Source organism: Streptomyces sp. NPDC037288, from assembly GCF_055603265.1.
In genome coordinates this window covers 110,385-155,323 of record NZ_JBVJVY010000014.1, presented here as the reverse complement: position 1 = coordinate 155,323, position 44,939 = coordinate 110,385, and the positions used below count along the sequence as shown (strand labels likewise).

The window sequence follows — 44,939 nt, the reverse complement described above, 5'->3', positions numbered from 1 at the left end:
TTTTCCTGCTCGATGGAAACGGCGTACCAAACACGCCCACGACACCCACCGCCACCTCCGCCGACGGGGGGGGGGTTCGCCCCCCCCGTCCGCCCCGCCCAACCCCACCGCTACTCGTGCGTCGGACTCCCGTGCAGCCGGACCGTGCTGAGGATCTTCAGGACGGTCGCCCTGGCGACCTCGCCCTTCACACCCGTGGCCCCGAAGAAGTTGACCGACACATAGTCGCTGGCCGAGTTCTTGAAGCCGAAGGTGAGCGCCTGGCCGTCGGTCACGCACTTGCCCTTGCGCGGAGTGTGGTGCGACTGGGCCCACGCGTAGCTGCCCTCGATGCCCGAAGCGGTCTTGAAGGGGGTGGCCTTCTTGTCCCACGAGAGGCTCTTCTTGTCCGGCATGGTGTAGGCGCCGTAGACCCACCAGGCCGGCGTGTTGATCGCGATCTCGTCCGTGTTCTTCGCGCCGCTGGCGCCCTTGGCGCCCACGGCCGCGAGCTGGGTGTCCTCGGTGCGGCCGTCCTTGTCGTCGTCGGAGGTGCACCAGGTGGGCCGGTACTCGGCGAGGCCCGACATGGTGATGCCCGTGTTGGCCTCGCCCTTCGGGAAGTCGAAAACGATAGCGACGCCCGGTTTGTCGACCTGCCAGTCCGCGGGCACGTCGTAGGCGACGCCCCACTTGGAGTTCACCACGACCCTCCAGCCGGCGATGGTCGGCTTCTCGGTCCCGGTGCCGCGCGGGTCGTCGGTCGCGGACGAGGTGGCCGACGGCTGCCCGGCCGGCTTGCTCGTGTGCTGACCGCCCTTGCCACCGGCCTCGTCGCCCTTGCCGCCGTTCGAACCGAGGACCAGGTAGCCGGTCACACCGGCGGCGACCACGACCGCCGTGGCCGCGAGGATCGCGATCAGTTTCGTGCGGCCGCCGCCCTGCGGGGTCTGCGGGACGGGTGCGGTGGGCGGCTGCTGCTGCCCCCACTGCGGCTGCTGACCGTACGGCCCGGCCGGCGGGTACTGCTGGTACCCGGGCTGCTGGTACGGGTTCGGCTGCTGGTACCCCGGCTGCTGGTACGGGTTGTGCTGCGGATTGCCCTGCGGGTTCGGCGCGCCCCCTGGCGGCTGCTGATCTGGCCACATGGCCAGTAACCCTAGTGCGGCCCGGGACACGATTCGGTCACTGGCCCTCGCCAGGGTCGTAGCGAAGCCCTACTCGTGAGTAACATAACGGCATGAGCGCAGACCAGATGTCGATCGGCGAGATGCTCGCCGCCACCGTGCCCATGGCCCGGACCCTGAACCTGGAGTTCCTGGAGACCACTGCGGACAAGGCCGTCGTGTCCCTGCCGGACCAGGGTGCCTACCACAACCACGTGGGCGGCCCGCACGCCGGTGCGATGTTCACGCTCGGGGAGTCGGCCAGCGGGGCCATCGTGCTGGCCGCCTTCGGCGACCAGCTCTCCCGTGCGGTGCCGCTCGCCGTGCGTGCCGACATCGCCTACAAGAAGCTGGCGATGGGCGCCGTCACGGCGACCGCGACGCTGGGCCGCCCGGCCGCCGACGTCGTCGCGGAACTGGACGCGGGGCAGCGCCCCGAGTTCCCGGTGGCGATCGAGATCCGGCGCGCGGACGGCGCCGTCACGGGCGAGATGACCGTCCTGTGGACGCTGCGCCCCAACCAGCAGGTCTGACCCGGCACTTGACGAGGGGGCCCCGCACGCGGGGCCCCCTCGTCCTGTCGTCTCAGGCGGCCCGGCGGCCTCCCCGAGTGGCGCTCGCGCCGTCCTCCAGTCCCGCCGTGAACTCCTTGAGCCAGTTGATGAACGCGGGGCCGAGGTCCGGACGGGCGCAGGCCAGCCGGACCACCGTACGCAGATAGTCGGCCTTGTCGCCGGTGTCGTAGCGCGGACCGTCGAAGACGACCCCGTGCACGGTGCCGCCCGCCGCGAGGTCCTGCAGGGCGTCGGTCAGCTGGATCTCGCCGCCGCGGCCCGGCGGGGTGCGCTCCAGGACGTCGAACACGGCCGGGTCGAGGACATAGCGGCCGATGACCGCGTACCGGCTCGGCGCGGTCTGCGGGGCCGGCTTCTCCACCAGCCCGGTCACCCGTACGACGCCTTCCTCGGCGGCCGGCTCCACCGCCGCGCAGCCGTAGAGGTGGATCCGTTCCGGAGGGACCTCCATCAGCGCGACCACGCTGCCCGCGTACCGCTCGCGCACCTGAAGCATGCGGCTCAGCAGGGTCTCGCGCGGGTCGATCAGATCGTCGCCCAGGAGTACCGCGAAGGGCTGGCCGCCGACGTGGCGGCGGGCGCACAGCACCGCATGGCCGAGACCGAGCGGGTCGCCCTGGCGGATGTGGTGGATGTCCGCCAGCCGCGCCGGATCGCGTACCGCGTCCAGGCGCACGGTGTCGCCCTTGGCCGCCAGTGCCTGCTCCAGTTCGAAGGCGTGGTCGAAGTGGTCCTCGATGGCCCGCTTGTGGCGGCCCGTCACCATCAGGATGTCGTCCAGGCCGGCCGCGGCCGCCTCCTCGACGACGTACTGGATGGCCGGCTTGTCGACGACCGGCAGCATCTCCTTCGGTGTGGCTTTGGTCGCGGGCAGGAACCGGGTACCGAGCCCGGCGGCCGGGACGACCGCCTTGCGGACCGTACGGGCTGGGGTGGGGGGCGCTGGGGGGTGGGGGGCGATCATGTGGGCCATGCTGGCGGACGTGGATGAGAGCGGGCCCGGAGAAACATGGGAAGCGGCTGTGGAAGGGATACCGCCGGTAACTTTCGTGGATTTCAAGGACGTTGATGTCGAGTCAATCCAACTTCTTGTTTCCTGTGAGCCGCGTGTGCGAAGGTGAGCCTTCCCGCGGGAGGGCAAAGGCAGGCGTCGAGCGCCAAGGCCGGCCCTTTAGGTATGCACCAATTCGGCACTGCTTTCCGACAGGACGGCATTTCGTGCGCGGTCCTGCGGCTGGAAAGGACATGGTTCCGTGCAGTCCCCTCACCCCCCACGCCCGCCGTACCCGCCGCTGCCCGGTTCAGCCGGGGAGTCCGACCGCAATCTCGCCGCCCTGCTCGGCGGCCCGCACCCCGCCCGCCATCACGCCGTCGCCCTGCTGCTGGGCCGCCACTGGCGGGCCGCCCGCGACTACGCCGTCGTCTGTCTGACCTCCGCCTGTCCCACGGCCCACCTCGTGGCCACCGCCGCCTTCCACGAGGTCCTCGGCCGTATGGCGGGCGGGATGGTCGGCGGCGCCCTGCGCCCGCAACTGCTCGTCGCCGTCCGCGACATCGTCCGCGCGTGGGCGGACGACGACGCGGCCTGCGCGACTCTGCCGGAATTGTGCAAACCCGCCGGCGGACGGGGACTGCGCGCGACAAAGCCCGGAACGCCGGAAAGGCGGCAACTCGCCGAACGTGCATTCCAGGCCCTTCCCGGCGCCTCGCAATGCCTTCTGTGGCACACCGAGGTCGAAGCGGAACCGATAAACATACCCGCCGGTCTGCTGGGGATCGACCATGCCACCGCGACGACCGCCCTGGAGCAGGCCCGCGAGCAATTCCGCGCCGGTTGCGCCCGCGCCCACCGGGAACTCGCGCCCTCCCGGGAATGCCGCTTCTACAACCGGCTCCTCGACGTCCCGATGCGCCGTGGCGGCGCCCTGCTGCCGGATGTGCGACAGCATCTGACGGTCTGCGCGTACTGCCGGCACGCCGCCGAGACCTTCGGGCTGTTCGACGACAGCCCCGGGCTCCTGCTCGCCGAGACCGTCCTCGGCTGGGGGGCCCGCCGCTATCTCGACTCCCGCCCGGGGTACGGCGGCGCCGAGGAGGTGCCGCCCGCAGCGGCGCCCGCACCGGCGCCCGCACCGGCGCCCGGCCAGGGGGGAGCGGGGCCCGGCGGCAGGCACCGCACCGGCACCGGCGGACGCCACCGCACCGCCCTGGCCGTCGGCGTCGGGCTGGCCGCCCTCGCGCTGCTCGCCACCGTTCTCGCGGCCAGAAGCTGGTCCGACGACAACGGTGTCCCGGCGCCCGGTGCCACCTGGGGCGCCCCGGCCGGCCGGACCACCCGACCGGGCGGCACCGGTACCCGGTCCGGCACCTCCCCCTCGGCCGCCACGGTCGGGGAAGCCGGCGAGATCGCCCACGGCAGCCTGCGCGGCCTCGCCTCGGGCCGCTGCCTCGACGTGCGCGGGAACGCCGTGCGGGCGGGTGCGGGTGTCGCGCTCGCGCCGTGCTCGTCCGCCGCCTCGCAGCAGTGGTCGTACCACGACGACGGGTTGCTGCGCAGCGCCGCCGACCCGGCGCTGTGCCTGGCGGCCGACCCCGGGACGAGGAGCGTCGTGCTGGCCGGATGCGTCGTGCACGCCGGAGAGGTGGCGTACGACTTCACCGTGCGCGGCGAGATCCTGCTCCGCCGGCCCGAGGGCCTCGCGCTCGCTGCGGGCTCCGGCGGCACCTCCGCCCCGGTCGGGCTGGCCCCGCGCGACGGTTCGCCGGAACAGCGCTGGGTGGTGGAGCCGGGTGCGGGCGGGGTAGGGCGACCCGACGCGGCGCCGGGTGCGCCTGGCGGTCCGGACGGTATCGGTGCTCCGGACGGGGCCGGGGCGGACGGGGCCGGGGACCGGCAGCCGGGGCACGCGAAGGGGGAGGCCGGCGGGGCACCGCATGGCGACACCGCGCGGGGCGGGCCGAAGAGCGCCGGGCGAGGGCCCGCGCATCCGGGCGAGGGCCGGCCGGGGGAGTCGGGAGAGGCGAACGAGACCCGGATCGCCCAGGTCCGTGCGGACCACGGCCGGCGCCGGCACCGGGCGGTGACGCCCGGCGAGGCGCTACGCGCGGTCCACGAGGTCCTTCCGGCGAACGCGGTGCGCGAGGCCCTTCCGGCGCTGCCGGTGCACCACGTTCATCCGCGGGTGCGGGTGCGTGACGCGCTGCCGCAGATCGCCGACCCGGTCGCCGCCGTTCCGACGGCCGTGGGGGCCAGGCTCCGCTGACGCGTCGCGGGCCGACCCCCCGACGCCCGGCCGCGTTCGAGCCACGGCGCCGACGGCATGCGGATTTACAGACTTCCGGTGAATGTCCCGGCGCCGGGCGGACGGGTGAGTGCGAGGTCCGACAGGCGGACACTTTGCCGGAGTTATGGGGGTGTGGCGCGTGGTCCCGGGTGGCCCCGCGCCCGCACCCGTGAGGGGAATGACCGCGTTTTCCGGTTCTTGCGCGGAATTCGTCCCGCTGGCCGAATCGATGTCACCCCGCGTGAAAAGGGCGCGACGTTATTGACCCGTGAGTAGGCCGAGGCTAGGTTCCGGTGGCCTCGCACCAGAGCGTTCCGCCGCACACACCCCCCACCGTGCTGTCTCGCCGATCGTGCCGGAGCATCATGACCTCGCCTGTGCGCGCCCACGACCTCGTCCTGTGCCTCACTCCCTTCGGAGCCCCCGATGCCGGTCTCACCGCAGCCGCCTGCGCCGCCGGCGCGCTCGGCATCCTCGACCTGGGCACCGGTGACCGAAGATCCCGGGAGGAGCTGTCGCGGCTGAGACGAGCCGCTCCGGGACCCTTCGGGGTACGGGTGACCGGCCGCTGCGTCCTGACCCCGGCCGAGGCCGGCGACGGCCCCGACACCGTGGTCCTCACCCCGGACGCCGACTGGAACCCGGCCGAACTCGCCGCGTCCTGCAGGGTGTTGGCGGAGGTCACGGACATCGGCCAGGCGCGCGCCGCCGTACGCGCCGGTGCCCGGGGACTGATCGCCCGGGGCGGCGAGAGCGGTGGCCGGGTCGGCGAGCTGAGCACCTTCGTGCTGCTGCAACAGCTGCTGCGTGACGAGGAGTCGAGCGGCGTCCCGGTCTGGGCGTGCGGCGGCATCGGGCCGCGTGCGGCGGCCGCCGCCGTGGCCGGTGGTGCCGCCGGGGTCGTCCTCGACAGCCAGCTGGCCCTGCTCGCCGAATCGGCCCTCCCCGAGACGGTCCGCTCGGTGCTGCGCTCCCTGGACGGTTCGGAGACGGTGCTGCTGGGCGGCCACCGGGTCCTACGGCGCCGGGGACCGGACGCCCCGTGGCCGCCGGCCGACGACCCGGAGGCGGTCGCGTCCCTGCTGGACGCCGGCGAGCTGCGCGGCCGGCTGCTGCCCGTGGGCCAGGACGGCTTCCTCGCCGCCCGCTTCGCCGAACGGTACGGGGACGTACGGCGGACGGTGCGGGAGGTGTCGGCGGCGGTGCACGGCACGGCCGACGGCGATCCGGCTCTCGCTCTGCGTCCCGGGTCTGCCATGACCAGGGCGCTCGGCACCCGGCTCCCCGTCGCCCAGGGGCCGATGACCCGGGTCAGCGACCAGGCGGGTTTCGCCGCCGCCGTCGCCGGGGACGGGGCGCTGCCGTTCCTGGCGCTGGCCCTCGCCGACGGCGAGCGCACCCGGTCGATGCTCACCGAGGCCCGGGCCGTGCTGGACGGGCGGCCCTGGGGCGTGGGTGTGCTCGGCTTCGCGCCCGAGGACATCCGGAACGCCCAGCTCGACGCCGTACGGGAGCTGCGGCCCACGCACGCGGTCATCGCCGGCGGACGGCCCGCGCAGGCCGAGACGCTGGAGCGGGCCGGGATCCGCACCTTCCTGCACGTGCCCTCGCCGGGACTGCTGCGGCAGTTCCTGGACGCGGGCGTGCGCCGGTTCGTGTTCGAGGGGTCCGAGTGCGGTGGGCACGTCGGACCGCGGGCTTCCTTCCCCCTGTGGGAAGCCCAACTCGCCGTCCTGGAGGACTTCCTGGCGGGGGCCGACGAAGGCACCGCACAGCGGCTGGAGGTGTTCTTCGCCGGCGGTGTCCACGACGAGCGGTCGGCGGCGATGGTCGCGGCCCTCGCCGCGCCGCTCACCGCCAGGGGCGCCGCCGTCGGCCTGCTCATGGGCACCGCCTATCTGTTCACCGAGGAGGCCGTCGCGCACGGCGCCATCCGGCCCCTCTTCCAGCGGCAGGTCCTCGCCGCCACCACCACCGCACTGCTGGAGACCGCCCCCGGCCACGCCACCCGCTGCGTTCCGAGCCCTTTCACCGGCGACTACCGCGACCGGCAGGCCGCCTTACGGGCGCGGGGCCTGCCCGACCGCGAGATCTGGGAGAGCCTGGAACGGCTCAACGTGGGCCGGCTGCGCATCGCCAGCAAGGGCGTCGAGCACGGCACCGACGGCGCGCTGACGGCCGTCGGTGAGGAACGGCAGCTCGCGGACGGGATGTTCATGGCCGGCGAGGTCGTCGTCCTGCGCACAGCGACGACCACCCTGGCGGCCCTGCACCGCTCGGTGACCGACGGCGCCGCCGACTTCCTGACCCGTCGGGCCGCGCGCCCGGAGCCGCTCACCCCGGCCGAACCCGTGCCGCCCGCCCCGCTCGACATCGCGATCGTCGGGATGGCCTGCATGTTCCCCGAGGCCCCCGACCTCCCCTCCTTCTGGGCCAACATCGTCACCGGGCGCGACGCCGTCACCGAGGTCCCGCCCGAGCGCTGGGACCCGGCCGTCCACCACACCGCCGGCAGCACGGCGTCCAAGTGGGGTGGTTTCCTGCCCCGCATCCCCTTCGACCCGCTGCGCTACGGCATCCCGCCCACGTCCCTCGGCAGCATCGAACCCGTCCAGCTGCTGTCCCTGGAGGCCGCCCGCCGGGCACTGGAGGACGCCGGATACGGCGAACAGGGAAGGGAGTTCGACCGTTCGCGGACCTCCGTGGTCTTCGGCGCCGAGGCCGGCAGCGACCTGTCCAACGCCGTCACCCTGCGCGCCGTCCTCCCCTCCTACTACGGCAAGGTCCCCGACGGCATCGAGGAGCAACTGCCCCGCCTGACCGAGGACTCCTTCCCCGGCATGCTCGCCAACGTCATCTCCGGCCGGATCGCCAACCGGCTGGACCTGGGCGGCGCCAACTTCACCGTCGACGCCGCCTGCGCGTCCTCCCTCGCCGCCCTCGACGTGGCCTGCAAGGAACTCGTCGCCGGCACCAGCGACCTCGTGCTGTGCGGCGGCGCCGACCTGCACAACGGCATCAACGACTTCGTCCTGTTCTCCTCCGTCCACGCGCTCTCGCCGACGGGACGCTCCCGCGCCTTCGACGCCTCGGCCGACGGAATCGCCCTCGGTGAGGGCGTGGCCTGCGTGGTCCTCAAACGGCTCGCGGACGCCGAACGCGCCGGCGACCGGATCTACGGCGTCGTCAAGGGCCTCGGCTCCGCCAGCGACGGCCGCTCCCTCGGCCTGACCGCACCCCGCCCCGAGGGCCAGCGGGCGGCGCTGGAGCGGGCCTACCGCAACGCCGGTGTCTCGCCCGCCGACATCGGTCTGGTCGAGGCGCACGGCACCGGCACGGTCGTCGGCGACCGCACCGAACTCACCGTACTCACCGAGGTGTTCGCCGAGGCCGGGGCGGAGACCGGCAGCTGTGCGCTCGGCTCGGTGAAGTCGCAGATCGGCCACACCAAGTGCGCCGCCGGGCTCGCCGGTCTGATCAAGACCGCCCTCGCCCTCCACACCGGGATCACCCCGCCCACCCTGCACCTGGAGCGGCCCAACCCGGCCTGGAGGGAGGACGACAGCCCGTTCGCCTTCCACACCCGCGCCCGGCCCTGGACGGCACCGCCCGCCGAACGCCTCGCCGGGGTCAGCGCGTTCGGCTTCGGCGGCACCAACTTCCACGCGGTCCTCGCGGGCCACGCCGAGGCCGTACCGCTCCGGCGGTCCCTGGACGCCTGGCCGGCCGAGCTGTTCCTCTTCCGGGGCAGGGACGCGGCGGCGGCCCACCGCCACGCCGAGGACCTCCTGCGTGCCGCCGAAACCGCCGGCCGCCCCTGGCGCCTGCGCGACCTCGCCCTCGCCGCGGCCCGCCGCGCCGACACCTCCCACGAACCGGTACGAGCCGCCATCGTGTCCCACGACACCGAGGAACTGATCGGCCAACTGCGCCGACTCCTCACCGGCGACCGCGATCCGGCCGCCGGGATCCATGTCGCGGAACCGGAAGAGGCCGGTGTCGCGGGGCGGGTGGAGGGCGGTGCCGGGGGGCTGGGCGAGGGTGAGACTGCGGGGCCGACGAGTGGGGAGGCCGTGCGGCCGGCGGAGGGCGGGACCGCCGAGCCGGTGAGTGGCGCGGTTGCGGGCCTGGGGGAGGGTGAGGTTGCCGGGCCGGCGGTGGGTGGGGTTGCGGGGCCGGAGCGTGGTCGGGTCGCGTGCCGGGTGGAAGGTGAGGCCGCGGGGCTGGCGGAGGATGAGCTTGCGGGGCTGGCGGAGGATGAGCTTGCGGGCCTGGTGAGCGGCGGGGCTGCGGGCCTGGTGAGCGGTGAGGCTGCGGGCCTGGTGAGCGGTGAGATCGCGGGCCTGGGGGAGGGTGAGCTCGCCGGGCCGGCACGGGGCGGTCCGGCTGGGTCGGTGGTGGGTGAGGTCGCCGGGTCGGCGGTGGGCAGGGTTCCGGAGCCGGCGCGTGATGGGGTCGCGGGGTCGGCGCGTGGGAAAGTCGCCTTTCTCTTCCCCGGTCAGGGCAGCCAGCGCCCCGGCATGCTCGCCGACCTCCTCGTGCACCTCCCCGAGCTGAGGCACTACCTGGACCTAGGACGCGCGTACGCCGACACCGTCCACCCGCCCGCCGCCTTCGACGACACCGCCCGCGAGCGGCGCCGGTCCGCCCTCACCGACACCCGGGCCGCGCAGCCCGCCCTCGGCATCGCGGGCCTGGCCGCCCACGCCTTCCTCACCTCGGCCGGGATCCACCCCGACCAGGCCGCCGGGCACAGCTACGGCGAGCTGGTCGCCCTCACCGCGGCCGGTGCCCTCGACCCCGAGACCCTGCTGGAGCTGAGTGCCGAGCGGGCCGGCGCGATCCTGGCGGCGGCGGGCGACGACCCGGGCACCATGGCCGCCGTCGGCGGCTCCGCCGAGACCGTCGTACGCGCCCTGCACACGGCCGGAACACCCGGCTCGGTCGTCGTCGCCAACCTCAACGCACCCGACCAGACGGTGATCTCAGGCCCGGCGGCGGAGATCGAGACGGCCGTACGGGTGCTGCGGACTGCCGGGCTCGGGGCGCGGCGCATCCCGGTGGCCTGCGCCTTCCACAGCCCGCTCGTGGCCGCGGCGGGGGAACGGTTCGCCAAGGTGCTCGCGGACAAGACGGTACGGGCGCCCGAGTTCCCCGTCTGGGCCAACCGCACCGCCGCGCCCTACCCGCAGAGCCCCGCCGGGGTGCGCGCCGAACTCGCCGCCCAGATCGGCGCCCCCGTCGCTTTCGCCGCCCAGATCGAGGCGATGTACGAGGCCGGCGCGCGCGTCTTCGTCGAGGCGGGCCCCGGCACGGTCCTCACCCGGCTGGTCGGACGGATCCTCGGCGACCGCCCGCACCGCACGGTCGCCTGCGAACCGACCGCCGACAGCGGCCTGCGCGGCTGGCTCGACACCCTCGCCCGACTCGCCGTCGCCGGACAGCCGGTGCGCACCGCCTGGCTCCTGCGCGGCCGCGACGCCGTCGACGCGCTGCGTACCCCGGCGCCGCGGCGGCCGGACTGGACGGTCGACGGACACCTCGTCCGCACCGCCGACGGAGCACTCCTGCCCGGTGCCCTCGCACCGGCCCGACGAGTCGTGGAGACGACCGTGACCACCGACCAGCCGCACGGCGCCCCGGCCGACCGGGACGCGCTCATCTCCGAATTCCTGCGCACCAGCCGGGAGATGATCGCCGCCCAGCGCGACGTCCTGCTCACCTATTTCGGCGCCACGGCCGGCGCCACACCGGCGGCGCCCGTCGCACCCGTGGCGCCACCGCAGCCGACGGCACCCGAACGGTCAGTGGCGCAAGCGCAGTCGCTCGATCCGGGCGTCGCGGAGCCGGTGGACGCAGAGCCGGTGGAGGACGTGGAGCGGGTCGTCCTGGAGATCATCAGCGAACGCACCGGCTACCCCGTCGACATGATCGAGCCCGACCTCGACCTGGAGGCGGACCTCAGCATCGACTCCATCAAGCGGGCCGAGATCGCCGGCGAACTCGCCAGACGCCTGGGCATCGCCGGCGGTCCCGACGTCCTGGCCGACGCCGAACTGGAGGAGCTGGCCAAGGCACGTACGGCGGCGGCGGTGACGGGCTGGCTGACGGCGCGGGTCGGCGCGCACACCGGTGCCGGGAGCGGGCGGGACCGGAACGGGCAGGGCGAGACACCGCCGTACGTCGCCGACGGGAGCGGCGGAGCCGAGGGGCAGGTGGGGGGTTCGTCCGGGGGTGCTGGGAGCGGGCTGCCCGAGGGGCGGGCCGGAGCGTCTCCGGGCGGCGGGAGCGGACTGGCCGAGGAGCAGGGCGGGCGGTCGTACCCGGATGCCGGGACCAGGTCGTTCGAGGGGCAGGTCGGATCGTCGTACCCGGACGCCGGGAGCGGGCTGTCCGAGGGGCGGGCCGGGGGGTCGTCTTCGGGCCTCGGGAGCGGGTGGGCCGGGAAGCGGTCCGAGCCGTCGTCCAGCCCTGCCCCCGGTGTGGCGCCCCAGCGGTACGAGCTGCGCCCCGTGTCTCTTCCGGAGACCGACCCGGCCGCCGGCCCCGCTTCCTCCCTGACCGGCCGGCGTTTCGCCCTCCTGGGGGACGGCGAGGGCGCGGCGGCCGAGGCCGCGGAGCGACTCGTGGCGCACGGTGCCGACACCGTGGTCCTCGAGCGAGGTCACCTCCTCACCGCCGCGGACGGCCCGGTCGACGGCATCGTGTACCTCGGCGCGCTGCCCGGCCCGGACCTCCCGGTGCTGCCGGACGCCTTCCCGGTGCTCCAGGCGGCGCTCGGCTGCGGCCCACGCCGGCTGCTCGCCGTCCGGGCCGCCGACCGCACCGCGGCGCTGCGGTCGGCCGGCCTGGACGGGCTGTTCCGCAGCATCGCTCGCGAGTACCCGGACCTGCTCGCACGGGTCGTCGCCGTCGCGGACACCGCCCCGGCGGCCGTCGCCGACGCCGTGCTCGCCGAGCTGCGCGCACCCGAACCGGCCCCCGTCGTGCTGCGTACGGCGGCCGGGGCCCGGCAGGGGCTCGCGCTGCTGGCCGCCCCCCTGGGCAGGCTCGCCGCAACCGGCGCCGGACCCGCCGCGGACGGTGCCGCCGAAGCCGCCGCACTCGGCCTCGACCGGGACTCGGTCGTGCTGCTCGTCGGCGGTGCCCGGGGCATCACCGCGAGGTTCGCCGCCACGCTGGCCGGCGCCTGCCGGTGCCGTCTCGAGCTGCTGGGCCGTACGCCGGCGCCCTCCGGGGCCGAGGACCCGCGCACGGCCGCCGCACGCACCCCCGTCGAGCTGCGGGCCGCCCTCGCCGCCGAGCCCGGCGCGCCCGGGCCGGCCGGGATCAACCGGGCCGCCGAACTCATCCTCGCCCAGCGGGAGATCACCACCACCCTCCGGGAACTGAGCGCGCTCGGCAGCGAGGCCCGCTACCGGGCGGTGGACTTCCGGAACCGGGACGCCGTCCTGCAGGCGGTCAAGGAGACCCACGCCGAACACGGCCGGCTCGACGGAGTCGTCTTCGCCGCCGGGGTGATCGAGGACCGGCTGATCGCCGACAAGACCCCCGAGTCCTTCCAGCGGGTGTACGGCACGAAGACGGCCGGGGCCGCCGCGCTCTTCGCCGCCCTGGACGACCTGCCCGGCGCTCCGGCGTTCACCGTGCTGTTCGGCAGCGTCGCCGCCGTCCTCGGCAACCGCGGCCAAGCCGACTACGCCGCCGCCAACGACGCTCTGGAAGCGCTCGGCGCCGACCGGGCCGCCCGGACGGGCGCCCGCACGCTGACCGTCCACTGGGGACCCTGGGCGCCGTCCGCCACGCACGGCGGCATGGTCGGCGCGGAACTCGGCCGCGCGTACGCCCGGCAGGGCATCCAGCTGATCGACCCGGACGAGGGCACCGCGGCGCTGCTGCGGGAACTCGCCTGGGGTGAACCGTCGGCCCGTGCGGTCGTCTACACCGCGTCGGGCTGGTGAACATGACGGAACGCCGGATACCCGTCGCCGTCGCCGTCGTCGGGATGGCGGTGCTGCTGCCCGGCGCCCCCGGCCTCGACGCCTACTGGCGCAACCTGCGCGACGGCGTCGACGCGATCCGTGACGTCCCCGCGGACCGTTGGGACGCCGCCTCCTACCGGCCCGGCTCGGCCGCCGGGCCGGCCGTGCCCGGCCAGGTCTACTGCCGGCGCGGCGGCTTCGTGGACGGCCTGGCCGAGGTGGACGTCACCCGGTACGGCATCATGCCCGCCTCCGTGCCCGGCACCGAGCCCGACCAGCTGATCGCCCTCGACGTGGCCGCCGCCGCGCTCGCCGACGCGGGCGGCGAGGACCGGCTCCCGGCCCGGGACCGGATCGGTGTGGTCCTGGGCCGCGGCGGCTATCTCACCCCGGGCCTGGCCCGCCTCGACCAGCGCGTCCGCACCGCCGGACAACTGACGCGCACCCTGGGGGAGCTGTTACCGCACCTGTCGACCGTCCAACTCGACCGTATCCACGCCGCGTTCACCGAACGGCTCGGCCCCGACAGCCCCGAGTCCGCGATCGGCCTGGTCCCCAACCTCGCCGCCTCCCGCATCGCCAACCGGCTCGACCTGCGCGGCCCCGCCCACACCGTGGACGCGGCGTGCGCCTCCTCCCTGGTCGCCGTGGACCAGGCGGTCACCGAACTCACCACCGGCCGCTGCGACCTGATGCTGGCCGGGGGAGTGCACCACTGCCACGACATCACCCTCTGGAGCGTCTTCGCCCAGCTGCGCGCCCTGTCGCCGACCCAGCGCATCCGCCCCTTCCACCGCGACGCCGACGGCATCCTCATCGGCGAGGGCACGGGCGTCGTCGTACTGAAGCGGCTCGCGGACGCCGAACGCGACGGCGACCGCGTGTACGCGGTGATCCGCGGCACGGGCGTGGCCAGCGACGGCCGCACGGCGGGGCTCGTCGCACCCGACCCGGGCGGGCAGGCCAGAGCCGTGCGGCAGGCCTGGCGGGCCGCCGGACTCGACCCCGCCGCACCGGACTCCGTCGGCCTCCTGGAGGCACACGGCACCGCCACCCCCGCCGGGGACACGGCCGAACTCACCACGCTCGCCGAGGTGTTCGGTCCGGGGCCGGGGTACGGGGACGACGACGCCGCGCGCCCCGTCCTCGGCTCGGTGAAGTCGATGATCGGCCACACCATGCCGGCCGCCGGGGTCGCCGGCCTGGTCAAGGCCGCCCTCGCCCTCCACCACGGCACCCTCCTGCCCACCCTGCACTGCGACACCCCGCACCCCGCGCTCGCCGCCACCCGCTTCCGCACCCTGGACCGGGCCCGCCCCTGGGAGACCGGCCCGCGGCAACCCGTCCGCCGAGCCGCCGTGAACGCCTTCGGCTTCGGCGGGATCAACGCCCATGTGGTGCTGGAGGAGGCACCGGGAAACCGTTCGGTGCCCGGAAAGGTGTGGGGCGCGGTTGCCGCGGCGGAAAGGGCTGTGCCTGCCGGTTGGGGGGCGGCGGGGGCGGTGCCTGTCGGTTGGGTCGGGGAGAGCGCTGTGGGTTCGGGTTCGGGGGCGGCGGACGCTGCGGGTGCCGGTTCGGGATCGGCGGGGGCGGTGCCTGCGGGTGCTGGTTCGGAATCGGCGGGGGCGGTGCCTGCGGGTGCGGTTCCGGCGGAGGCCACGTGTGCTCGTCCGGGGCGTGGGGAGGCGGCGTCGCCCGGGCTGTGCTCCGTGTCCGCTCCCGCCCGCGTCACCGAGCCCGAGAGGATCCTGCTGCTCGCCGCCGGCAGTGTGACGGACCTCGCCGTCGCCCTCGGCGCCGACGACTCGGCCGTCCTCGGCGCCGGTCTCGACCCTGCCCGGCCGCACACCGGCGCCGGCCCGGCCCGGCTCGGGATCGTGGACCCGACCGCCAAGCGGCTCGCCCTGGCGCGCCGCGCGGTCGCCAAGGGCCGCGCCTGGCAGGGCCGTAGCGACGTGTGGTTCCGGCCGGGCCCGCTGCTCGGGCTGGCCGCCGGCCGGCTCGCGTTCGTCTTCCCCGGCCTGGAAGGCGACTTCACGCCCCGCACCGACGACATCGCCGCCCACTTCGGCCTCACCCCGCCGCCCGGCACGGACGTCCGGGTCGGCGACGTAGGACGGCACGGCTTCGGGGTCGTCGGCGTGGGGCGCCTGCTGGACCAGGCGCTGCGCCGCATGGGGGTCGTACCGGACGCGGTCGCCGGGCACAGCGTCGGCGAGTGGACGGCCATGGTGGCGGCCGGGCTGTACGCGCCGGAGCAAGTCGACGTGTTCATGGCCGAGTTCGACCCCGACGCGGTCACCGTCCCCGGCCTCGCCTTCGCCGCCCTCGGCACGTCAGCCGCACACGTCCGGGCCGCGCTCGCCGAGTCCTGGGCGGACTCCGGGATCGTGCTCTCCCACGACAACGCGCCCCGCCAGTCCATGGTCTGCGGACCCGGCACGGCGGTCGAGGAGTTCGTGCGGTCCCTGCGCGCCCAGGGGGTCATCTGCCAGGTGCTGCCCTTCCGCTCCGGCTTCCACACGCCGATGCTGGAGCCGTACCTCGCGCCCATCAAGGAGGCCGCCGACCGCTTCCGGCTGCACCCGCCGAGCGTTCCGGTGTGGTCCGGGACGACCGCGGCGCCCTTCCCGGACGCGGAGCCGGCGGTACGCGAGTTGTTCGTACGGCACCTGCTGGAACCCGTCCGCTTCCGCGAGCTGACCGAGGCCCTCTACGCCGCCGGCCACCGCGTCTTCGTCCAGACGGGCCCCGGCCGGCTTACCTCCCTCATCGGTGACACCCTCGGCGACCGCGACCATCTGACCGTCGCCGCCAACGTGCCCGAGCGTGGGGGCATGCCCCAACTCCGCCGTGTGGCGACGGCGTTGTGGGCGGCCGGAGCGCCGGTTCCGCCAGCGGTGCCACGCCGCACTGCGGGAGCGCCGGTGTCGGCGCACCCGGCGGGGACGTCCGTCTCGTCGGCGGTGCCACCCCGCGCCGCGGCGCCCGCCCCGGCCCCCCGGCGCCCGCCCGTCCGGCTCGATCTCGGCGCCGCCTTGGTCTCGCTGAAGGGTCCGGTACTCGACGCACTCCGCGCGGAACTGCGCGTGGCGTCCCTCACCGCCGACCCGGCATCTCCGGACCGCCCGAGACCGTCCGCACAGTTCCCACCCCCAGACCGCGCGGGACCAACCGCCGCGGGCCTCACGCCGCGAGGCCACCCGGAACCGTCCGGCACGCAGCTCCCGCCCCCGGACCGTCCGGCACCAGCCGTCGCACACCGCACGCCCCCCGCCCCTCCAGGACCGACCGGCACGCCCCTGAACCCTCCGGGCATACCCAGCCTCGGCGAACTCGACGGGCTCGCCGCGCGCTTCCCGGCCGCCGCCGAGCTGGCCGCTGTGCTGCGGGACACCGCGGACACGGCGGCGCAGCTGATCAGCGCGGACCGCCGCCGCGCCCCCAACGCCGCCCCCACCCTCGCCGGCCCGACCCGCGCCGCGCCAACCCTCACCGGGACCGCCGGCGCCGCGTCAACCCGTAACGCGACCACCGGTGCCGCACCCACCCCGTCCGAGCCCACCCCCACCGAGCCCCTCGCCGCACCCGCGCTCATGGCGCCCGCCCCGACCGCCACCACCGTCCATGTCTCCCCGCACACCATGCCCCACCTCCTGGACCACTGCTTCTTCCCGCAACGCCCCGGCTGGCCGGACATCGAGGACCGCTGGCCGGTGGTCCCCGCCACCACGATCGTCCGGCACATGATGGACGCCGCGGAGACGGCGGCCCCCGGTCTGCGGGCGGTCGCCGTGCACGAGGCCCGTTTCGACCGCTGGCTCACCGCCACACCCCCCGTCGACATACAGGTCACCGTCACTCCGGCCCCCAGTCACCCGGACGGCGTCAGCCTCCCCCCGGCCCCCAGCCACCCCCACCGCGTCACCGTGGCGTTCGGCCCCACCGCCCGTGCCGTCGTCGAACTCGCCCCCGACCACCCTGCACCACCTCGGCCCAGCTCCCTCCCGGACGCCCCGGAACGCCGCCCCCAGCACACCGCGGCCCAGGTCTACCGGGAGCGCTGGATGTTCCACGGCCCCGGATTCCAGGGACTGACCGACCTCACCGCGATCGGCGAGCGGCACATCCGTGGAGTGATCACCGCGCCCGCCGCCCCCGGCGCACTGCTCGACAACGTGGGGCAGCTCCTCGGCTACTGGATCATGGCGACCCGGACCGAGCGGACCGTCGTCTTCCCCGTGCGGATGCGGCACCTGCGGTTTTACGGACCGCACCCGGCGCCCGGGACCGAGGTCGGCTGCGTGCTGCGGATCACCTCCCTCACGGACACCGTCCTGGAGGCCGACGCGGAGCTGACCGTGGGCGGACGGGTGTGGGCCGTGATCGGCGGCTGGCACGACCGCCGCTTCGACAACGACCCGACCACCCGCCCCGTCGAACGCTTCCCCGACCGCCACACCCTGTCCGCGGCCATGCCCGGCGGCTGGGTCCTGGTACACGAACGCTGGCCGGACCTCGCCTCACGCGAGCTGATCATGCGCAACTCGCTCGGTGCCGCCGAGCGCACCGAGTACGCCGCCCGCCCGCCGCGCGGGCGTCGGCAGTGGCTGCTGGGCCGGATCGCCGTCAAGGACGCCGTACGGCAGTGGCTCTGGCAGCACGGCGAGGGACCCGTCTTCCCGGCGGAACTGCGGGTCCACAACGAAGAGTCGGGGCGCCCGTACGTCACCGGGGTGCACGGCCGCGCCCTGCCCCCGCTGGACGTGTCGCTCGCCCACCGCGGCGAGGCGGGCGTGGCGATCGTCCGCCCGCACACCCCGCGGCCGGGTCCCGGCATCGACGTCGAAGAGGTCACCGAACGCGATCCGGCGACCCTCGCCACCGCACTCGGCCCGGCCGAACTGCAGCTCCTGCACGACCGCTCGGAGGACGGCCCCGACCCGCGGGCCCTGTGGTTCACCCGGTTCTGGGCCGCCAAGGAGGCGGTCGCCAAGGCCGAGGGCGTCGGATTCGGCGGCCGGCCACGGGACTTCGCGGTGCTGGAGACCACCCCGGACGGCAGCCGGCTGCTGGTCTCCGGGCGCCTGGAACGCGTCTACACCGTGCACTGCGCGGCGCTGACCAATCCGCCCGCCCTGCCGGAACGCGGCCTGGACGACCGGGCCGGGAGCCGACGACGGACACCCCCACGAAGCAGCCGAGGAGCACCCCCGATGAACCCCACGCATCCGTTCCCGACGAACCCCGCGCATCCGGCGCCGGCGCAGTCCACCGTCGACGCCGTGCTCGCCGACGTCACCGGCATGCTCCGCACGGTGCTGGCGGAGTACGGCGACGACGACGTGGTGATCGGCCTGTCCACCACCTTCAACCGCGACCTGGAACTGGAGAGCATCGACCTCGTCACCCTGGCCGGCCTGCTGGAGGAGCGGTACGGGCAGCGGGTCAACCTCGCCGAGTTCCTGGCCGGCATGGAGTTCGACGAGATCATCGAGCTGACCGTCGGCCGGCTCGTGGAGTACGTGGTGTGGAGCCTGAAGACCACGCACCCGGAGACCACCCGCCCGAAGACCGCCCACCCGAAGACCACCCAGGCGGGCTGAGACATGGCGATGGTCGACGCCGACGGCATCCGGCTGCACGTCCAGCGCATGGCCCCGGCCGCCGACAGCACCCCGCACGGCACGGTCGTCCTGGTGCACGGCCTGCTCACCGACAGCCTGGCCAGCTACTACTTCACCGTCGCACCCGCCTTCGCCGCGGCCGGACTCGACGTCGTCATGTACGACCTGCGCGGGCACGGCCGCAGCGAGCGCCCGCCGCACGGCTACACCCTCGACCACAACATCGACGACCTGGAGGCGCTCCTCGACCGGCTGGCCGTCACCGGGCCCGTCCACCTCGTCGGCAACTCCTACGGCGGGACCATCGCCTTCGGCTTCGCCGCCCGGCACCCCGAGCGCGCGGCCAGCCTGACGCTGATCGAGTCCGAGCCCGCGACCGCCGCGTGGGCGGCGAAACTCGGCCGCATCCTCGACCGGGTCATGACCGAACTCGCGCACAACGAGCCCGACGCCGTCGCCTGGATCACCGCCCACCGGGGCCACAACACGGCCCGGCTGGCCAAGGGCGCGGCCCGGCTCGCCCGCGAGACCACCCTCGGCCGGGACATCCCCGCCAGCCGCGTGCTGACCGAGGACGCCGTCAGAGCCGTACGCTGCCCGGTCCTCGGCGTGTACGGCGGGGAGTCGGACCTCGCCGCCCTGGTGCCGCTGAAGCAGGCGCTGCTGACGGACTACCGGGCGGTCGTACTGCCCGGGCACGAGCACTCGGTGCTGGTCGAGGCGCCCGCGGCCGTCGGCGGACACATCCTGGAACTGATCCGCGCCGGGGCGGGTGTCCGATGAGTGCCTTCCTCTTCGTCGTGCCACCGCTGACCGGGCACGTCAACCCGGCCGTGGGCGTGGCCGCCCGGCTCGCCGGGCGCGGGCACCGGGTGGCCTGGGTGTGCCCCGACCCGGCGCTGGTGCGGCGGCTCGCGGGCCCGGACGCCGAGGTGTCCGGGTGCGCGGGCCCGGTGCCGGGCGCCGAGGGTGTCGTACGACCTGCGGACCTGCGGGGCGCGGAGGCGCTGAAGTTCCTGTGGGAGGGGTATCTGCTGCCGCTCGCCGACGCCATGGCGCCCGGTGTCCGTACGGCGGCCGAGGCGTTCCGGCCGGACGTGGTCGTGGCCGACCAACAGGCCTTCGCCGGTGCCCTGGTGGCCGAACGCCTGGGACTGCCGTGGGCCACCTCGGCCACCACCTCGGCCGAGTTCTCCGGCGCCTACGACGGCCTGCCGAAGGTCGCCGAGTGGCTGCGACACCGCCTCACCGAGCTGCGCGCCCGCATCGGCGACCCGTCCGGCACCGCCGATCCGCGGTCCTCGCCGCACCTCCTGCTGATCTTCAGCACACCCGAACTCATCGGTCCCCAGGCGCCGTTGGCGCCGCACATCCACTACGTCGGCCCCTCGCTCGCCGGCCGCCCGGCCGGCCCCGGCTTCCCCTGGGAACGGCTGGACCACGGCCGGTCGAAGGTCCTGGTGACCCTGGGCACGGCGAACGCCGACGCGGGCGACCGGTTCCTCGCCGAGTGCCTCACCGCCCTGCGGGAACGCGCCGACCGCGTACAGGCGGTGATCGCCGACCCGGGCGGCGCCCTCGCGGTGCCGCCCGACGACAAGGACGTCCTGGCACTGCCGTCCGTGCCCCAACTGCCCCTCCTGGAAAGGATGGACGCCGTCGTCTGCCACGCCGGGCACAACACCGTGTGCGAGGCCCTGTGGCACGGCGTCCCGCTCCTCGTCGCACCCATCCGCGACGACCAGCCCGTGGTGGCCGGACAGGTCGTGGACGCGGGCGCCGGCGTCCGCCTCCGCTTCGGCCGGGTCCGCGCGGACCGGCTGGGCGCCGCCCTCGACACCGTCCTCACCGACCCCGCCCACCGGGCCGCCGCCGCCCGGATCCGCACCGCGTTCCGCGCGGCGGGCGGCGCCCGGGCCGCGGCGGCCCACCTCGAACGACTCGCAGCGGAGGCCCGATGAGCGACCGCAACGACAGGCGTGCCCGCACGGCCCGCATCGCCGCCCTGCGCCCCGCCTACCAGCGGGACCTGGCCGCAGGAACCGACCGTTTCTTCGCACCCCGGCGCGCGACCTGCCCCTGGTGCGGCTCGGACCGGCTCGCCGCCCGCCTCCACACCACCGACCTGCTCCAGCACAAGCCCGGCCGCTTCACCCTCGACCACTGCGCCGACTGCGGCCACACCTTCCAGAACCCCCGACTGACCGAAGAAGGCCTGGAGTTCTACTACCGCGACTTCTACGACGGCCTCGGCGAACAGCGCATGAGCGGCACCTTCGGCGGCCGTACCGCCATGTACCGGGGCCGCGCCGAGGCGATGCTCCCGCACGACCCCGCCCCGAAGACATGGCTGGACGTCGGCACCGGACACGGCCACTTCTGCGCCACCGCCCGTACCGTCCTGCCCGACACCTCCTTCGACGGGCTCGACTTCACCGACGGCGTCGAACTCGCCGCCCGCGAAGGCCGCGTGGACCACGCCCACCACGGCGCCTTCCCCGCCCTCGCCCCCGAACTCGCCGCCCGCTACGACGTGGTGAGCATGTTCCACTACCTGGAGCACAGCACCGACCCGGACCGTGAACTCCGCGCCGCCCACGAGGCCGTACGCCCCGGCGGCCACCTGCTCATCGAGGTGCCGGACCCGCAGAGCCGTTACGCCCGGCTGCTCGGCCGCTGGTGGCTGCCCTGGCTGCAGCCGCAGCACCTGCACCTCATGCCCGTCGCTGGCCTCCGGCGGCGGCTGACCGAGCTGGGCTTCACGGTGGTCGCCGAACAGCACACCGAAGCGCACGACCCGGTCGACCTGCTCGCCGCCGTCTGGCTGGCCCTCGACCACACCGCTCCGCGCGAGGACGCCCCCTGGCTCCCCGAGCCGCCCGGCGCCCTGCGCCGGGCCGCGCGCACCACCCTCCTCCTCGCGGGGGTGCCCGCGCTCGTCACCGCGACCCTCCTCGACCGGTTCGCGCTACGGCCCCTCTCCCACCGCCTGGGCCTGTCCAACGCCTACCGCCTGGTGGCGCGCCGGGAGTGAGCGGAACTCACAGCACCCTCGCGCGGATGAGCGCGGACAGGGTCAGGCTGCCCGGCAGCAGCGGCACCCAGTCGGTCAGCACCCGATAGCCGATGACCGTCGCGGTGGCCGGCGCCGGTGCGGAGCCGAAGGTGACCAGCGTCCACACCAGCGCGGCGTCGACCGCGAGCCCGCCCGGTGCCGGAACCGCCCCGACGGCCGTGCCCGCCGCGAGGTAGGCGAGCACCACGTGCGCCCAGGGCAGCCCCAGTCCGAGCGCGGCACCGACACAGGCCAGGGTGGACCCCTGGACCAGCGGCATCGCGACCGCCCCGCCCCACAGCGCGACCACCCGGGACGGCCGGGTGTGCACCTCCCGGGCATCGGCGAGGGCGGAGCGCAGCAGCCCCGACACCGGCCGCCGGAGCGGCCGTACGACCGTCAGCAGCACCCCGGCCACCGCGACGACCCCGCCCGCGACGGCGGCGACCGGGACCAGCAGCCGCCCGTCCGGTACCAGCTCACCGAGGCGCCGCCAGGCCGGTGACGCCGCCAGGAACACCAGCAGCACCACCGTCTTCGCGCCGGACTTGGCCAGCGAGTACAGCCCGATCGACGCGGTGGCCCGGGCGGCCGGCACCCCGCGGCCCCGCAGGAAGCGCAGGGTGACGGCATGGGCGCCGAGCCCGCCCGGCAGCACGTGGTTGGCGGCACCGGCGGCGAACTGCGAAGCGAGCAGCAGACCCGGCGGCAGCCGGTCGGGCAGGGCACCCTGCCGCACACACGAGGCCGCCACGCAGTTCAGGCAGGTGAAACCGGCCCCGGCCAGCAGCCACCACGGGTCGGCCGCGAGGAGCCGCCGGACGCCCTCGTGCATCACCGGCCGGTTGGCGACGGCCCAGCCGGCGGCCAGCAGTACCGGAGCCAGGCACAGGACCAGCCGTATGTGCCGGCCCGCCAGGACGGAGGGGAGCCGGGCGGCGGGCTCCGGACCGGTGTCCGGCGGATCACCGGAGTCGGCGGACGCGGGCGCCGCCGTCCGGGAACCCGGCGGAGAGGCGAGCGAGGGGGACTCGGACACTGAGGGGGACTCGGACACTGAGGACACGGGGACGTCGTCCTTCCGCAGCGGGTCCCGCGGCGGGACCTGGGGGAGGCGGGCCGGGCGAGACAGCGGGGAGCCTTCCCCTCCCGTGTGACACCGGGATGTCCGAAAACCGAAGGAGTGAGGGCGGGACGGTGCCGCCGGGTAGTGCGCGCAAGCCGCCGTTCGCCGCCGACCAGGTAGCCTTCCCTTGGGGCGCGCTTTACATGCGGCGCCCCCGAAGCAAGGACGGCGACAGGGGAGGAACCGGCGGTGCACGTCCAGGAATGGCTCGACACGGTGCCCGCGGCCGCCGTCTACGCCGTGGTGGCCCTGGTGATCGGTCTGGAGAGCCTGGGCATCCCGCTGCCGGGCGAGATCGTGCTGGTCTCGGCGGCGCTCATGTCCTCACAGCACTCCGGCATCAATCCGGTCGTCCTCGGCGCCTGCGCGACCGCCGGCGCCGTGGTCGGCGACTCCATCGGCTACGCGATCGGCCGCAAGGGTGGCCGCCCGCTGCTCGCCTGGCTTGCCAAGAAGTTCCCGAGGCACTTCAGCGAGGGCCATGTGGCCACCGCCGAGCGGTCGTTCGAGAAGTGGGGCATGTGGGCCGTCTTCTTCGGCCGCTTCATCGCCCTGCTGCGTATCTTCGCGGGCCCGCTCGCGGGCGTCCTGCACATGCCGTACTGGAAGTTCCTGATCGCCAACGTCCTCGGCGGTGTCTGCTGGGCAGGCGGCACCACGGCCGTCATCTACTACGTGGGCATCGTCGCCGAGGACTGGCTGAAGAAGTTCTCGTACGTGGGGCTCGCAGCGGCGGTCCTGATCGGCCTGGCCTCCCTGCTCATCATCAAGCGCAAGGCGAAGAAGGCTCAGCCGGCGCAACGGGAGGCAGAGCCTGTGAGCGCCGGGGATTGAGGCGGCCCGCCGGACGGCCTAGCGATGGGCGTCCTTGTGGGCCTTCGCCAGCTCCGCGTACATCGTGCCGTTGAGGGTGACCCCCTGCCGCTCCTCCTCGCTCAACGCCCTCTTCACCTTCGCCGGCACGCCGGCCACCAGCGACCCCGCCGGCACCACCATCCCCTGCGGCACCAGAGCCTGAGCGGCCACCAGCGACCCCGCCCCGATCACGGCCCCGTTCAGCACGGTCGCCCCCATTCCGATCAGGCAGTCGTCCTCGACCGTCGCCCCGTGCACCACGGCGTTGTGCCCGACGGACACCCGCGCACCCACGCTCACGGGAAACCCGGGATCCGCGTGCAACGTGACGTTGTCCTGGACGTTCGCGTGCGCGCCCACGGTGATCTTCTCGACGTCCCCGCGCACCACCGCGCCGTACCAGACACTGGCCCCGGCGTGCAGCGTGACGTCGCCGATCACGGAGGCCGTAGGCGCCACGAACGCCTCCGGATCGATCTGCGGCTCCTTGCCCCCGATACCCACGATCAGCGCCTGCTGCGTCATCACCGTCTCCTCGTATCCGTAAGTACCCCGCACGGTACGACACGGTGTGGGGCAAAGATCACAGCAGCCCGCCCTCTCGCCGGAGACAACCGGTGAGTAACGTGACCCCGTGCCGAAGCGCAAGAACACGTTCTCATCCTGGCGACGCCGCGCGGCGCAACGCGTGGTCCACGCGGCCTGGGCCTGGGCGCAGCGCACGGGCTCCGTCACCGCCGACCACCCCGGCCGCCTGCACTTCGGCTCGATCGGCGAAGCCACCCGGCTCGCCTTCCCACTCGGCACCGTCTTCGGCGAACCCTGGATCCACCTCGGCTCCCACTGCATCATCGCCGAGCAGGTCACGCTGACCGCCGGCCTGATGCCCGACCTGGACCTCGGCCCGGATCCGATCCTGCGCATCGGCGACGGGGTGGTCCTCGGACGCGGCAGCCATGTCATCGCGGACACGACGGTCACCATCGGCAGCGACTGCTACTTCGGCCCGTACGTCTACGTCACCTCCACCAACCACTCCTACGACGACCCGCACCAGCCCATCGGCAGGCAGTGGCCGCGCATGGAGCCCGTGGAGATCGGCCCGGGCTGCTGGATCGGCACCGGCGCGGTGATCCTGCCGGGCGCGCGGATCGGCCGGAACGTGGTCGTCGCGGCCGGTGCCGTGGTCCGCGGCACGGTGCCCGATCACGCCGTGGTCGCCGGGGCTCCGGCCCGGGTCGTCCGGCGCTGGACACCCGAGCAGGGCTGGCAGCCGCCGCTCAGGACCCCGGCGCCGGTGCCGATCCCGGACGGGATGACACCGGAGCAGTTGCGCGCGCTGGCGGAACTGGACGAGGACGGGGTGGCCCGGCTCGCGGAACTGGAGACCGAGGGCTGACTCAGCCGGTGGCCAGCAGCAGCGTGCCGACCAGCGCCAGACCCGCGCCCGCCGCCTGGACGGCGCGCAGCCGCTCGCTGAGGAAGCCGCGCGCGGCCAGCGCGGTCACCACCGGATACAGCGAGGCGAGGACGGCCGCCACGGTGACCGGGCCGTGCTGGGCGGCGACGGCGTAGGTGCCGTTGGCGGCCACGTCGGCGAGCCCGACGAAGGCCAGCGCGGGCAGTGAGGCCCAGGGGAAGCCGTCCTCCGGCACCGCCCGGCCGCCGCGCCGGACGGAGACGGCGAGCGCGGCCCCGCCCACCGCGACGTTCGTCAGCCGCTGCGCGAACAGGGCGAGGAAGAGGCCGGTGACGTTCGTCGGGGCCTCCGTGATCAGGGCGAACACCGTGCCGAAGCCCAGTGCCGCGACCAGCGTGAGCAGGATCGTGCGCCGTTGTACGGCGGCGCCGCGCAGCTGCGGGCCGCCCGCGAGGACGACACCGGTGACGGCGACCGCGATGCCCGCGACCCGGAGCAGCCCGGGCCGCTCGCCGAGGACCAGCCCGACGCCCACCGGCACGGCCACGCTGAGCGTCGCGAGCGGCGAGACGACCCCCATGGGGCCGAGCGCGAGTGCCTGGTAGAAGGAGAGCAGGGCGACCGGTCCCACCAGGCCCGCGGCGAACGCGAACCACAGGCGGGGTCCGGCCTCGCCCCACGCGCCGGTCGCGGCGACGATCGCGCCCAGCACCGCCGCCGCGACGGCCTGCGAGACGACCACGACCGTCAGCGCGGGCGTACGCCGGGTCAGCAGCCCGCCGCCGAAGTCGGCCAGGCCCCACAGGAGGCTGGTGGTCAGGGCGAAGAACGCTGTCACGGCCAGCCTCGCAGTACAGTTCGGTGAACGATCAGGTGCACCACACCGTAGTTCAGTTCAGTGAACTCTGTCATCCCATATATTGAACCTCCATCGATGGACGTGATGTGTCGGACCTCGACCTGCTGACCCAGTCCCTGGCGCGCAATGTCAAGCACTGGCGCACGGTGCGCGGCTTCACCCTGGACGTGCTCGCCGCCCGGGCGGGGGTCAGCCGCGGCATGCTGATCCAGATCGAGCAGGCCCGGACGAACCCCAGCATCGGCACCGTCGTCAAGATCGGCGACGCGCTCGGCATCAGCATCACCACCCTGCTCGACTACGAGCAGGGCCCCACCGTCCGCATCGTCCCCGCCGAGCAGGCCGTACGGCTGTGGCACACCGACGCCGGCAGCTACAACCGCCTCCTCGCCGGCACGGAGGCACCCGGCCCGCTGGAGATGTGGGACTGGCGGTTGATGCCCGGCGAGCAGAGCCCCTCCGAGCCGCACCCGCCGGGCACCGTGGAGCTCGTCCACGTCACCACGGGCGAACTGACCCTGACCGTGGACGGCGTCAGGCACCTCGTGCCGACCGGCGCGAGCGCCACGTTCGAGGCGAGCACCTCGCACACGTACGGCAACGAGGGCGACGTCCCGATGGAGATGGTGATGGCCGTCTCGGTGCCGCCCGTGCGCTGAACCGCGCCGCGGGGGGCGGCCGGCGGGCTGTTACCGTGCGGCCATGCGCCCACCGATCGGAGACTTCGCCACCGCCACCCCCGCCCCGGACTGCCTTCGGGAGCTGACCGCCCCGGTCGCCGACGCCGTACGCCACTGGCAGGGCGCGGTCCCCGCCGACCGCATCCTCTACGTCGAGACCGACCCGCAGTGGGCGGACACCGCCGTCTTCGTCGAGCACTACGGCCGCGACCTGCTGGAGCAGTCGGCGAACTGCGTGGTCGTCGCGGGCAAGCGGAGCGGTGAGACCACCCTCGCCGCGTGCGTGGTGCTCTCCACCACCCGGGTCGACGTCAACGGAGTCGTCCGCCGCCGACTCGGCGCGCGCAGGACCTCCTTCGCCTCGGTGGAGACGGCCACCGGCGAGACCGGCATGGAGTACGGCGGCGGCATCACCCCGGTCGGACTGCCCGCCGGCTGGCCGGTGCTGCTCGACCCGGCCGTCGTCGACCTGCCCTACGTCCTCGTCGGCAGCGGACGCCGGCGCGGCAAACTGCTGGTCCCCGGCAAGGCCCTGGCGGAACTCCCGGGCGCCGTGGTGGTGGAGGGGCTCGGGGTCGCATGAGACCGGCGAACGGCAGATCCGTTCCCCGGGACCCGGAGAAAGCAGCAGGTCAGCCCATGCGGGAACGGCCTCGGCCGGAACAGGTCCGCCACTTACACGGCCAGGTGGTGGGCCAGGGCGAGATGCGGGTCCGTCTCGCCCGGTGCCGGTGCCGGGTCGGCGTGGACCAGGGCGGCCGTCAGTCTCGGTACGGCGTGCAGCAGGGCGTGTTCGGCCTCGACGGCGATCGCGTGCGCCTGCCGTAGCGTCGCCTCGCCGTCCACCACCACCGCGAGTTCGGCCCGCAGCCGGTGCCCGATCCAGCGCAGCCGCAGTTCACCCACCGCACGCACGCCCGGCACCGCCCGCACCGCCCGCTCCGCCCGGTCCACCAGCGCCGGGTCGACGGCGTCCAGCATCCGCCGGAACACCTCCCGCGCCGCGTCCCGCAGCACCAGCACGATCGCAGCCGTGATCGCCAACCCGACGGCCGGGTCGGCCAGGTGCACGCCGAGAGCCGACCCTCCGGCGCCCACCAGCACCGCCAGCGAGGTGAAACCGTCGGTACGGGCGTGCAGCCCGTCGGCGACGAGCGCGGCCGAGCCGATCTCCCGGCCCACCCGGATCCGGTACCGGGCCACCCATTCGTTGCCCGCGAACCCGACCAGAGCGGCCGCCGCGACCGCCGGCAGGTGCGTCACCGGGCGCGGATCGAGCAGCCGTCCCACGGCGGCCCAGGCGGCGAAGGCCGCCGAGGCGGCGATGGTCAACACGATCACCAGCCCCGCGAGATCCTCCGCGCGCCCGTAGCCGTAGGTGAACCGCCGGGTCGCCGCCCGCCGCCCCAGCACGAAGGCGATGCCGAGCGGGACGGCGGTCAGGGCGTCGGCGGCGTTGTGCACGCTGTCCCCGAGCAGCGCCACCGACCCGGACAGGGCCACCACGGCCGCCTGTGCCAGCGCGGTGACCCCGAGAACGGCCAGCGACACCCACAGCGCCCGCATCCCGTGCGCCGAGGCCTCCATGGCCGGGTCCAGCTTGTCGGCGGTGTCGTGGGAGTGCGGGGTGAGGAGATGCGCCAGCCGGTGCCGGAGACCGGGAGTGGGGGCGGCGCGGCCCTCGCGGCTGTGGCTGTGGCTGTGGCCGTGCGCCGGGGCGGAGCTTCCGGCGCCGCGCCGGCCGTGGGAGCGCCCGGCGTGCCCCGGCTCGCCGTGCCCGTGCGCGTGGTCGTCGTGTCCCGGCGCGCCGTGTGTGTGCACATGGGCCTGCCGGTCGGGCCCGCGCCCGCCGGGCCCGTGGTGATGAGGGTGCCGGTCGTTCACGTGGATCCCCTTCCGTGCGGGAGTGGACGGGTGGCGCCCACGGGACCATTATGTGCGTATGAGCGCACGCATGCACCTGTCACCTGCGCACCATGCGCATCCGCGCAGCCCGGGCGAGGAGCAGTTCGCGCTCGCCGCCGAGCTGATGGCCCTGCTCGGCGACCGCACCCGTCTCACCCTGCTGCACGCCCTGTCGGCCGGTGAGGCCGACGTCACGACGCTCACCGAGGCGTGCGGCGCGGCCCGTCCCGCCGTCAGCCAGCACCTGGCCCGGCTGCGGCTCGCGGGCCTGGTGAAGACCCGCAAGGAGGGCCGCCGGGTGATCTACTCACTCCCGCACGGACACCTGCGCCGACTGGTGGAGGAGGCCCTGAAGACGGCGGACCACCACCTCGCCGAAGGGCGCACCGGCAGTCAGTAGGCGGCTGCCGTGCCGAGGTACTGCTCGGCGAAGGCCGCCGCCGCGGCCGGCGAGGTGAACAGCCGGCGCAAGCGGGCCAGTGTGGTGCCGGCGCGGAACGGGTCGTCCGACGCGACGCCGTGGTAGATGTCCGACAGCCACTGTGAGAACTCCTGGTAGTCCCACACCCTGCGCAGGCAGGCCGCGGAGTAGCCCTCCAGGCCGCTGTCGTCCCCCTTCGTGATGTATGCCGCGAGCGCGTCGCCGAGCAGGAAGGCGTCGTGCAGGGCCAGGTTCATGCCCTTCGCGGCGATGGGCGCGACCAGGTGACCGGCGTCCCCGGCCAGGAACAGCCGCCCGTGGCGGAGCGGTTCGACGACGTAGTGGTGCATGTCCAGGACACGTCTCTCGATCAGCCGGCCCTCGGTGAGCGGGGGCGCCCCGGCCGCGCCGAGCCGCTCGCGCAGTTCGCTCCAGACCCTGTCGTGCGACCAGTTCCCGGGATCGTCGCCGGGCGGGCACTGGAGGTAGAACCGGGTCACCTCGGGGCTGCGGTGCATCTGCCCGGCGAAACCGCGCGGGTGGACGCCGAACAGGACGCAGTCCGTCGACGGCGGTACCTCCGCGAGCAGGGCCAGCCAGCCGATCCCGTCGTCCTGCCGGGCGATCCGCCTGTGCTCCGCGGGTATCGCGTCCCGCGTCACCCCGCGCGCCCCGTCGCAGCCCGCGACGAAGTCGCAGCGCAGCAGCCGCCGTTCACCCGTGCGAGGGCACCGGTACGACACCGCGGGCCGGTCCGAGTCCAGGTCGTGCAGCCGTACGTCACGCACCCCGAAACGGATGTCGCCGCCGCGTACGTCGGCGTACTCCCGCACGAGGTCCGTCACCAGCAGCGGCTGGGGGTAGACGTAGTGATGACCGCCCGTCAGGTCCGCGTAGCCGAAGGGGTACCGCTCGCCGCCGAAGCGGAACTCGCAGGCGCTGTGCAGCTCGGCCCGCTCGGGCAGCCGCCCGGCCAGTCCGCGCCGGCCGAGCTCGCGCACCGCCCACTCCTCGAGGACACCGGCCCGGGGTCGCGTCTCGATGAACTGCCTGCTCTCGGTCTCCAGGACGACACAGTCGACGGAGGCGTCCCGCAGGAGGGCGCCGACGGTGAGCCCGGCGGGCCCGGCGCCCACGACGACGACCGTACGGCGTTCCTCGGGCGCGGAGTTGAGATGGGGGGAAGCGGAGATCATCCCCGCATTATGACGGTGTCCCGTCAGCCACGGCTCTGCTGACGGGACACCTGCGGGGGAGTGGCTCAGTGAGCCGGGGCGTCGGTGACGACGACCTCGTCGATGTCGCGCTCGATCTGCTCGGTCTGGGAGGCGGTCGCCTTGGCCCAGTAGTAGATGCCGAGCGAGAACACCGCGACGACCAGGATGTCCCACCACAGCGGCAGGTCACCGGTACCACCGAAGGTGCTCAGGTAGGACATCACGCCGATGCCCGCCAGGTAGGGGAGCAGCCACTGAGCGGCCTTGAAGTCCAGCCGCGGCGCGTTGGGCAGGTTCTTGCGGATCGCGTACCAGGCGTACGAGCCGAGCAGCACGTAGCCGATCAGGATCGCGAAGCCCAGGCGCCACAGGGTGTCCCAGCCGGACCAGAAGATGATCAGGTTGGCGACCACGAAGGACAGCGGCGAGATGAACTTGCCGAAGGGCAGCCGGTACGGACGCTCGTGGTTCGGGAGGCGGTCCGAGAACACGCCGTAGGCCAGCGGGGCGCCCGCGTACATCAGCACGCTCGCCGAGGTGATGAAGCTGACCAGCGTCTGCCAGCTCGGGAACGGCAGGAAGCAGATCACACCGGTCACGAACGAGACGGCGAGACCGAACCACGGCACACCGCGCTTGTCCGTCTTGGCGAACACCTTCGGCGCGTAGCCGTTCTTGGCCAGGCCGTAGGAGATGCGGGAGGTCGCGGTGGTGTAGATCAGGCCGGTGCCTCCGGGAGAGATGATCGCGTCGGCGTACAGCACCCAGGCCAGCCAGCCCAGGCCGACCAGCGAGGCGAGACCCGCCCAGGGGCCGCTGATGCCGGCGTAGGCCAGGTTCGCCCAGCCCTTCGCGAAGGAGGCGTGCGGCAGGGCGGCGATGAACACGACCTGGAGCAGGACGTAGATCACGGCGCCGATCGCGACCGAACCGAGCGTCGCGCGCGGCAGGTCACGCTTCGGGTTGCGGCTCTCGCCGGCCAGCTGGATCGCCTGCTCGAAGCCGAGCAGCGCGAAGATGATGCCGCTGGAGCTGATCGCGGTGAGGACGCCCTTGGCGCCGAACGGCGCGAAGCCCTCGGAGGTGAAGTTGGCCGGGTGGAAGTTGCCGATGGCGATGATGAAGATCGCGGCGAGCGGGACGGCGATCTTCCACCAGGTGGCGGCGCTGTTGGTGTGGGCCAGGACGCGGACGCCGAGGAAGTTGACCGCGACGAACACGGCCATGAGGGCCACCGCGACGATGATGCCGCTGGCCGTGAGCGTGCCGTTGGTGTTCTGCAGCCCGTCGGCGAAGTGCCAGTGCTTGGCATAGCCGATCATGGCCTCGACCTCGATCGGCGCGACCGTCGCGGCCTGGAGCCAGGAGAACCAGCCGAAGGACATACCGGCCAGGCCGCCGAAGGCGTAGTGCGGGTAGCGCGCGGTGCCGCCCGCCACGGGGAACATACCGCCGAGTTCGGCGTGAACCAGCGCGAGGAGGACGATCGCCACCGCACCGATCACCCACGAGATGATCGCGGCGGGGCCCGCCGCCACGACCGCCTTCTCGGCCCCGAAGAGCCAGCCGGAGCCGATGATGGAGCCAACCGAGGCCCACATCAGACCGATGAGTCCGACGTCGCGGCGCAGACCACCACCGGTGTCGCTTGTGGCTACCGGTGCAGCCTGGTCGACATTCGCCATGTCAAGTGGCCTCTCAGATCGTAAACGCAGGATTAAACGAGCAAGGAGGCCACAGGCTAGGGAGACTTTCCGACTGAGCAAAAGAGTGTTAACCAAATTTTGACCTGGGATCTTAGCTGTCTTGGGCGCACGCTCGGTCACGGCCTTGTCACAGCTCAGAGGCCCACTACGAATGTCAATATTCAGAGACGAATTGTGAGTAGAAGGAGAGATTCGCTACTGCAGAAGGGGTATTTCGATCGCCGGGCAACGGTCCATGACCATGTCCACACCGGCCGCCCGGGTCCGCGCGTAGGCGTTCTCGTCCACGATGCCGAGCTGGAACCACACCGCACGCGCGCCCTTCGCCACGGCCTCGGCGGCCACCGCGCCGGCCAGCGCGCTGTTGACGAAGACGTCGACCACGTCGACGTCGAAGGGGATGTCCGCGAGGGAGGCGTACCCCTGCTCGCCGTGCACCGTCTCGGCTCGGGGGTGCACCGGCACGATCCGCTTGCCGAACCGCTGGAGCGCCTGTGCCACCCCGTACGCGGCCCTGCTCCGGTTGGCGGACAGGCCGACCACCGCCCAGGTGTCGCCCAGCTCGGTGAGAATCCTGCGGATCGTGGCTTCGTCGCCGTACACGGCCGCCTCCTGAGTCGCTACGGGTAACTGTTCGGCTGGGCAACAGCACCCGGCGGGTCCGGATTCCCGTCCCGTAGCCGCCATCATGTCCGGAATCGGCGCAAGGTGCCTGCGCGCGACCGCCCGCCCGCCTACGCTCGCCCCGTGCTGCACATCCTCGACGCCCGAACCGGTGAGCCCGTCCCCGCCGCGCCCGCCCGCCGCGGCCTGACCCGCATCGAGGCCTACGCCTCCGGCCTCGACCCGACCGCCCTGCGGGTGCTGCTCACCGCCGACCTCCTGGTCCGCGCCCTGGAACTGTCCGGCACCCCCGTCTGGACGATCCTCACCGCCCCCCACCGCCACGCCGAACTCCGCACGGCCGCCACCGCCCTCTCCATCCGCCCGTTCGAGGACGGCCGCGACCTGGCGTCGGGGCTGGGAGAGGCCCAGGCGATCCATGTGACGTCCGCCCCCGCCGATGCCTTCCGCACCGGTCCGGTGCTGTGGGTGGCACCGGTGGCGTGGACGGGGGGCCCGACCGGTGACCGGGCCCCGGGATCGGCGTCCGCAGGGGTGCCGGGTGCGGATGCGGGACCGGGTGGTGATGCGGACGATGGGGCGGAGTCGCCGCGAGCCTTCGGCGCCGCGGGGTCCGGCGCCTCAGCGGCCGGCGCTTCGCTGCCCGAGGCCGGGACCGGCGCACCAGGGTCCGGCGCACCAGGGTCCGGCGCACCAGGGTCCGGCGCACCAGCGTCCGGCGCACCAGGGTCCGGCGGGCCGGGTCAGGGGGCACCCGTTCCCGAGCCTGCCGCCGACCGGGCTTCGGGACCCGCTCCCGGCCGGGCGTCCGCCCCCGCCCCGGAGCCCTCTGTGCACCCGGCGCTCCCGGTGCTGCTCGCCGATCCGGCTGCTCTGCGGCTCGCTCTGCTCTCGGTCCCGCGCGGTGAAACCGTCCGGCTGGACCCCGCTGTGCTGGGTGAGGCTGCCGGGCGGTTGGCGCGGTGGCGGCGGGCGGTGGCCGGGTGGGCGCGGCAGCCGTCGCGGCCGGTGCCCGACGAGGTGCGGGCGCGGTTGCGCTCCGCGTGGGAGGACGACCTCGACCTGCCCGGCGTGCTGGACGTGCTGCGGTCCGTGGAGACCGACCCGAATATGTCCGACGGCGCCCGGTTCGAGACGTATGTCTACGTCGACCGCCTGCTCGCCCTCGACCTCGCCCGCGATCTCGGGAGCCTCGCGTGATCGCGCGGGCGGGTGCGGGCCCGCTGCGCCGGCTGGTGGTGCTGCGGCACGCCAAGTCGGCCTGGCCCGAAGGTGCCGATGATCACCGCAGGCCGCTCGCGCCGCGCGGCCTGCGCGACGCCCCGGCCGCCGGACGCGCCCTCGCCGACGCCGACTGCCTGCCCGACCTCGCCCTGTGCTCCCCTGCCGTACGCGCCCGGCGCACCTGGGAGCTGGCCTCCGCCGAGTGGGGCACCCCGCCGCCGGTACGCTACGACCGGCGGCTGTACGCGGCCGGCGTACCCGAGCTGCTGGAAGTGGTCCGCGAAGCACCGCCCGAGGTGGAGACACTGCTGGTGGTGGGGCACAACCCGGGGCTGGAGGACCTGGTCATGGAACTGGCCGGCGACGGTCTCGACGACACGCTGGACCGGGTACGGACGAAGTTCCCGACGTCCGCGATCGCCGTCCTCGACTGGCACGGCAGCGGCTGGGCCGCCCTCGCACCGGGCGCGGCCCTCCTGACGTCGTTCACCGTGCCGCGCGGCCGCAAGGGCTAGCGCCCTGAAAGGGGTGCGGGGCTGTGTTCGACATGCGGCCGCCGCGCGGGCGTGACCGGTCGCGAGGCCGCCGCCGAAGGACGGCACGGAGGGGCACCTCCCGTCCCGGCGCGACCAGCGCAGCGCATACGCTGACGGGATGCAGGACGAGTACCGCACAGTCGCCCGCGCGGGCGTGCACGAGACCGAGGTCAACCGCTCCCGCTTCCTGTGCGCCCTCGCCCCGGCCGCCACCGAGCAGGAGGCGCGGGACTTCATCGCCTCCGTGCGCAAGGAGCACGCCGACGCCACCCACAACTGCTGGGCGTACGTCATCGGCGCCGACGCCTCCGTGCAGAAGGCCAGCGACGACGGCGAACCGGGCGGCACCGCCGGCGTCCCCATGCTCCAGATGCTGCTGCGCCGTGAGATGCGGTACGTCGTCGCGGTCGTCACCCGCTACTACGGAGGCGTCAAGCTCGGCGCCGGCGGGCTCATCCGCGCCTACGGCGGCGCCGTGGGCGAGGCCCTCGACACGCTCGGCACGCTCACCCGGCGCCGCTTCCGGCTGGCCACGGTGACCGTCGACCACCAGCGCGCGGGCAAGGTGCAGAACGACCTGCACGCCACCGGACGCGAGGTGCGGGACGTCCGCTACGGCGAGGCCGTCACCATCGAGATCGGCCTGCCGGACGCCGACGTGGACGCCTTCCGCGCATGGCTCGCCGATGCGACGGCGGGCACAGCGGGGTTCGAACCGGGCGGGGAGGCGTACGGCGACGCGTGAGTCAGGACGGTGACGGCTCCGGGGTCAGTTTCTCCTCGCCGATCCGCCTGCCCGACTGGTACACGGTCACCACGCGGTCGTGGATGACGTAGCGGTACTCGCCGTTGCGGGCCTCGTAGCCCTCGCTCGTCGTTTTCGCCTTCATGGCGATCCCGTGCTCCCGGCCGTCGCTGAACTCGCCGTAGTAGTACAGCGATCCCGACTTGGTCCGGCACAGGGTGATCTGCTTGTTCTTCGTGCGGTAGGCCTGGACCAGCTCGGCGCCGTCGCCGTCGGGCAGCTCGGCGGCGATCCGGTCCGGGCAGGTCGGCGCGCCGATGGTGGGCGTCGAGCCGCCGGAGCCCGACGAGCTGTCGCAGCTCTTGGCCATCAGACCGAGCAGGAACAGCACGGCGAAGACCGTGACGCAGCCGCTCACACAGCCGCCGCTCCTGGATTTCCCGGCGGGCGGGACGTACCGCGTCCTGGGGGGCGGGGTGTAGACCGGCGCCGGACGCGGGCGCGGGGCGGCCGGGACACGCGGCGCGGCCGGCCGGTAACCGGGGGAGGCGGATGACGGGAAGAAGACGCCTTCCTCGGTGCGCGGCCGGTACGGGCCCGATGCCGCGCCGCCCCGCCCGCCCGCCGCACCGGACGTGCCCGGACGTGACGTCCGCGGTGCGCTCCGGGGCGTCGAGGGGGTGGAGGGCGTACTGCGCGGCGTGGTCCTGGAGGTCGAGGACGACGGTGTCGTGCTCCGGGGGGTGCTCTTCTTGGACGGTGACTTCCGGGGCGTCGGCTTCTTGGCGGCCGTGTCCCCGGACGACGACGGCTTCGGGGTGCTCCTGCGCGCGGCCTTCCAGGATGTGCCGCACGCGATGCACGACAGGTCCGCACGCGCGTTGTTCGTGTCGCACTCGGAGCAGCGCCAAGGGCCTGGCGGGCGTCCGGCACCACCGGGCCGCTTGGCGGCGGGGCGTGCGGGCCCCCCGCCGGATCCCGGCTTCGCACCCGGCCCCGGCTTCGCGGCCGGCTTCGGCCCGGACCTGTGCGGAAGCGGCGGGGTGCCACGCCGGGACCCGCCACAGGTCGTGCAGGACGTCTCCGCGGGCTCGTTGAACGTGTCGCAGTCCGCGCAACGCCAGTTGGCCGATGCCGCCACGTCGTGCTGCCCTCCTTCTCGTGTTCGTCCGGGCGGGCGGTCAGCCCGTGTCGCTGCCGACGCGGGCCGTCACCTCGGCGAACAGTTCCTCCGACGCGTCGGAGGCGGGTGCGGCCAGCCACTCCTGGGTGTCGAGCGGCACTCGTTGCAGCCCGGACTCCTCGGCGCTGTCCGGCGCGTGCTCCGGGATGCCGAAGCGCCGCCGCAGCACCTCGGTGTACTCCTCCGCCTCCTCCTGCCGGTCCGCGGGGACGTCCACCCGGACCACCAGGAGCCCGGGTGTCGGACCCTCGGGGAAGCGCAGATGGAAGACCCACTGGGACAGCCCGTCCGAGCCCTGCGGCAGCAACCGCAACTGGGAGCAACGGCGTACGTGCGACCTGACCTTGCCGTAGCGGAGCCAGTGGAAGACGAGGTGGCCCGTCTGGTCGCACTCCAGCTCGAACCCGGGCCAGTCCAGCCTCACAGGCTGTTCGCGATCGTCTCGATGATCTCGTCCATCTCGAACTCCTCCAGGCCCTGGCCGGCCTTGGACGCGAAGTGGAGCGTGAGGTCCCACTCCTCGGCGATCGGATCCGACCAGGGCGCCTGGTCCGGAGCGAACAGCACCAGCCGCTTCGCCGACTGTTCCATCACCGAGGTCTGGCTGCGCGCGTATCCCCACTGTTCGAACAGCTCGTCCAGGCTGCGCGGGATGCCTGCCGGATACGACTGCACGGAGGCGTGCTTGCCCAGCGGGTGCGCCGGGGCGTCGGTGAACATCACGATGACGTGACGCCGTCGGTCGAGCCCCTGTTCCCAGGGCGAGTTGATGGCCAGAGCGAGCGCCTCCAGGCCCGACTCAGGGATGTCCCCGCCGCCGGAGGCGTCGATGCCGCGCACGAACTCCTCGAAGTCCCGGGCCTGTTCGGGCAGGTGGAGGAACCCGGTCTGCTGGATGGCGTCCGAGGCGTCGTCGCCGAAGTCACGGAAGGCGATGACCTTCAGCCGCAGCTGGCTGATCGCCTTGCCCTTCTTCGCCATCACGTCGTTGAGCCGGTCGTGGAACTGCAGTGCGCTGGCCTTCACGTTGTCGAGAACCGGGAACATGCTGCCCGTCGCGTCGACGCACAGCACGATGTCGACGGCGTACTGCAGATTCCCCTGGTACTGCTCGACGTTGCTCATACGGAGTCTCCTGGGTGGTACGGGCGGGTACGTCGGTCGCTGTGGGCGCCGGGCGTCAGGACGAGCCGGGGCGAGGGCGCCGGTCGCCGAGGTTGATCCGCACGCGGGAGGTGCGTTCCGCCGGGGCCTCGGGGGCCGGCGGTGGGGGTGGGGGTGGTGTGGGCGTCGCGGGTGCCGAGGCGGGCGCGGGTCTGTCGGCCTCAGCGGGCGTGCGGGGCCGCTCCGGCGGAGGCGTCCTGGCACCGGGGCGCGCTGTCGAGGTGAGGTTCTTGGCCTTGATCCGGCTGGTGCGTGCCCCCGGAGCGGAGGGCTTCGCGGGTCCGGGCGCCGCAGCGGGCGTGCCCGCCGGGGTCCTGCCCTTGGCGCTCCCGGGGCGGCGATGCTGCAGGGTGCACACCTTCGGGTCGGACAGCGTCTTGAGGAACGTCGCGATCCGTGGGCGGCTGCCCGGCGCACGGGCGGTCATGGCGCGCAGCAGGCCGAGCATGTCGTCCGGCAGCCGGGTGTCCAGGTCGAGGTGCTCGCCCGCGTTGACGGCGTCGGCCGGCGAGCCGTACCGGCTGTCGTGGTGCGGCAGTTCGCCCGTCAGGTACAGGTGGGTCATCAGCCCGAGCGCGAAGACGTCCACCGCGCAGGTCAGGTGCTGGGGGCCGACCGAGTCGTCGCGCTGCATGTAGCGGCGCCACTCCGGGGCGCCGTACACCGAGTCGCCCGCGATGTCGTCCGGCTCCGGCGGCTTGCCCGAGACGTAGGAGTCGTCGAAGTCGATCAGCTTCGCCGTGTGGAACGCGGCGCCGTCCCGTTTCTGCACCAGCACGTTCAGCGGCTTGAGGTCGCCGTGCACGACGTCGATGTCGTGCAGCTGTTTCAGACTGTTGCCCAGCGTCTTGAGCAGCACCATCTTGTTGCGCGGCTCCAGGCCCTGGGGCTTCTCCAGGCTGGTGGTGTCGATCCGCTCGGTGACCTTGTAGTAGGTGCTGCCCTCGTGGAAGAAGTCGGTGGCCAGCACCAGGTTGCCGCCGCCGCGTGCGTCCGGGCGGAGCCGCTCCATGATCGTGCGGTGCCGGTCCTCGAACTCGCGGGCCAGCTGTCGCCGGATCCGCAGGCTCGGTGAGTCGGTCGCGTCGTCGCGGGGCCGCTTGGGCTCCAGGAAGCGCTTGACGAAGTACTGGTCACGTCCCTTCTCGGCGAACGCCCATATGCATTTGCCGCCGTTGGCGTTCGTGGGCTCGCTGACGATGCGGTAGCCCGCTATGACGTCGCCCTTCTTCATGCGTGCTCCTCGAGTGCCGGAGGCAGATGGGTCTCGTAGCCGGGGCGGTAGGTGTGCCAGGTGCTGTCCTGCCAGGTACGGACCCGGGCCGGCAGGTCCGCGAGATCCTCCGGCGCGGCGGCGGGGCCGGGCCCGGCCGCGCCGCCGGGAGAGAGCCGGTCCAGGCCCCGTGGCCGGGTTCGGACATACCGGTCGGTCAGCTCCTCCAGACGCGGGGCGAACTGCTCGCGCAGATCCTCGAAGCCGCGGTAGCCGAGTGCCACGAGGGCCAGAGAGGCGTCGTCCGCGGTGCAGGCCTGTACCGCCCGGCGGATGAGATCGGCCCACTCCATGACCGTCCCGGCGTCGTGCAGGGTGCTCAGCAGCAGGCCCTCGAAGTCGGCGGGGGTGTGCACATAGCCGAAGAACCCGTCGGTCGCCGTCACCAGCACACACGGCAGCGGATGGATCAGCCGCTGGCCGTCGATCTCGAAGTCCCGGTCCGCGCACACCAGATTGGTCATCGGAGGGTCCGTGCGCAGCAGTTCCAGGGCGTCGCTCTCCCGGGTGTGGTCGCGGGTGACCACCTGCAGCCCCGTGCCGGGACGCAGCACGTACGCGCGCGAGTCACCGGCCCACAGCGGTTGCAGCTCCAGCTGCAGCTCGCTCTGCGGGCGCACCAGGCGGTAGTGCACGGCCGCGAGGGTGGTGGGCAGCTGGCGGCGCATGGTGCCGCTGATCTTGCTGCGGCGCTGCGGGGCGTAGCCGAGGAAGAACTGCAGATATGTGCGCAGGGTCTCCGCCGTTGCCGGTTCGCCCTCCGCCACGACGTCGTGGAACCAGTGGTCCGTGGCCAGCCGGGCCACCCGCGCGCCCACCCAGGCGCCGGTGCGGCTCTCCCCGTCGGCCGCCTGCCACACGGGAGCGGCGCCGGCGCCGCCCGATCCGTCGAAGACGGCGAGCATGCCCTGGTCACTGTCCATGTGATGGGCGACGAACGGCTCCGCGTCCTCGCCTCGCCCCGGCACCCGCTCGGTCCACACGGACATCGCCAGCAGCCCCATCCGGTCGTGGTCCACGCCCCAGATCCGTGGCCGGCCGGCCGGTCCGCCGTCGGGTCCGGGCCACGGCCCGTCCGGTGGGGAGCCGGCGGGGAGGGACAGTGCGCGTGCGGCCGGGGGCGGCGGCTGGGCGGCGACTCGTGCCGGTGCCCCGAACGGGGCCGGGGGCTGCGCGGTGTGCTCCTGGTGGCCCGTCATCGACGCTCCCCGTTGCTGTCGGACGTGTCCGGGCGGCGCCGCTTGGCGGTCCCGCGTACACGGCTCACCCTGGGGGCGGTGCCGTCCGTACGGCGCTCGGCCGCACCGTCGTCGGCGCGGGTGCCGGCCCGGTCACCGGCCGCCCGGCCTCCGGTGCCCCGGGCACCGGGACGGTCCCCCGTGCTGCCGTCGGTGCGGTGGTCGGCTGTCGTGGCCCGGTCGTCGCGGTGGTCGGCTGTCGCATCGCGGTCCGTACGGCGGTGGTCGGCTGTCGCATCGCGGTCCGTACGGCGGTCGTCGGCTGTCGCATCGCGGTCCGTACGGCGCCCGTCGCGACGGTCCGTTCCCCTGCCACGGTCGTCGGCCGCCCGTCCTCCCGCGCTGCCCGGCAGCGGCTCGTCCTCAGGCGGCCCCGCGGGCCTCTCCGGGCGGGGACGGCGGCTGCCGGTGCCGGACAGCCGCGAGCCCGAGGTGCCCTCGTCCCGCCGGTGGGCACGTTCGGCGGCTCCGTCGCCGTCGTCGTACCGCTCGCGCAGGACCTCCCCCTTGAGCGTCCCGCGCTCCCCGCCGGGCCCGCCCCGGTCTTCGTCGTGGTCGCCGGTGCCCGGCTCCAGTGCGCGGGCGAGGCTGCCGCGTAACCGCCCCCGCCGGGCGGCCGTGTCGAACAGGCCGTCGCCGTCCCGCAGGACCTCCTCCAGCACGGCGCGCTCCAGCTCCGCCTGCTCGAATGGCTCCCGGTCCGCGTCGCCGCGTTCCAGGACCATGCGCATCACCTCACGCCGGACCTCACGCTTCTCCGCCTCGGCCTTCTCGATCCAGGCGAGGGCGGCGCGCGGGCCCTCCTTCTCCATGATCCCGGCGATCAGCCCGTCGACGCCCTCCTCGCGGATCATGTCCAGGTGCCGTCTGCGGCGCATGCCCTCCAGCCGGGTCTCGCGTACGACGTCCCGGAACTCGCGCCCGCTGGTGGCGATCTCGTCCTCGTCGACGAGGAGTTCCGTCTGGATGTTGCGCAGCCGGATCGCGTCGTCGCCGCTGAACCCGGCCAGGGCCGCGTTGAGCGCCGTCTCCGTCTGGTGGAACTCTGCGATGTCGTAGTCCCGGGCGACCGACTGCAGCACCTTGCGCAGATGGCCGTAGAGCGCACCGCTCATGTCGCGGATGCCGCGGGCGACCACCTGGGCGGGGTCGGCGACCCGGCACACGAGGTCCACGCGACTGCGGAACGAGAACGTGGGGTCGCGGCTGAGCAGCGGGATGTCCAGGACCAGCCGGTGTTCGGTCATGTCGATGGCGAACACGCTGCGGTACGCCCCGAACCGCGCCGAGGGGATCTCCTCACCGCTGCGGATGGTCAGCGAAGGGCCGCTGTCCCGGACGAGGACCAGGGCCCGGCCGGGAGCCGGCGGCCGCAAGGGGTTCACCAGCCGCCACTTGGGCACGTCGTCGCTGCTCAGAACCGGGTCGTAGGTCTCTTCCTGCATGTCTCCCCCTCTCCTTTCCGTGCTGTTGCGGAGTGCGTCGGCGCGGTGGTTCTCACCGGGCCCGGCCGAGTGTGCGCAGCAGGCGGGCGGCGCCCGCTGAGGGCTTCTCGCGGTCGCGGGCCCACCTCTCCAGCCACCAGGTGAGCCGCTCGCCGTGCCGTCCGGGCCGGCGGGCGACGGACGCCAGCAGCGCGCCGATGGCGTCGAGGGAACCAGGGCATCTGCCGGCATAGACGTCGATCCACGCGTGCAGGGCCTGCAGCGCGGAATCCTGGACCGGCCGGCGGGCCAGGGCACGCGCCCAGAGTTCGGCCAGCCGGTCGTGGTGCCGCGGCAGGTCGCTGAGCAGCACGGGTACGCCCGGTACGCGCGCGTGGCCGCGGTCGTCGGCGGTGTCGATGACCGGCTCCTCGTACGGCTGGGACACCGCGAACACGAACGCCGACAGCGACTTGACGACCATCGGGGACAGGTCCTGCGGCTCGGACCAGTCCAGGTAGGCCTTGAGGACCGCAGAGGTCTGGCCCTGGTGGACGAGGTGGACGCCGCCCCATGCCACCGACGGCAGGGTGCCCCAGTCGTCCTCCCGGTCCAGCGCGCTGCGCAGGACGGCCACGGCCCGGTCCGGGGCGGCCCGGCCGAGGAGCCCGCCCACCGCGTTCGCCGCTGTGCCGGCCAGACGGCGCTGATGGGCGGAGGCGTCGCCGCGCGCCCACTGGTGCAGCAGCTCCCACACCGCCTCCGCCGTCTCGGGCCGGCTGCCCGCCACGCCCAGCGCGGTGGCGGCGGCCTGCCGCAGCGGCCAGGAGGTACTGCCCGCCCAGGTCGTCAGGAAGCGGTGCACCGCGTAGTGCGGATCGGTCAGTGCCAGCACGCCGGCCGCGACCGCGGCCCGGGCCCGCACCTCCAGGTCACGATGGGTCAGCAGGCCGCGCAGCCAGCCGAGCACGGACTCGCGGCGTCCGTCCAGCAGGTTCCAGGCGTAGGTCAGGATGGCCTGCCCCAGCAGCGAGTTGCGGAACCGGACGCGCGGCGGGGCGAAGCCGCCCTCGCCGGGCGCGTCGAGCCGGATCCACTGCTGCTCGTGGCCGAGCCGGTCTGCGAACCGGACGTCGGGCGGGGCGACTTCGGGTTCGACGAGGGCCGCCCGCAGCCTCACCGCGGCGTCCGCGACGGTGAGGTAGCCGCACTCCTCCAGCACGGCGGCGGCCAGCGCGAAGGCCACCGCGTCCGGGGCGCGGTACCGGTTGAACCAGGCCCGCACCTGTTCGCTCGGGTCGCGCAGCCGGGCCACCTCGGCGGTCACATCGCCGTCCGCGCGGATCACGGAGGCGAGCCGGGCGGCGTTGCGGGCCGCGGGCTGTTCCCGTAGCGCCGTCGCGGCACCGGTGCGCTCCAGCAGCCCGTGCAGGTCGGCGTACGCGTCCGGGGTGCCGCCGTGGCCGAGCACCCGCCGTTCGACGACGGCCAGCGGGTCGACCGGGACGAGCGCGTGCCGGGCCACCTGGTCGCCGCCGGGCGCTGCCGCGAGCACGTCCAGGTCATGACCGCCGGTCAGGACCAGGAAGCACCCGGAGGCGCGCAGCGCGGCCACGATCGCGGCCCACTGGGCCGTGCCGCCGGTGTGCCCACCGAGGAACGCGGCGGCGAACGAGTCGTCGACGCCGGGCCCGTCGTCGAGTGCCGCGAGGTATCCGGAGTTCTTCACGGGCGGTTCCCACCCCGGCTCCAGCACGGCCGCGGGTCTCAGCAGCCGGTGGCAGCCCGCACCGCCGCCGTCCATGGCCAGGGCTTCCCCCAGCAGGTTCACCGCGACGGCCTCCCGGCCGCTGCCCGGCGCGGCGGTGAGCACCAGCACCCGCTGCTCGCACAGGGCGTCCAGTGCCTCGCCGTAGCCCTCGGGGGCGACGAACAGCTCGGTGTGATCGGCGACGTCGCTCGCGTCCACGGCGAGCACGGAGACACCACCCGGCCGCGCCCCGCCGGCCCGGCCGCCGGTGTGGAAGCCGCCGCCGAAGCTCACGTCCGCGTTGAACAGCGCGAGTGTGCCGATACGGGTCCCGGAGGTGTCGGCGTTCAGCCGCCGGGCGATCTCGTCGGCAATGGCTCCGGCGCGCAGCGCCTCGGACCGCTCGGCGTCGTCACGGCCGCTGCCCTCGGCCAGGGAGCGCAGCGCCTCCTGCTCGCTGACCGGGCCGTCGTGCTCCTCCGCGTCCCTGCGTGGGGCCGGGGGCTCGGTGTCCCGAGCCTTGTCGTCCTTCCCGTGCTCCGCCGCATGCGTGTCCGTGTCCGGGTCCCGCTTGGCCAGTTCGCCGTCCTTGTGCCGTGGCGGATCGGCCGGGCGGTCCGCGGCGCCGGCTGCGGGCCGGGGGCTCGTGGAGGGGCTGTCCTCGCTCATGATCTGGTTTCTTCGGCCTTCGAAATCTGCAGGTGCGGTCGACGGGTGGCCGTGGGGCACAGGGCGGACACCCGGCACGCTCGCGCGTGCCCGGGGCCATGTGCGGAGGGAGGGGGCGCCGGACGGATGCCGTACGACGGGCGCCCGGTCCCCGGGGCGACAGCGGCGGCGCTACGACGTCGTCCAGTCCCCCTGGACTTCGACCTTGCCGTTGAACACCTGGGCGTTCTTGATGAGTGCGGCGCTGATCTGGGCTCCGGACCGGCCCTGGGCGGCCACGGCCTCGTCGACACACCGCCGTATCTCCGCCTCGAAGTCCGCGTCGAGCAGCATGTGCGCGGCGAGCTGCCGCTCCAGGGCCTGCTGGGCGCTCTCGTCCTCCGGCGCGGCGGTGAGCCGGTCCAGGGCGTTCTCCGCGCCCGTGTCACCCCGGAACCGCGCGCGGATCCGTTCCACCAGGCGGGCCCCTCCGGCCCAGCCGGAACGGCCGGCCTCCTGCCCCGCCGTCTCCAGCGCTCCCTTGACCACGAGCGCCACGCCCGCCGCTGCCACGGCCGTCACCGGATCCATGCCGATCCCCCCGAAATCCAGCCCGAACAGGGCAGTCAATCTAGGCGACGCCGAACGGGCCCCGGAGTGCTTCTTCTCACATTGGCCGAAAGACACCGAACCTGATGCGCCGTGCAGCGAGGAGACCGCTCCTCGGGGGTTCGTCCGGGCCGACGGCGATGGCTTGAAAGCGGCACATGGGCACCGTGATTGGTGGCTTGGTTCGGTTCGTTCCACGCGGCGCCGGGGCCGCGGGCCGCGCGGACACGAGAGGAGAGGGTGACGAGACGAAGACGGGAGTAACCGCCCGTGATGTCAGACCCGGCCGTTAATCTCGGGGAATCATGAGACTTCTGCACACGTCCGACTGGCATCTGGGCCGGGCCTTCCACCGGGTGAACATGCTCGGGGCCCAGGCCGAGTTCATCGGTCACCTCGTCACCACCGTGCGCGAGCGCGACGTGGACGCGGTGGTCGTGTCGGGCGATGTGTACGACCGCGCGGTGCCCCCGCTCGCCGCCGTCGAACTGTTCGACGACGCCCTGCACCGCCTCGCGGACCTCGGCGTGCCCACGGTGATGATCTCCGGCAACCACGACTCGGCCCGCCGGCTCGGCGTCGGCGCCGGACTCATCGACCGCGCCGGCATCCACCTGCGCACCGAGCCGTCCGCCGCGGGCACCCCGGTCGTACTGGCCGACAC

At 74.0% G+C, this 44,939-nt stretch carries 32 protein-coding genes and 1 pseudogene (1 of these 33 only partly in view); 16 read left to right on the top strand and 17 right to left on the bottom strand.

Translation table 11 applies throughout. The annotated features are described in order from the left end of the window. Window positions 1-110: 110 nt before the first annotated feature. Window positions 111-1,127, bottom strand: coding sequence for a DUF8017 domain-containing protein (locus tag ACZ7GZ_RS18775; protein ID WP_471025314.1), 1,017 nt, complete (start codon window positions 1,125-1,127; stop codon window positions 111-113). 92 nt (window positions 1,128-1,219) lie between these two features. Here ACZ7GZ_RS18775 and ACZ7GZ_RS18770 point away from each other — a divergent pair, with 92 nt between their 5' ends. Beyond that, a complete protein-coding gene (locus ACZ7GZ_RS18770) occupies window positions 1,220-1,678 on the top strand; it encodes a DUF4442 domain-containing protein (RefSeq protein ID WP_471025312.1) in 459 nt (152 codons plus the stop codon). A gap of 52 nt (window positions 1,679-1,730) precedes the next feature. Here ACZ7GZ_RS18770 and galU read toward each other — a convergent pair whose 3' ends face one another. Continuing rightward, the gene (gene galU / locus ACZ7GZ_RS18765) at window positions 1,731-2,684 is read right to left on the bottom strand and encodes a UTP--glucose-1-phosphate uridylyltransferase GalU (protein WP_471025310.1); all 954 of its coding nucleotides are present in this window, start codon (window positions 2,682-2,684) and stop codon (window positions 1,731-1,733) included. A 289-nt stretch (window positions 2,685-2,973) separates the two neighbouring features. On the opposite strand from galU, the gene ACZ7GZ_RS18760 reads away from it, so the two are divergent. From ACZ7GZ_RS18760 to ACZ7GZ_RS18735, 6 genes are all read left to right on the top strand, one after another. Then, complete coding sequence (locus tag ACZ7GZ_RS18760; protein ID WP_471025309.1) at window positions 2,974-4,983, top strand: RICIN domain-containing protein; 2,010 nt, start codon at window positions 2,974-2,976, stop codon at window positions 4,981-4,983. Window positions 4,984-5,369: 386 nt separating this feature from the next. Next, the gene (locus ACZ7GZ_RS18755; protein WP_471025307.1) at window positions 5,370-12,965 is read left to right on the top strand and encodes an SDR family oxidoreductase; all 7,596 of its coding nucleotides are present in this window, start codon (window positions 5,370-5,372) and stop codon (window positions 12,963-12,965) included. A 2-nt stretch (window positions 12,966-12,967) separates the two neighbouring features. Beyond that, the gene (locus ACZ7GZ_RS18750) at window positions 12,968-18,592 is read left to right on the top strand and encodes a beta-ketoacyl synthase N-terminal-like domain-containing protein (protein ID WP_471025305.1); all 5,625 of its coding nucleotides are present in this window, start codon (window positions 12,968-12,970) and stop codon (window positions 18,590-18,592) included. 3 nt (window positions 18,593-18,595) lie between these two features. Continuing rightward, entirely contained in the window at window positions 18,596-19,396 is an 801-nt protein-coding gene (locus ACZ7GZ_RS18745; protein WP_471025303.1) for an alpha/beta fold hydrolase, read from the top strand. Beyond that, entirely contained in the window at window positions 19,393-20,574 is a 1,182-nt protein-coding gene (locus ACZ7GZ_RS18740; RefSeq protein ID WP_471025301.1) for a glycosyltransferase, read from the top strand. The genes ACZ7GZ_RS18745 and ACZ7GZ_RS18740 overlap by 4 nt, the downstream gene beginning before the upstream one ends. After that, on the top strand, window positions 20,571-21,647 hold the full coding sequence (locus tag ACZ7GZ_RS18735) for a class I SAM-dependent methyltransferase (RefSeq protein ID WP_471025300.1): 1,077 nt from the start codon (window positions 20,571-20,573) through the stop codon (window positions 21,645-21,647). The genes ACZ7GZ_RS18740 and ACZ7GZ_RS18735 overlap by 4 nt, the downstream gene beginning before the upstream one ends. A gap of 7 nt (window positions 21,648-21,654) precedes the next feature. On the opposite strand, the gene ACZ7GZ_RS18730 is transcribed toward ACZ7GZ_RS18735, so the two are convergent. Continuing rightward, window positions 21,655-22,734 carry a lysylphosphatidylglycerol synthase transmembrane domain-containing protein gene (locus tag ACZ7GZ_RS18730; protein WP_471025298.1) on the bottom strand — a complete coding sequence of 360 codons (1,080 nt, stop codon included), beginning with the start codon at window positions 22,732-22,734 and terminating at the stop codon, window positions 21,655-21,657. Between the two features lie 249 nt (window positions 22,735-22,983). Between ACZ7GZ_RS18730 and ACZ7GZ_RS18725 the strand changes: the two genes are divergently transcribed. Then, window positions 22,984-23,628: a DedA family protein gene (locus tag ACZ7GZ_RS18725; protein ID WP_471025296.1), complete on the top strand. Its 645-nt coding sequence runs from the start codon at window positions 22,984-22,986 to the stop codon at window positions 23,626-23,628. Window positions 23,629-23,646: 18 nt separating this feature from the next. Here the strand turns inward: ACZ7GZ_RS18725 and ACZ7GZ_RS18720 are convergent, their stop codons facing one another. After that, complete coding sequence (locus tag ACZ7GZ_RS18720) at window positions 23,647-24,174, bottom strand: gamma carbonic anhydrase family protein (RefSeq protein WP_471025294.1); 528 nt, start codon at window positions 24,172-24,174, stop codon at window positions 23,647-23,649. A 109-nt stretch (window positions 24,175-24,283) separates the two neighbouring features. Between ACZ7GZ_RS18720 and ACZ7GZ_RS18715 the strand changes: the two genes are divergently transcribed. Then, complete coding sequence (locus ACZ7GZ_RS18715; RefSeq protein ID WP_471025292.1) at window positions 24,284-25,048, top strand: acyltransferase; 765 nt, start codon at window positions 24,284-24,286, stop codon at window positions 25,046-25,048. Window position 25,049: 1 nt separating this feature from the next. Here ACZ7GZ_RS18715 and ACZ7GZ_RS18710 read toward each other — a convergent pair whose 3' ends face one another. Further along, window positions 25,050-25,907 carry a DMT family transporter gene (locus ACZ7GZ_RS18710; protein ID WP_471025290.1) on the bottom strand — a complete coding sequence of 286 codons (858 nt, stop codon included), beginning with the start codon at window positions 25,905-25,907 and terminating at the stop codon, window positions 25,050-25,052. Window positions 25,908-26,014: 107 nt separating this feature from the next. Between ACZ7GZ_RS18710 and ACZ7GZ_RS18705 the strand changes: the two genes are divergently transcribed. Then, window positions 26,015-26,587 carry a helix-turn-helix domain-containing protein gene (locus tag ACZ7GZ_RS18705; protein WP_471025288.1) on the top strand — a complete coding sequence of 191 codons (573 nt, stop codon included), beginning with the start codon at window positions 26,015-26,017 and terminating at the stop codon, window positions 26,585-26,587. A 43-nt stretch (window positions 26,588-26,630) separates the two neighbouring features. Then, window positions 26,631-27,191 (top strand): YbaK/EbsC family protein, encoded by a 561-nt coding sequence (locus tag ACZ7GZ_RS18700; RefSeq protein WP_471025286.1) that lies wholly within the window; start codon window positions 26,631-26,633, stop codon window positions 27,189-27,191. 92 nt (window positions 27,192-27,283) lie between these two features. Here the strand turns inward: ACZ7GZ_RS18700 and ACZ7GZ_RS18695 are convergent, their stop codons facing one another. Next, on the bottom strand, window positions 27,284-28,492 hold the full coding sequence (locus ACZ7GZ_RS18695) for a cation diffusion facilitator family transporter (protein ID WP_471025284.1): 1,209 nt from the start codon (window positions 28,490-28,492) through the stop codon (window positions 27,284-27,286). A gap of 58 nt (window positions 28,493-28,550) precedes the next feature. On the opposite strand from ACZ7GZ_RS18695, the gene ACZ7GZ_RS18690 reads away from it, so the two are divergent. After that, complete coding sequence (locus ACZ7GZ_RS18690) at window positions 28,551-28,913, top strand: ArsR/SmtB family transcription factor (protein ID WP_471025283.1); 363 nt, start codon at window positions 28,551-28,553, stop codon at window positions 28,911-28,913. On the opposite strand, the gene ACZ7GZ_RS18685 is transcribed toward ACZ7GZ_RS18690, so the two are convergent. The 3 genes from ACZ7GZ_RS18685 to ACZ7GZ_RS18675 all read right to left on the bottom strand — a co-directional run bounded on the left by ACZ7GZ_RS18685 (window position 28,907) and on the right by ACZ7GZ_RS18675 (window position 32,460). Continuing rightward, a complete protein-coding gene (locus ACZ7GZ_RS18685; RefSeq protein WP_471025281.1) occupies window positions 28,907-30,130 on the bottom strand; it encodes a 4-hydroxybenzoate 3-monooxygenase in 1,224 nt (407 codons plus the stop codon). The genes ACZ7GZ_RS18690 and ACZ7GZ_RS18685 overlap by 7 nt on opposite strands. A gap of 65 nt (window positions 30,131-30,195) precedes the next feature. After that, on the bottom strand, window positions 30,196-31,836 hold the full coding sequence (locus ACZ7GZ_RS18680) for an APC family permease (protein WP_471025279.1): 1,641 nt from the start codon (window positions 31,834-31,836) through the stop codon (window positions 30,196-30,198). Window positions 31,837-32,052: 216 nt separating this feature from the next. Continuing rightward, window positions 32,053-32,460 (bottom strand): CoA-binding protein, encoded by a 408-nt coding sequence (locus ACZ7GZ_RS18675; protein ID WP_471025277.1) that lies wholly within the window; start codon window positions 32,458-32,460, stop codon window positions 32,053-32,055. A 144-nt stretch (window positions 32,461-32,604) separates the two neighbouring features. On the opposite strand from ACZ7GZ_RS18675, the pseudogene ACZ7GZ_RS18670 reads away from it, so the two are divergent. The 3 genes and pseudogenes from ACZ7GZ_RS18670 to ACZ7GZ_RS18660 form a co-directional block, all read left to right on the top strand. Continuing rightward, a pseudogene (locus ACZ7GZ_RS18670) lies at window positions 32,605-32,973 on the top strand (hypothetical protein); the annotation flags it as partial. Between the two features lie 704 nt (window positions 32,974-33,677). Continuing rightward, window positions 33,678-34,220, top strand: coding sequence for a SixA phosphatase family protein (locus tag ACZ7GZ_RS18665; RefSeq protein WP_471025275.1), 543 nt, complete (start codon window positions 33,678-33,680; stop codon window positions 34,218-34,220). A 139-nt stretch (window positions 34,221-34,359) separates the two neighbouring features. Further along, the gene (locus tag ACZ7GZ_RS18660) at window positions 34,360-34,986 is read left to right on the top strand and encodes a YigZ family protein (RefSeq protein WP_471025273.1); all 627 of its coding nucleotides are present in this window, start codon (window positions 34,360-34,362) and stop codon (window positions 34,984-34,986) included. Window position 34,987: 1 nt separating this feature from the next. On the opposite strand, the gene ACZ7GZ_RS18655 is transcribed toward ACZ7GZ_RS18660, so the two are convergent. From ACZ7GZ_RS18655 to ACZ7GZ_RS18620, 8 genes are all read right to left on the bottom strand, one after another. After that, entirely contained in the window at window positions 34,988-35,404 is a 417-nt protein-coding gene (locus ACZ7GZ_RS18655; protein ID WP_471025272.1) for a hypothetical protein, read from the bottom strand. A 763-nt stretch (window positions 35,405-36,167) separates the two neighbouring features. After that, complete coding sequence (locus ACZ7GZ_RS18650) at window positions 36,168-36,593, bottom strand: hypothetical protein (protein ID WP_471025270.1); 426 nt, start codon at window positions 36,591-36,593, stop codon at window positions 36,168-36,170. Then, window positions 36,590-37,294, bottom strand: coding sequence for a vWA domain-containing protein (locus ACZ7GZ_RS18645; RefSeq protein ID WP_471025269.1), 705 nt, complete (start codon window positions 37,292-37,294; stop codon window positions 36,590-36,592). Before ACZ7GZ_RS18645 ends, ACZ7GZ_RS18650 begins: the two co-directional genes overlap by 4 nt. Before the next feature lie 55 nt (window positions 37,295-37,349). Continuing rightward, on the bottom strand, window positions 37,350-38,567 hold the full coding sequence (locus ACZ7GZ_RS18640; RefSeq protein ID WP_471025267.1) for a protein kinase domain-containing protein: 1,218 nt from the start codon (window positions 38,565-38,567) through the stop codon (window positions 37,350-37,352). Further along, entirely contained in the window at window positions 38,564-39,805 is a 1,242-nt protein-coding gene (locus ACZ7GZ_RS18635) for a PP2C family protein-serine/threonine phosphatase (RefSeq protein ID WP_471025265.1), read from the bottom strand. Before ACZ7GZ_RS18635 ends, ACZ7GZ_RS18640 begins: the two co-directional genes overlap by 4 nt. After that, window positions 39,802-41,289 (bottom strand): hypothetical protein, encoded by a 1,488-nt coding sequence (locus tag ACZ7GZ_RS18630; RefSeq protein WP_471025263.1) that lies wholly within the window; start codon window positions 41,287-41,289, stop codon window positions 39,802-39,804. Before ACZ7GZ_RS18630 ends, ACZ7GZ_RS18635 begins: the two co-directional genes overlap by 4 nt. 52 nt (window positions 41,290-41,341) lie before the next feature. Continuing rightward, the gene (locus tag ACZ7GZ_RS18625; protein ID WP_471025262.1) at window positions 41,342-43,687 is read right to left on the bottom strand and encodes a hypothetical protein; all 2,346 of its coding nucleotides are present in this window, start codon (window positions 43,685-43,687) and stop codon (window positions 41,342-41,344) included. Between the two features lie 171 nt (window positions 43,688-43,858). Further along, on the bottom strand, window positions 43,859-44,257 hold the full coding sequence (locus ACZ7GZ_RS18620) for a hypothetical protein (protein ID WP_471025261.1): 399 nt from the start codon (window positions 44,255-44,257) through the stop codon (window positions 43,859-43,861). A 323-nt stretch (window positions 44,258-44,580) separates the two neighbouring features. On the opposite strand from ACZ7GZ_RS18620, the gene ACZ7GZ_RS18615 reads away from it, so the two are divergent. Next, a protein-coding gene (locus ACZ7GZ_RS18615) for an exonuclease SbcCD subunit D (protein ID WP_471025260.1) crosses the window boundary here: on the top strand, window positions 44,581-44,939 show its 5' portion. It continues 805 nt past the right edge of the window; the window shows 359 of its 1,164 coding nt (coding positions 1-359); the start codon lies at window positions 44,581-44,583; its stop codon lies off the right edge, out of view.

Coding starts and splice junctions, on each gene's coding strand:
- ACZ7GZ_RS18630 (WP_471025263.1), bottom strand. CDS start 41,289: ATGCAGGAAGAGACCTACGACCCGGTTCTGAGCAGCGACGACGTGCCC.
- ACZ7GZ_RS18620 (WP_471025261.1), bottom strand. CDS start 44,257: ATGGATCCGGTGACGGCCGTGGCAGCGGCGGGCGTGGCGCTCGTGGTC.
- ACZ7GZ_RS18640 (WP_471025267.1), bottom strand. CDS start 38,567: ATGAAGAAGGGCGACGTCATAGCGGGCTACCGCATCGTCAGCGAGCCC.
- ACZ7GZ_RS18735 (WP_471025300.1), top strand. CDS start 20,571: ATGAGCGACCGCAACGACAGGCGTGCCCGCACGGCCCGCATCGCCGCC.
- ACZ7GZ_RS18635 (WP_471025265.1), bottom strand. CDS start 39,805: ATGACGGGCCACCAGGAGCACACCGCGCAGCCCCCGGCCCCGTTCGGG.
- ACZ7GZ_RS18745 (WP_471025303.1), top strand. CDS start 18,596: ATGGCGATGGTCGACGCCGACGGCATCCGGCTGCACGTCCAGCGCATG.
- ACZ7GZ_RS18680 (WP_471025279.1), bottom strand. CDS start 31,836: ATGGCGAATGTCGACCAGGCTGCACCGGTAGCCACAAGCGACACCGGT.
- ACZ7GZ_RS18690 (WP_471025283.1), top strand. CDS start 28,551: ATGAGCGCACGCATGCACCTGTCACCTGCGCACCATGCGCATCCGCGC.
- ACZ7GZ_RS18775 (WP_471025314.1), bottom strand. CDS start 1,127: ATGTGGCCAGATCAGCAGCCGCCAGGGGGCGCGCCGAACCCGCAGGGC.
- ACZ7GZ_RS18625 (WP_471025262.1), bottom strand. CDS start 43,687: ATGAGCGAGGACAGCCCCTCCACGAGCCCCCGGCCCGCAGCCGGCGCC.
- ACZ7GZ_RS18660 (WP_471025273.1), top strand. CDS start 34,360: ATGCAGGACGAGTACCGCACAGTCGCCCGCGCGGGCGTGCACGAGACC.
- ACZ7GZ_RS18645 (WP_471025269.1), bottom strand. CDS start 37,294: ATGAGCAACGTCGAGCAGTACCAGGGGAATCTGCAGTACGCCGTCGAC.
- ACZ7GZ_RS18750 (WP_471025305.1), top strand. CDS start 12,968: ATGACGGAACGCCGGATACCCGTCGCCGTCGCCGTCGTCGGGATGGCG.
- ACZ7GZ_RS18740 (WP_471025301.1), top strand. CDS start 19,393: ATGAGTGCCTTCCTCTTCGTCGTGCCACCGCTGACCGGGCACGTCAAC.
- galU (WP_471025310.1), bottom strand. CDS start 2,684: ATGATCGCCCCCCACCCCCCAGCGCCCCCCACCCCAGCCCGTACGGTC.
- ACZ7GZ_RS18720 (WP_471025294.1), bottom strand. CDS start 24,174: ATGACGCAGCAGGCGCTGATCGTGGGTATCGGGGGCAAGGAGCCGCAG.
- ACZ7GZ_RS18755 (WP_471025307.1), top strand. CDS start 5,370: ATGACCTCGCCTGTGCGCGCCCACGACCTCGTCCTGTGCCTCACTCCC.
- ACZ7GZ_RS18770 (WP_471025312.1), top strand. CDS start 1,220: ATGAGCGCAGACCAGATGTCGATCGGCGAGATGCTCGCCGCCACCGTG.
- ACZ7GZ_RS18700 (WP_471025286.1), top strand. CDS start 26,631: ATGCGCCCACCGATCGGAGACTTCGCCACCGCCACCCCCGCCCCGGAC.
- ACZ7GZ_RS18685 (WP_471025281.1), bottom strand. CDS start 30,130: ATGATCTCCGCTTCCCCCCATCTCAACTCCGCGCCCGAGGAACGCCGT.